47 protein-coding genes, 1 tRNA gene and 1 pseudogene (2 of these 49 cut by a window edge) are annotated in these 57,671 nt (G+C 52.8%); 20 read left to right on the top strand and 29 right to left on the bottom strand.

Going from position 1 to position 57,671, the window contains the following annotated elements; translation table 11 throughout:
- From ACO7SM_RS07455 to yejF, 9 genes are all read left to right on the top strand, one after another.
- Positions 1-939: the 3' portion of a mannitol dehydrogenase family protein gene (locus ACO7SM_RS07455; RefSeq protein WP_490470301.1), read on the top strand. It extends 528 nt beyond the left edge of the window; the window shows 939 of its 1,467 coding nt (coding positions 529-1,467); its start codon lies beyond the left edge, outside the window; the stop codon is at positions 937-939.
- Between the two features lie 119 nt (positions 940-1,058).
- Positions 1,059-2,045 carry a CobW family GTP-binding protein gene (locus tag ACO7SM_RS07450; RefSeq protein ID WP_490470300.1) on the top strand — a complete coding sequence of 329 codons (987 nt, stop codon included), beginning with the start codon at positions 1,059-1,061 and terminating at the stop codon, positions 2,043-2,045.
- A 34-nt stretch (positions 2,046-2,079) separates the two neighbouring features.
- Positions 2,080-2,793 (top strand): phosphatase PAP2 family protein, encoded by a 714-nt coding sequence (locus ACO7SM_RS07445; RefSeq protein WP_490470889.1) that lies wholly within the window; start codon positions 2,080-2,082, stop codon positions 2,791-2,793.
- A gap of 417 nt (positions 2,794-3,210) precedes the next feature.
- Positions 3,211-3,780 carry a bifunctional murein DD-endopeptidase/murein LD-carboxypeptidase gene (gene mepS, locus ACO7SM_RS07440; RefSeq protein WP_490470299.1) on the top strand — a complete coding sequence of 190 codons (570 nt, stop codon included), beginning with the start codon at positions 3,211-3,213 and terminating at the stop codon, positions 3,778-3,780.
- A 189-nt stretch (positions 3,781-3,969) separates the two neighbouring features.
- On the top strand, positions 3,970-5,526 hold the full coding sequence (locus ACO7SM_RS07435) for a cyclic di-GMP phosphodiesterase (RefSeq protein ID WP_490470298.1): 1,557 nt from the start codon (positions 3,970-3,972) through the stop codon (positions 5,524-5,526).
- A 110-nt stretch (positions 5,527-5,636) separates the two neighbouring features.
- Entirely contained in the window at positions 5,637-7,451 is a 1,815-nt protein-coding gene (locus ACO7SM_RS07430; RefSeq protein WP_490470297.1) for an extracellular solute-binding protein, read from the top strand.
- Entirely contained in the window at positions 7,452-8,546 is a 1,095-nt protein-coding gene (locus ACO7SM_RS07425) for a microcin C ABC transporter permease YejB (RefSeq protein ID WP_490470296.1), read from the top strand.
- Positions 8,546-9,571, top strand: a complete 1,026-nt coding sequence (locus tag ACO7SM_RS07420; RefSeq protein ID WP_490470295.1) for an ABC transporter permease — start codon at positions 8,546-8,548, stop codon at positions 9,569-9,571. The genes ACO7SM_RS07425 and ACO7SM_RS07420 overlap by 1 nt, the downstream gene beginning before the upstream one ends.
- 1 nt (position 9,572) lies before the next feature.
- Positions 9,573-11,162: a microcin C ABC transporter ATP-binding protein YejF gene (gene yejF / locus ACO7SM_RS07415; protein WP_490470294.1), complete on the top strand. Its 1,590-nt coding sequence runs from the start codon at positions 9,573-9,575 to the stop codon at positions 11,160-11,162.
- A 3-nt stretch (positions 11,163-11,165) separates the two neighbouring features.
- Here the strand turns inward: yejF and ACO7SM_RS07410 are convergent, their stop codons facing one another.
- The 3 genes from ACO7SM_RS07410 to rsuA all read right to left on the bottom strand — a co-directional run bounded on the left by ACO7SM_RS07410 (position 11,166) and on the right by rsuA (position 13,782).
- Complete coding sequence (locus tag ACO7SM_RS07410) at positions 11,166-11,510, bottom strand: YejG family protein (RefSeq protein WP_192612826.1); 345 nt, start codon at positions 11,508-11,510, stop codon at positions 11,166-11,168.
- A gap of 334 nt (positions 11,511-11,844) precedes the next feature.
- Complete coding sequence (locus ACO7SM_RS07405) at positions 11,845-13,035, bottom strand: Bcr/CflA family multidrug efflux MFS transporter (protein WP_490470293.1); 1,191 nt, start codon at positions 13,033-13,035, stop codon at positions 11,845-11,847.
- A gap of 51 nt (positions 13,036-13,086) precedes the next feature.
- Positions 13,087-13,782, bottom strand: a complete 696-nt coding sequence (gene rsuA / locus ACO7SM_RS07400) for a 16S rRNA pseudouridine(516) synthase RsuA (protein WP_490470292.1) — start codon at positions 13,780-13,782, stop codon at positions 13,087-13,089.
- Between the two features lie 150 nt (positions 13,783-13,932).
- On the opposite strand from rsuA, the gene radD reads away from it, so the two are divergent.
- Together radD and rplY are read left to right on the top strand one after the other, a co-directional pair.
- A complete protein-coding gene (radD, locus tag ACO7SM_RS07395) occupies positions 13,933-15,693 on the top strand; it encodes a DNA repair helicase RadD (RefSeq protein ID WP_490470291.1) in 1,761 nt (586 codons plus the stop codon).
- Positions 15,694-15,817: 124 nt separating this feature from the next.
- On the top strand, positions 15,818-16,102 hold the full coding sequence (gene rplY, locus ACO7SM_RS07390) for a 50S ribosomal protein L25 (RefSeq protein ID WP_096756449.1): 285 nt from the start codon (positions 15,818-15,820) through the stop codon (positions 16,100-16,102).
- Between the two features lie 148 nt (positions 16,103-16,250).
- Here the strand turns inward: rplY and yejK are convergent, their stop codons facing one another.
- Entirely contained in the window at positions 16,251-17,258 is a 1,008-nt protein-coding gene (gene yejK, locus ACO7SM_RS07385; protein ID WP_162379211.1) for a nucleoid-associated protein YejK, read from the bottom strand.
- 134 nt (positions 17,259-17,392) lie between these two features.
- On the opposite strand from yejK, the gene ACO7SM_RS07380 reads away from it, so the two are divergent.
- From ACO7SM_RS07380 to ACO7SM_RS07370, 3 genes are all read left to right on the top strand, one after another.
- The gene (locus ACO7SM_RS07380) at positions 17,393-17,620 is read left to right on the top strand and encodes a YejL family protein (RefSeq protein ID WP_162379210.1); all 228 of its coding nucleotides are present in this window, start codon (positions 17,393-17,395) and stop codon (positions 17,618-17,620) included.
- 31 nt (positions 17,621-17,651) lie between these two features.
- Positions 17,652-19,412, top strand: a complete 1,761-nt coding sequence (yejM, locus tag ACO7SM_RS07375) for an LPS biosynthesis-modulating metalloenzyme YejM (protein ID WP_490470290.1) — start codon at positions 17,652-17,654, stop codon at positions 19,410-19,412.
- Between the two features lie 73 nt (positions 19,413-19,485).
- A tRNA-Pro gene (locus tag ACO7SM_RS07370) sits at positions 19,486-19,562 on the top strand.
- Between the two features lie 372 nt (positions 19,563-19,934).
- On the opposite strand, the gene ACO7SM_RS07365 is transcribed toward ACO7SM_RS07370, so the two are convergent.
- Together ACO7SM_RS07365 and ACO7SM_RS07360 are read right to left on the bottom strand one after the other, a co-directional pair.
- Positions 19,935-23,720: an autotransporter outer membrane beta-barrel domain-containing protein gene (locus tag ACO7SM_RS07365; protein WP_490470888.1), complete on the bottom strand. Its 3,786-nt coding sequence runs from the start codon at positions 23,718-23,720 to the stop codon at positions 19,935-19,937.
- A 36-nt stretch (positions 23,721-23,756) separates the two neighbouring features.
- Positions 23,757-23,816: pseudogene (locus ACO7SM_RS07360) on the bottom strand (ESPR-type extended signal peptide-containing protein); the annotation flags it as partial.
- Between the two features lie 1,059 nt (positions 23,817-24,875).
- Here ACO7SM_RS07360 and narP point away from each other — a divergent pair.
- A complete protein-coding gene (gene narP, locus ACO7SM_RS07355) occupies positions 24,876-25,523 on the top strand; it encodes a nitrate/nitrite response regulator protein NarP (protein ID WP_490470289.1) in 648 nt (215 codons plus the stop codon).
- A 44-nt stretch (positions 25,524-25,567) separates the two neighbouring features.
- On the opposite strand, the gene ACO7SM_RS07350 is transcribed toward narP, so the two are convergent.
- From ACO7SM_RS07350 to napF, 15 genes are all read right to left on the bottom strand, one after another.
- Entirely contained in the window at positions 25,568-26,617 is a 1,050-nt protein-coding gene (locus tag ACO7SM_RS07350) for a cytochrome c-type biogenesis protein CcmH (RefSeq protein WP_490470288.1), read from the bottom strand.
- Entirely contained in the window at positions 26,614-27,171 is a 558-nt protein-coding gene (gene dsbE / locus ACO7SM_RS07345) for a thiol:disulfide interchange protein DsbE (protein WP_301698322.1), read from the bottom strand. Before dsbE ends, ACO7SM_RS07350 begins: the two co-directional genes overlap by 4 nt.
- Positions 27,168-29,111: a heme lyase CcmF/NrfE family subunit gene (locus ACO7SM_RS07340; RefSeq protein ID WP_490470287.1), complete on the bottom strand. Its 1,944-nt coding sequence runs from the start codon at positions 29,109-29,111 to the stop codon at positions 27,168-27,170. The genes dsbE and ACO7SM_RS07340 overlap by 4 nt, the downstream gene beginning before the upstream one ends.
- Entirely contained in the window at positions 29,108-29,587 is a 480-nt protein-coding gene (gene ccmE, locus ACO7SM_RS07335) for a cytochrome c maturation protein CcmE (RefSeq protein WP_490470286.1), read from the bottom strand. The genes ACO7SM_RS07340 and ccmE overlap by 4 nt, the downstream gene beginning before the upstream one ends.
- Positions 29,584-29,796: a heme exporter protein CcmD gene (gene ccmD, locus ACO7SM_RS07330; RefSeq protein ID WP_490470285.1), complete on the bottom strand. Its 213-nt coding sequence runs from the start codon at positions 29,794-29,796 to the stop codon at positions 29,584-29,586. Before ccmD ends, ccmE begins: the two co-directional genes overlap by 4 nt.
- The gene (locus ACO7SM_RS07325; RefSeq protein ID WP_490470284.1) at positions 29,793-30,530 is read right to left on the bottom strand and encodes a heme ABC transporter permease; all 738 of its coding nucleotides are present in this window, start codon (positions 30,528-30,530) and stop codon (positions 29,793-29,795) included. The genes ccmD and ACO7SM_RS07325 overlap by 4 nt, the downstream gene beginning before the upstream one ends.
- A gap of 107 nt (positions 30,531-30,637) precedes the next feature.
- The gene (ccmB, locus tag ACO7SM_RS07320) at positions 30,638-31,297 is read right to left on the bottom strand and encodes a heme exporter protein CcmB (RefSeq protein ID WP_490470283.1); all 660 of its coding nucleotides are present in this window, start codon (positions 31,295-31,297) and stop codon (positions 30,638-30,640) included.
- Positions 31,294-31,920: a cytochrome c biogenesis heme-transporting ATPase CcmA gene (gene ccmA / locus ACO7SM_RS07315; RefSeq protein WP_490470282.1), complete on the bottom strand. Its 627-nt coding sequence runs from the start codon at positions 31,918-31,920 to the stop codon at positions 31,294-31,296. The genes ccmB and ccmA overlap by 4 nt, the downstream gene beginning before the upstream one ends.
- Before the next feature lie 14 nt (positions 31,921-31,934).
- Positions 31,935-32,537, bottom strand: a complete 603-nt coding sequence (napC, locus tag ACO7SM_RS07310; protein ID WP_192612841.1) for a cytochrome c-type protein NapC — start codon at positions 32,535-32,537, stop codon at positions 31,935-31,937.
- A 9-nt stretch (positions 32,538-32,546) separates the two neighbouring features.
- Entirely contained in the window at positions 32,547-32,996 is a 450-nt protein-coding gene (napB, locus tag ACO7SM_RS07305; RefSeq protein WP_490470281.1) for a nitrate reductase cytochrome c-type subunit, read from the bottom strand.
- On the bottom strand, positions 32,993-33,856 hold the full coding sequence (gene napH, locus ACO7SM_RS07300; protein WP_490470280.1) for a quinol dehydrogenase ferredoxin subunit NapH: 864 nt from the start codon (positions 33,854-33,856) through the stop codon (positions 32,993-32,995). The genes napB and napH overlap by 4 nt, the downstream gene beginning before the upstream one ends.
- Positions 33,843-34,538, bottom strand: a complete 696-nt coding sequence (gene napG, locus ACO7SM_RS07295; protein WP_490470279.1) for a ferredoxin-type protein NapG — start codon at positions 34,536-34,538, stop codon at positions 33,843-33,845. Before napG ends, napH begins: the two co-directional genes overlap by 14 nt.
- 6 nt (positions 34,539-34,544) lie before the next feature.
- The gene (gene napA / locus ACO7SM_RS07290; RefSeq protein WP_490470278.1) at positions 34,545-37,031 is read right to left on the bottom strand and encodes a nitrate reductase catalytic subunit NapA; all 2,487 of its coding nucleotides are present in this window, start codon (positions 37,029-37,031) and stop codon (positions 34,545-34,547) included.
- Complete coding sequence (gene napD, locus ACO7SM_RS07285) at positions 37,028-37,291, bottom strand: chaperone NapD (RefSeq protein WP_162379194.1); 264 nt, start codon at positions 37,289-37,291, stop codon at positions 37,028-37,030. Before napD ends, napA begins: the two co-directional genes overlap by 4 nt.
- Positions 37,281-37,772 (bottom strand): ferredoxin-type protein NapF, encoded by a 492-nt coding sequence (gene napF / locus ACO7SM_RS07280; RefSeq protein ID WP_490470277.1) that lies wholly within the window; start codon positions 37,770-37,772, stop codon positions 37,281-37,283. The genes napD and napF overlap by 11 nt, the downstream gene beginning before the upstream one ends.
- Before the next feature lie 411 nt (positions 37,773-38,183).
- Here napF and eco point away from each other — a divergent pair, with 411 nt between their 5' ends.
- Complete coding sequence (eco, locus tag ACO7SM_RS07275) at positions 38,184-38,681, top strand: serine protease inhibitor ecotin (RefSeq protein ID WP_490470887.1); 498 nt, start codon at positions 38,184-38,186, stop codon at positions 38,679-38,681.
- A gap of 81 nt (positions 38,682-38,762) precedes the next feature.
- Here the strand turns inward: eco and mqo are convergent, their stop codons facing one another.
- The 7 genes from mqo to ACO7SM_RS07240 form a co-directional block, all read right to left on the bottom strand.
- Complete coding sequence (gene mqo, locus ACO7SM_RS07270) at positions 38,763-40,418, bottom strand: malate dehydrogenase (quinone) (RefSeq protein ID WP_490470886.1); 1,656 nt, start codon at positions 40,416-40,418, stop codon at positions 38,763-38,765.
- Between the two features lie 155 nt (positions 40,419-40,573).
- Positions 40,574-42,010 carry a magnesium transporter gene (mgtE, locus tag ACO7SM_RS07265; protein WP_490470276.1) on the bottom strand — a complete coding sequence of 479 codons (1,437 nt, stop codon included), beginning with the start codon at positions 42,008-42,010 and terminating at the stop codon, positions 40,574-40,576.
- A gap of 180 nt (positions 42,011-42,190) precedes the next feature.
- Positions 42,191-43,834 (bottom strand): multidrug ABC transporter permease/ATP-binding protein, encoded by a 1,644-nt coding sequence (locus tag ACO7SM_RS07260; RefSeq protein WP_490470275.1) that lies wholly within the window; start codon positions 43,832-43,834, stop codon positions 42,191-42,193.
- 69 nt (positions 43,835-43,903) lie between these two features.
- Positions 43,904-44,560 (bottom strand): DNA oxidative demethylase AlkB, encoded by a 657-nt coding sequence (gene alkB / locus ACO7SM_RS07255; protein WP_490470885.1) that lies wholly within the window; start codon positions 44,558-44,560, stop codon positions 43,904-43,906.
- Positions 44,560-45,624, bottom strand: a complete 1,065-nt coding sequence (gene ada / locus ACO7SM_RS07250; RefSeq protein WP_490470884.1) for a bifunctional DNA-binding transcriptional regulator/O6-methylguanine-DNA methyltransferase Ada — start codon at positions 45,622-45,624, stop codon at positions 44,560-44,562. Before ada ends, alkB begins: the two co-directional genes overlap by 1 nt.
- Before the next feature lie 73 nt (positions 45,625-45,697).
- Positions 45,698-46,759 carry an FAD:protein FMN transferase ApbE gene (gene apbE / locus ACO7SM_RS07245; RefSeq protein WP_490470274.1) on the bottom strand — a complete coding sequence of 354 codons (1,062 nt, stop codon included), beginning with the start codon at positions 46,757-46,759 and terminating at the stop codon, positions 45,698-45,700.
- A gap of 115 nt (positions 46,760-46,874) precedes the next feature.
- Positions 46,875-47,969 carry a porin OmpC gene (locus ACO7SM_RS07240; RefSeq protein ID WP_490470273.1) on the bottom strand — a complete coding sequence of 365 codons (1,095 nt, stop codon included), beginning with the start codon at positions 47,967-47,969 and terminating at the stop codon, positions 46,875-46,877.
- Between the two features lie 743 nt (positions 47,970-48,712).
- On the opposite strand from ACO7SM_RS07240, the gene rcsD reads away from it, so the two are divergent.
- Together rcsD and rcsB are read left to right on the top strand one after the other, a co-directional pair.
- A complete protein-coding gene (gene rcsD / locus ACO7SM_RS07235) occupies positions 48,713-51,382 on the top strand; it encodes a phosphotransferase RcsD (RefSeq protein WP_490470272.1) in 2,670 nt (889 codons plus the stop codon).
- A gap of 16 nt (positions 51,383-51,398) precedes the next feature.
- The gene (rcsB, locus tag ACO7SM_RS07230) at positions 51,399-52,049 is read left to right on the top strand and encodes a response regulator transcription factor RcsB (RefSeq protein ID WP_490470271.1); all 651 of its coding nucleotides are present in this window, start codon (positions 51,399-51,401) and stop codon (positions 52,047-52,049) included.
- A gap of 105 nt (positions 52,050-52,154) precedes the next feature.
- On the opposite strand, the gene rcsC is transcribed toward rcsB, so the two are convergent.
- The gene (gene rcsC, locus ACO7SM_RS07225; RefSeq protein WP_490470270.1) at positions 52,155-55,001 is read right to left on the bottom strand and encodes a two-component system sensor histidine kinase RcsC; all 2,847 of its coding nucleotides are present in this window, start codon (positions 54,999-55,001) and stop codon (positions 52,155-52,157) included.
- 168 nt (positions 55,002-55,169) lie between these two features.
- Between rcsC and atoS the strand changes: the two genes are divergently transcribed.
- On the top strand, positions 55,170-57,008 hold the full coding sequence (gene atoS / locus ACO7SM_RS07220; protein WP_490470269.1) for a two-component system sensor histidine kinase AtoS: 1,839 nt from the start codon (positions 55,170-55,172) through the stop codon (positions 57,006-57,008).
- Positions 57,005-57,671: the start of an acetoacetate metabolism transcriptional regulator AtoC gene (atoC, locus tag ACO7SM_RS07215; RefSeq protein ID WP_490470268.1), read on the top strand. The gene runs 719 nt beyond the window's last position; the window shows 667 of its 1,386 coding nt (coding positions 1-667); its start codon is at positions 57,005-57,007; its stop codon lies off the right edge, out of view. Before atoS ends, atoC begins: the two co-directional genes overlap by 4 nt.

Here is a 57,671-nt window from a genome sequence, read left to right as displayed (position 1 = left end):
CTGAAGCCCTTTACCGTGCTTTCGTGCGATAACATCCCGGACAACGGCCATATCGTGAAAAACGCCGTGCTGGGCATGGCGGCAAAACGTTCTGCAGAACTGGCAAAATGGATTGAGGAACAGGTCAGTTTTCCTGGCACCATGGTGGACAGAATTGTGCCTGCCGCCACCCCCGAATCGCTGGAAGAAATTACCCGCGAACTGGGCGTGCCGGATCCCTGCGCAATCAGTTGTGAGCCTTTCATCCAGTGGGTCATCGAAGACAACTTTGTCGCCGGTCGCCCGCAGTGGGAAGCCGCTGGCGTGCAGATGGTGACGGATGTTCTGCCGTGGGAACAGATGAAATTACGCATGCTGAATGGCAGCCACTCGTTTCTGGCCTATCTCGGTTATTTGGCAGGATTCCAGCACATCAGCGACTGCATGCAGGACAACGCATTTCGCGAAGCCGCATCCCGTTTGATGATGCAGGAGCAGGCGCCGACATTGCGCATCACCAATGTTGATCTTGCGCAGTATGCCGACAGCCTGCTCGAACGTTTTGCTAACCCGGCGCTAAAACACAAAACCTGGCAGATAGCGATGGACGGCAGCCAAAAGCTGCCCCAGCGTATGCTGGAAGGCATTCGCGTGCATTTGGCGCGTCAAAGTGACTGGCCGTTGCTGGCGCTGGGCGTCGCTGGCTGGATGCGTTATGTCAGCGGGGTGGATGATGCAGGAGCCGCAATTGATGTTCGCGACCCGATGAGCGAAAAAATCCGCGCCATTGTAGAAAACACCCCCGAGACGCAACGAGTGGCCGCGTTACTTTCATTGCACGAAATTTTTGCGGCCGACCTCATGCAAAACCCGCAATTTGTGCAGGCGATTGAACACGCCTGGCAACGTATCGCGCAACACGGAGCGCATCAGGCCATCATTGATACGTTAAATAATTAGCAATTGCTGCCATTAAGGCGGGTGATGAGTTTCTTCACCCGCTCTCCTCTTCTCTTTTTCTCTTTTTTTCGCCAGGATGACGGGAAACCGTTAGGGTATCGAATCATTCTGGAGCAGATGTGACCAAAACCAACCTCATTACCGGTTTTCTCGGTAGCGGAAAAACCACTTCCATTCTTCATCTATTAGCGAATAAAGACCCGGCGGAAAAATGGGCTGTGCTGGTCAATGAGTTTGGTGAAGTCGGCATCGATGGCGCCCTGCTCGCCGACAGTGGCGCGCTGTTGAAAGAGATCCCAGGGGGTTGCATGTGTTGCGTGAACGGCCTGCCAATGCAGGTTGGGCTGAATACGCTGCTGCGTCAGGGTAAACCCGATCGGTTACTGATTGAACCTACGGGACTTGGCCATCCCAAACAGATTCTGGATCTGCTCACCGCGCCTGTTTATGAGCCGTGGATCGATCTTCGCGCCACGCTTTGCGTACTTGATCCCCGCCTTTTACTGGATGAAAAAAGCGTGACCAACGAGAACTTCCGCGATCAACTGGCGGCAGCGGATATCATTGTGGCGAACAAGTCCGATCGCGCCACGCCCGAAAGCCAGGCTGCGCTGCACGCCTGGTGGCAACAGTACGGCGGTCATCGTCAGTTGATCCATACCGAACAGGGGAAAATAGAGGGCCATTGGCTGGACTTACCCCGGGTAAACCTGGCAGAACTGCCCTCCAGTGCCGCGCACGCTCACCCGCATGCTGACAAAAAGGGGCTTGCGGCGCTGAGTTTGCCGGCGCAACAGCGCTGGCGTCGTAGCCTGAACAGTGGTCAGGGTCACCAGGCCTGCGGCTGGATTTTCGATGCGGATACCGTATTCGACACCATTGGCCTGCTGGAATGGGCTCGCCTTGCGCCCGTGGCGCGCGTCAAAGGCGTGATGCGTATAAAAGAAGGATTGGTGCGCATTAACCGTCAGGGGGATGACCTGCACATTGAGACGCAAAATGTCGCCCCGCCAGACAGTCGAATTGAGCTTATCACTAACTCAGATACCGACTGGAATGCGCTTCAGACGGCATTATTGAAGCTTCGTTTAGCCGAAAGCACGTAAGGTTGCTTCCGATTTTTTGAACGGCGAAACGATGATGAAAACCCGCTATCCCCACATACTCCTGCTGAATCTCGCGGGACTGGCGTTGTTTTTGTCATGGTATCTGCCTGAAAACCACGGGTTCTGGGCCGTCTTCGACGTCGAGATCTTTCGTTTTTTCAACCACTCGCTGGGTGAAAATCGCGCATTTCTGTGGGTGGTCGCCATTACCAACAATCGGGCGTTCGACGGCTGTTCGCTGCTGGCGATGGGATGTCTGATGTTGCGCTTTTGGCTAAAAGAGACACCGACGGGCCGTCGGCATATCGTCATTATGGGCCTGGTCATGCTGTTAACCGCCGTCGTGCTAAATCAACTTGGTCAGACGCTTATTCCGGTTAAACGCGCCAGCCCGACGCTCACATTTGATAATATCTATCGCGTGAGCGAACTGTTGAATATTCCCACCAAGGATGCTTCCAGAGACAGTTTTCCCGGCGATCATGGAATGATGTTGCTTATTTTTTCGGCATTCATGCTGCGATATTTCGGAAAAATCGCAGGCATTACCGCCCTTATTATATTTGTGGTTTTTGCTTTTCCCCGGGTGATGATTGGCGCTCACTGGCTGACAGATATCGTCGTGGGTTCGCTGACGGTGGTACTGATTGGATTACCGTGGTGGTTAATGACGTCATTAAGCGATCGCGTTATTTTCTTATTTGATCACTACCTCCCGGGCGAAAACAAACAAATTTTAAACAAATAACTCACGGTAATTAACATCACTATCAGGAAATGTTCTTATCTCCCGAGGGTAAATCTGGATAATTCATCACTGAAACTATCATCCAATGAGCCATCATATTCCCGTTATAAATTAGTCGATTGCCTATTTTTTACCCCAGTTGTACTTAATTTGTTCAATGCCGTTTTTTCACTTTCCGTATCACTTTTTCTTATAAAAAATCACGTAAAAACGCTCGCAATAGCAGGAGTGATCGGGTAATCTCGAACTCGTTTTGCCTCGCCTGGTCATTATTCTCGTTATGAATAAAATTGTGCGTTCTGCCACAGTTTTGACCTTAAGGAATTGTTTCATCATGCGTAGGTAATTAGTCTCGTCACGTTTGGCATTTTTTATAACGATATTTATCGTTAAGGACTTCAAGGGAAAACAAACAAAATGGTCAGATCTCAACCGATTTTGAGATATATCTTGCGGGGAATTCCCGCGATAGCAGTGGCGATTCTGCTCTCTGCATGTACGACAACGAACACCGCGAAAAATATGCATTCTGAGACGCTTGCTGTGGGTAATGGAGATAACTCTTCACTGCAAGCCTCTCAGGATGAATTTGAAAATATGGTTCGTAACCTCGATGTGAAATCGCGGATTATGGATCAGTATGCTGACTGGAAAGGTGTGCGTTACCGCCTTGGCGGCAGCACCAAAAAAGGCATTGATTGTTCCAGCTTTGTACAGCGTACATTCCGTGAACAATTTGGTTTAGAGCTTCCACGCTCAACCTACGAGCAACAGGAAACGGGTAAATCCGTTTCGCGCAGCAATCTGCGCACCGGCGATCTGGTGCTGTTCCGGGCAGGTTCAACCGGTCGTCATGTCGGTATTTACATCGGCAACAACCAGTTTGTTCATGCTTCAACCAGCAGCGGCGTGATTATCTCCAGTATGAACGAGCCTTACTGGAAAAAACGTTACAACGAAGCACGCCGGGTTCTGAGCCGCAGTTAACCGTTCGTTTGAAAGCTATCCCTTGGCTATCCTGACGAGACACATAAAAAAGCACTGCAAACGCAGTGCTTTTTTTTGCGCTGTCGTAATGCCCCGCAGAAAAGCATGACTATGAGAAGTGTTTCAGGCTATAGTCTTGCAAATCAATTGGTTTAATATTAAGCAGCCCTATCAGGTAAACCAGGAAATATGTTCACAAGCAGCGCCTCGTCCGGTAGAAAAATCCTGCTCACCTGTGTAGCGACGGGGATTGTGGTCGCATTGCTCATCAGCAGCCTGCAGTTTTTAATGGCATGGCACAAACGCGAAGTCAAATACGACACCCTGATTTCAGATGTACAACACTACCTGGTGAGCTACTTTGCTGACCTCAAAGCTACCACCGACCAGCTCCAGCCGCTGACGTTAAATACCTGTCAGCAAGTCTCTGCAGAACTGACCTCCCGCGCGGCATTTAGCCTTAACGTGCGCGCCTTTTTGCTTATCAAAGATAAAAAAGCATTCTGTTCCTCAGCCACCGGATCGATGAACACCGCGCTAAAAGAACTGGTGCCTGACCTCGACACACGAAAAAAAATCGACATGGCCATTCTGCCAGGCACCCCGATGATGCCGGATAAACCCGCCATGGCGCTCTGGTACCAGAATCCTTTGTTACCGGAAAGCGGGGTATTCACCTCACTCAATATCAATCTGACGCCTTATCTGTTGTACACCTCGCGACAGGAAGATTTTGACGGCATCGCACTGATTGTGGGTAACACCGTCCTCTCAACGTTTTCCACCCATTTAATGACATTAAACGAGCTGACGGACACGCCAATCCGTGAAGCCTCGGTGGAAGGCGTCCCCCTGAAAGTTCGCCTGTATGCGAACAAATGGACCTATACCGACTTGTGGTATGCCCTGATGCTGGGGTGTATGGGGGGGATTATTGCGGGCTTGCTCTGTTACTACATCAACTCTATCCGGATGCGCCCCGGAAAAGAGCTTCTGACGGCCATCAAACGCAATCAGTTTTATGTGGTTTACCAACCCGTCGTAGAGACGAAAACCCTGAAAGTTACCGGTCTGGAAGTGCTCTTACGCTGGCGCCATCCGTCTGCCGGTGAAATTCCGCCTGATGTCTTTATCCATTATGCAGAAACGCAGCAACTGATTGTTCCGCTGACACAACACCTGTTCGAGTTGATTGCCCGCGACGCGCCTGCACTGCAAAAAGCGCTCCCCGTTGGCACGAAGTTTGGCATCAATATTGCGCCGGATCATCTGCACAGCGAGAGCTTTAAAGAAGATATTCGCCGCCTGGGGGCATCCTTACCGCCGCATCATTTTCAGATAGTGCTGGAAATGACGGAACGCGACATGCTCAAACACCAGGAAGCCACAAAACTGTTTGATTGGCTGCATGCTGCAGGATTCGAAATTGCCATTGATGATTTCGGGACAGGCCATAGCGCGCTGATTTATCTGGAACGCTTCACGCTGGACTACCTGAAAATCGATCGCGGCTTCGTCAATGCCATTGGTACGGAAACCGTCACCTCTCCGGTGCTGGATGCCGTACTGATGCTCTCTAAACGTCTGAATATGCTTACCGTCGCAGAAGGCGTTGAAACCCCTGAGCAGGCAAAATGGCTGCGCGACCACGGGGTTAATTTCCTCCAGGGATACTGGATAAGCCGACCTTTACCGCTGGACGATTTCTTACTCTGGCTTGCCGTTTCCCCTACGCCCAGAGGGTAACGACAGCCTGCTGCGTCGAATGGATTCACAATGCGCGCTACGTCACTTATTATTCAGTCATGATGCTTGCCGGGCAGTGGCAGGTGCTGAAAAGAGGAAATCACGCCTAAATGATGACTCGCGTAATCATGTTGTTTGTCGCCCTGTTGAGTTTCAGCGTCCAGGCTCAGACCATTAAAGAAAGTTACGCCTTTGCCGTGTTGGGTGAACCGAAATACGCTATCAACTTTGAACACTTTGATTATGTGAATCCCGCCGCGCCGAAAGGCGGTCAAATGACGCTATCTGCCGTTGGCACATTTGATAACTTCAACCGTTATTCTTTGCGTGGAAACCCGGGCGTTCGCACCGACTCACTCTATGACACGCTGTTTACCACCTCTGATGACGAACCCGGAAGCTACTACCCGCTGGTTGCCGAAAAAGCCCGTTACGCGGACGATTATTCATGGGTGGAAATCGCCATTAATCCGCGCGCACGTTTTCATGATGGCTCGCCAGTCACCGCCAGCGACGTTGCATTCACCTTCCATAAATTTATGACCGAAGGGGTGCCGCAGTTCCGTCTGGTGTACAAAGGAACGACCGTCAAAGCCATCGCGCCCCTCACCGTGCGCATTGAGCTCGCCAAACCCGGCAAAGAAGATATGCTCAGTCTGTTTTCTTTACCCATCATGCCGGAAAAATTCTGGAAAAATCATAAGCTCAGCGACCCGCTCTCTTCCCCTCCACTCGCCAGCGGCCCGTACCGCATTACCCAGTGGAAAATGGGTCAGTACATTGTCTATTCTCGCGTTAAAGATTACTGGGCAGCCAGTCTGCCGGTAAACCGTGGGCGCTGGAATCTCGATACCATTCGCTACGACTACTATCTGGATGACAATGTGGCATTCGAAGCGTTTAAAGCCGGAGCGTTTGACCTGCGACTGGAAAACGATGCTAAAAACTGGGCGACCCGTTATACCGGTAAAAATTTCGCCAATCATTACATCGTCAAAGAAGAACAGAAGAATGCGTCTGCGCAGGACACCCGCTGGCTGGCGTTTAACATTCAGCGCCCGGTGTTTCAGGAAAGGCGGGTGCGTGAAGCCATCACCCTCGCCTTTGATTTTGAATGGATGAATAAGGCGTTGTTTTATAATGCCTGGAGCCGCACAAGCAGCTATTTCCAGAATACCGAATATGCCGCCAGCCAGTATCCTGATGCGGATGAGTTAGTCCTGCTCGCCCCGATGAAAAACGATCTGCCGCCAGAAGTCTTCAGCCAGATTTACCATCCTCCGGTGTCACGTGGTGATGGTTACAACCGTGAAAACCTGCTGAAAGCCGGAGAGCTGCTCACTCAGGCGGGATGGATTCTAAAAGGACAACAGCGTATCAACAGTACGACCGGCAAACCGCTCACGTTTGAACTGCTGCTTCCGGCGGGGGGAAACAGCCAGTGGGTTCTGCCCTTCCAGCACAATCTGCAACGCCTGGGCATTACGATGGAAATCCGCCAGGTCGACAATTCTCAGATAACCAATCGCATGCGCAGCCGTGACTATGACATGATGCCGCGGTTGTGGCGCGCCATGCCGTGGCCCAGTTCCGATCTGCAAATTTCCTGGGCCTCTGAGTATATTGATTCCAGCTATAACTCCCCCGGCGTGCAAAGTCCGGTGATTGATAAGCTGATTGCGCAGATCATTGCAGCGCAAGGCAATAAAGCCAAACTGGTTCCGCTGGGGCGGGCGCTGGATCGGGTGCTGACGTGGAATTACTACATGCTGCCGATGTGGTATATGGCGGAAGACAGACTGGCCTGGTGGGACAAATTCTCTCATCCGGCTATCCGTCCCATTTATACCCTTGGGCTGGACACCTGGTGGTATGACGTCAATAAAGCCGCGAAACTTCCGGCAGCCAGACGGCAAGGAGAGTAAATGGGCGCCTATCTGATTCGACGCTTGTTGCTGGTGATCCCCACCCTCTGGGCCATCATCACCATCAACTTTTTTATCGTGCAGATTGCGCCGGGAGGGCCGGTTGATCAGGCCATTGCCGCGATTGAATTCGGTCAGTCAGGCGCATTACCCGGTACCGGAGGCGAAGGTTTACGCGCCAGCCACGCGCAGACCGGGGTTGGCAATATCAGCGACAGCCAATACCGTGGGGGTCGCGGACTTGACCCTGAAGTGATTGCAGAAATTACAAAACGTTACGGCTTTGATAAACCGCTTCACGAACGTTACTTCACCATGTTGTGGAACTACGTTCGCTTTGATTTTGGCGACAGCCTGTTTCGCAGTGCTTCCGTGTTGACGCTCATTAAAGACAGCCTGCCCGTTTCCATCACGTTAGGCTTATGGAGTACGCTCATCATCTATCTGGTGTCGATACCGCTGGGCATCCGTAAAGCAGTCCATAACGGCAGCCGATTTGATGTGTGGAGCAGCGCCTTTATCATCATCGGCTACGCCATCCCTGCGTTTCTGTTCGCCATTCTTCTGATTGTTTTCTTTGCCGGCGGCAGCTACTACGACCTGTTCCCGCTGCGGGGGCTAGTCTCCGCCAATTTTGACTCGCTGCCCTGGTATCAAAAAATCACTGATTATCTCTGGCATATCGCGTTGCCGGTGCTGGCGACCGTGATTGGCGGTTTTGCCGCCCTGACGATGCTTACAAAGAATTCGTTTCTTGATGAGGTTCGCAAACAATACGTTGTCACGGCGCGCGCCAAAGGCGTCAGCGAAAAAAACATTTTGTGGAAGCACGTGTTTCGCAACGCCATGCTGCTGGTCATTGCCGGTTTTCCGGCCACATTTATCAGCATGTTTTTCACCGGCTCACTGCTGATTGAGGTGATGTTCTCATTAAATGGACTGGGATTACTGGGCTACGAAGCGACCGTATCCCGTGACTACCCGGTGATGTTTGGCACGTTGTATATTTTCACCCTGATCGGCTTGCTGCTGAACATCCTCAGCGATATCAGCTATACGCTGGTTGATCCACGTATTGATTTTGAGGGACGCTAATGCCGCGATTAAGCCCTGTAAACCAGGCCCGCTGGGCGCGTTTTCGCCACAATCGTCGGGGCTACTGGTCACTGTGGATTTTCCTTGTGCTCTTCAGCCTGAGTCTGTGCTCTGAGCTCATCGCCAATGATAAGCCGCTGTTGATTCGCTATGACGGAAGCTGGTATTTCCCGCTGGTAAAAAATTACAGTGAAAGCGATTTTGGCGGGCCGTTTGCGACCCAGGCGGACTATCAGGATCCCTGGCTGCAACAGCAGCTTGAGCAGCGGGGTTGGGCGCTGTGGGCACCTGTCAGATTCGGCGCCAACAGCATTAATTTTGCGACCAAACAGCCCTTCCCGTCGCCACCGTCCACGCAAAACTGGCTGGGAACTGACGCCAACGGCGGCGATGTGCTGGCGCGGATCCTTTATGGCACGCGTATCTCCATCCTATTCGGGCTGATGCTCACCCTTTGCTCCAGCATCATGGGGGTTCTGGCCGGTGCCTTACAGGGATATTACGGGGGAAAAGTCGATCTGTGGGGGCAGCGTTTAATCGAAGTCTGGTCTGGAATGCCAACGCTGTTTCTGATTATTCTCCTCTCAAGCGTCGTGCAGCCCAACTTTTGGTGGCTGCTGGCGATTACCGTTATCTTTGGCTGGATGAGCCTTGTCGGGGTGGTGCGCGCGGAGTTTTTGCGTACCCGCAATTTCGACTACATTCGCGCGGCACAGGCGTTAGGCGTCAGCGATCGCAACATCATTCTGCGTCATATGCTGCCCAACGCGATGGTCGCCACGCTGACCTTTATCCCCTTTATTTTGTGCAGCTCAATTACCACGCTGACATCGCTCGATTTCCTGGGGTTTGGTTTACCGCTGGGATCACCCTCTCTCGGTGAATTACTCCTGCAAGGCAAAAATAACCTGCAGGCACCGTGGCTCGGGATCACCGCATTCTTGTCGGTGGCGGTGCTACTGTCGCTGCTGATTTTTATTGGCGAAGCCGTGCGCGACGCGTTTGATCCCAACAAGGCGGTATAGCATGACGCAACCTCTGTTAGCGATAGATCGTTTATCGGTCGGTTTTAGCAAGCAAGGGATCGTACGCACGGTGGTTAACGATGTATCTCTGTGCGTTGAGGCAGGCGAAACGCTGGCGCTGGTTGGCGAGTCTGGCTCGGGGAAAAGCGTCACCGCGCTGTCTATTTTGCGCCTGCTGCCTTCGCCACCCGCAGTATATCTTGCTGGCGATATTCGTTTTCATGGCGAGTCGCTGCTGAATGCCAGCGAGCACACCCTGCGCGGCGTGCGCGGGAATAAGGTAGCCATGATTTTCCAGGAACCGATGGTGTCGCTCAATCCCCTGCACTCCCTGGAAAAGCAGCTCTATGAGGTGCTCTCTTTACACCGGGGTATGCGCCGGGAAGCCGCCAGAGGCGAAATCCTGAGCTGTCTGGATCGCGTCGGTATTCGTCACGCGGCACGGCGGTTGGGAGATTATCCCCACCAGCTTTCTGGCGGCGAGCGTCAGCGCGTGATGATCGCTATGGCGCTGTTAACCCGACCAGAGCTGCTGATTGCCGATGAGCCGACTACAGCGCTGGACGTCTCGGTACAGGCGCAAATCCTGCAACTGTTACGTGAATTGCAGCGCGAGTTGAATATGGGAATGCTGTTTATTACCCATAATCTGAGTATTGTGAAGAAGCTGGCCGACACCATCGCCGTGATGCAAAACGGTCAATGCGTCGAGCAAAACCGCGCACAGCCGTTGCTTAGTGCCCCTGGTCATCCGTACACGCAAAAATTGTTAAACAGCGAGCCGTCTGGCGATCCGGTGCCGTTATCCGCCCAACAGACGCCGCTGCTCGAAGTCGAGCAACTCCGCGTCGCCTTCCCGATTCGTAAAGGAATTTTAAAACGCGTTGTCGACAATAACGAAGTGGTCAAAAACATCAGTTTCAGTCTGCAACCCGGAGAAACGCTGGGACTGGTCGGTGAATCCGGCTCTGGCAAAAGTACCACCGGCCTGGCGCTTTTGCGGTTAATCGCCTCGCAGGGTCGCATTGTGTTTGATGGTCAGCCGTTGCATAACTTAAGCCGCCGCCAGCTTTTACCGGTGCGTCACCGTATTCAGGTGGTTTTTCAGGATCCGAACTCGTCCCTGAATCCACGGCTCAGCGTGTTGCAAATTATCGAAGAAGGGTTACGCGTCCACCAGCCCGCGCTTTCAGCACAACAACGCGAACAGCAGGTCATATCGGTGATGGCGGAAGTCGGTCTGGACGGCGAAACCCGTCATCGCTACCCCGCGGAGTTTTCCGGCGGCCAACGTCAGCGAATTGCTATTGCCAGGGCGTTAATTTTGAAGCCCTCGCTGATCGTTCTGGACGAACCCACCTCTTCACTGGATAAGACTGTCCAGGCGCAAATTCTGGCGCTATTGAAGTCGCTACAGCAAAAGCATCGCCTGGCCTATATTTTCATTAGCCACGACTTGCACGTTGTGCGCGCATTGTGCCATCAGGTTATTGTGCTGCGACAAGGAGAAGTTGTAGAGCAAGGGCAATGCGAGCAGGTGTTTACCGCACCGCAGCAAGCGTATACGCGTCAGTTACTCGCGCTAAGCTGACGCTCAAAATGGATTGTTGTTTGAAAAAGGCTCAGCAATGGCAACACCAAAATTTTTCAGGCGACAGGTCGCGGCGAACTCATCCTGACGGTTAACGAACAGGCAAGGTTCGCCTTCGCATTCCAGTACAGAACAAGGAACTTCGATATCGCTCAGTGCCTGACTGAGTTTGTGCATCACCGGCCATGCGCTGTCGCCGTCCGGGCTCAGTAATTTAAGCGCCACCAGGCTGTTTTCGGTGCTCTGGCCATTCTGCGGAATCGGTTCAACTTTCGAACCTGCAAAACCCGCTGACCAACGATAGTTCTGTGGCAAGCGATGAACGATTGAGAGCTGTAATGTATTCACTTTTATTCCCCGGAAGCACAATAACTTCACAATTTATTTACATCCATTTTAACACATCATTGACAACCCGTCCTTAAACGGATCGAAAACGCCGGTATCCACGACTCGTGCGGCTTATACTGCCGATTAGTAAAATATTATTGACCGGTGCGGACAGATTTGCGGGCTATATGTACCCGTTTCTGCGATCTAACTCAACCTTTTTAACTACAATGATGTGACTTTTTACATAAATTGATTTTACATAAAATAAACATCTTTGGGTTGAATGAGCGATTTGAGGTTGATGTACATCAACAAAGGGAGCCTTACAGCTCCCATGTTGTGCATTTTATCACCTTTTTTTCGGGCGACTCGCGTAGAGGTAGAAGAGGATCGAGCCGGTTGCACAAAATGCAATCGACCAAATCATCGGCCAGGCCGAGTTAAATGTCGCCAGCGAAAGCAGTGCGCCAACAATGGCGCCGATGCCGAAACGGAAAGTCCCCGCCAGTGAAGAGGCGGTTCCCGCCATGTGGGGGAATTCATCCAGAATGACGGCCATCGCATTGGATGACACCATCGAAACACATCCCACAAATGCCGCGACCCCCACGACCAGCGCCCAGAAACCGAGCCCAAACAGCGCGCTCACAACCAGCCAACCCGCCATCACAAACTGGATCCATAACCCGGTACGGAACATGTTTAATGCCCCGACCCGGCGCACAAATCGGCTATTGATAATCGTCATCACAAATAAGAACACGATGTTCAGCGCGAAGTAATAGCCAAAATGTTGTGGAGAGACGTGATTCACTTCGATGTAGACAAACGGCCCGGCACTAAGGAAGGAGAACATCCCGGCGAAACTAAAGCCGCTGGCCAGCATGTAACTGAGCACGCGTTTATGACGAAACAGCGAGGCAAAGTTCCCTATGGTCGTACGCAGACGAAAAGGCTGACGGCGCTCAACGGGAAGCGTCTCTTTGATCAGCGTGAAGATCATGGCGGATGCCAGAATCGCCGCCACCGCCAGGATCCAAAAGATGTAGTGCCAGCTTAACCACACCAGCACCCACCCGCCGACAATCGGCGCCATCAACGGCGCAATGGTCGTCACCAGCATGACAAACGACATCATGCGCGAGAACTCTTCTTTCGGGTAGATATCGCGCATCAGGGCATTGATCACCACGCTCGCCGCTGCCGCCGCCAGACCGTGGAAGAAACGCATGACAATCAGTTGATCAATGGTTTGCGCCAGCGCGCAGGCCACCGCCGCCGCGGCAAAGATCAGCGTTCCTCCGAGGATCACCGGTTTACGCCCAAGACTGTCCGCCATTGGGCCGTAGATCAACTGCCCCACCGCGAATCCCAGAATATAGGTACTGAGCGTCATCTGCGCGCTACCGGCTGGCACGCCAAACTGTTCGGAGATAACCGGCAGCGCAGGGAGATACATATCAATCGACAATGGCATCAGCATGGCCAGCAGGCCAAGAATAAAGACAATGGCAAATGATGAGTGCTGTCGGGTGGTCACAAAGAGACTCCTGAATTTAGTGAGCTGGAGGTTAAAACCTGGCCACAAGGTTTAGCCAACGCTGGCAACTTCGGCTTCTGTCAGAGGGCGGTATTCGCCCGGTTCCAGGTCAGCATCCAGTACGATCGCGCCGATACGTTCACGGTGCAGTTCCACAACGTGGTTTCCGACAGCGGCAAACATACGTTTGACCTGATGATAACGCCCCTCACTGATCGTCAAGCGCACCTGCGTTGGCGTGATCTCCTCAAGCATCGCAGGTTTCGTGAGATCTTTCTCATTATGTAGCTGAATGCCTTGTGCAAATTGTGCCGCAGTCTCTTCTGCCACTGGAGATTCCAGCGTCACCAGGTAGGTTTTTTCGCAATGATGGCGCGGTGACGTTATCCGATGCGACCACTGTCCGTCATCCGTCATCAGCACCAGTCCCGTGGTATCAATGTCCAGGCGCCCTGCCGCATGCAATTTATGCGCAACCGGTTCATCAAGAAAATAGAGCACGGTCGGATGATCCGGATCTTCCGTCGAGCACACATATCCCTGAGGTTTATTCAGCATGAAGTAGCGCGGCCCATTTTGCTGAACCAGCGAATTGCCGTCATATTCTACGGCATGTTCTGGCAGCAGTTTAAACGCGGTATTTCTGATGATTTCGCCATCCACGGTAACGCGGTGAGCACGGATTTCGCGCCCGGCAATAGCACGGCTGACGCCGAGTTGCTGAGCGATAAATTTATCAAGTCGCATGAGAGTGATTTTGCCTGTAATAATACGGAAATCGAGCGTTTCGCCCGAGAATTGAAGCCGGTATCCGCTCAGTATAACGGGCTCTATACTTCGCTCAAAGTAAATGATTCATGGCATACTCAATGCGGGATTCATTATCGCAGCGAGACCATGACTTTTACACTTCGTCCTTACCAGCAAGAAGCCGTGGATGCCACGCTCAACCATTTTCGCCACCATCGCGCCCCTGCGGTCATTGTCTTGCCAACCGGCGCAGGTAAAAGCCTGGTAATCGCCGAGCTGGCACGTATAGCGCGTGGACGCGTTCTGGTGCTGGCGCATGTAAAAGAACTGGTCGCACAAAACCACGCAAAATATTGTGCGCTGGGTCTGGATGCCGATATCTTCGCCGCCGGATTAAAACGTAAAGAAAGCCACGGCAAAGTGGTCTTCGGCAGCGTACAGTCGGTTGCCCGCAACCTCGAACATTTTCAGGGTGAATTTTCTCTGCTGATCGTCGATGAATGCCATCGTATTGGCGACGACGAAGAGAGTCAGTATCAGCAAATCCTCGCCCACCTGAGTCAGGTGAATCCCCATCTTCGTTTGCTCGGTTTGACGGCCACGCCATTTCGCCTGGGCAAAGGCTGGATTTACCGTTTCCATTATCACGGTATGGTACGCGGCAACGAAAACGCGATTTTTCGCGACTGCATTTACGAGTTGCCGCTGCGCTACATGATCAAACACGGCTATCTGACGCCGCCGGAGCGCCTGGACATGCCGGTCGTGCAGTATGATTTTAGCCGTTTGCAGGCACAGAGTAATGGCCTTTTTAGCGAAGCCGACCTCAATCACGAGCTGAAAAAACAGCAGCGAATTACGCCACATATCATCAGTCAGATAGTTGAATTCGCCCAGACACGCAAAGGGGTGATGATATTCGCCGCCACCGTTGAACATGCGAAAGAGATTGTTGGCCTGCTGCCCCGCGATGACGCCGCACTGATCGTCGGCGACACGCCGGGTGCTGAACGCGACATGTTGCTTGAAGACTTCAAAGCACAGCGCTTTCGGTTTTTGGTTAACGTGGCGGTGCTGACGACCGGTTTTGACGCCCCGCATGTCGATCTCATCGCCATTTTGCGCCCGACGGAGTCCGTCAGCCTTTATCAGCAAATCGTAGGACGCGGCCTGCGCCTGTCGCCGGGGAAAACCGACTGTCTGATCCTCGATTATGCCGGTAACCCTCATGACTTATACGCGCCGGAGGTTGGCGCGCCGAAAGGGAAAAGCGACAACGTGCCCGTCCAGGTCTTTTGCCCTGCCTGTGGTTTTGCCAATACATTTTGGGGCAAAACCACCGCCGACGGCACGCTGATTGAACACTTTGGCCGTCGCTGCCAGGGGTGGTTTGAAGACGATGAAGGTCATCGTGAACAGTGCGATTTTCGCTTCCGCTTTAAAAACTGCCCGCAATGCAATGCGGAAAACGACATTGCGGCACGCCGCTGCCGCGAGTGCGATACCGTGCTTGTTGACCCGGACGATATGCTAAAAGCCGCGCTAAAACTCAAAGACGCGCTGGTGCTGCGCTGTAGCGGTATGGCGATGCAACACGGACAGGATGAAAAAGGCGAATGGCTGAAAATCACCTATTACGATGAGGACGGCGCCGACGTCAGCGAGCGTTTTCGCTTGCAAACACCCGCTCAGCGCACCGCGTTTGAGCAGCTCTTCATTCGCCCTCACACCCGCACGCCAGGCGTTCCGTTACGCTGGATAACTGCGGCAGATATTCTCGGGCAACAACCGCTGTTACGGCACCCTGATTTTGTCGTCGCACGTATGAAGGGCCAGTACTGGCAGGTGCGCGAAAAGGTCTTCGATTATGAAGGACGCTTTCGCCGGGCACATGAATTACGCGGATAATCGTACTTTTGATTGCTGTGACGGGCATTTGAGTATAGAATTCCGCCCGCTTTTGCATACGCAAAGCAGATCACTTACCTGTTGCTGGGTCGCCTGTAGCAGGAATTATTTAAGAGAGATTTAAATGTTTACTATCAATGCTGAAGTACGTAAAGAGCAGGGTAAGGGTGCGAGCCGCCGCCTGCGTACCGCCAACAAGTTCCCGGCAATCATCTACGGTGGCGCAGAAGCCCCGATTGCTATCGAACTGGATCACGATTCAATCATGAACATGCAAGCTAAAGCTGAATTTTACAGCGAAGTGCTGACCATCGTTGTTGACGGTAAAGAAGTTAAAGTTAAAGCTCAGGCGGTGCAGCGTCATCCGTTCAAGCCAAAACTGTCTCACATCGACTTCGTTCGCGCGTAATCGCCAACAAGTTGAAGAAAAACCCCGCCACGGCGGGGTTTTTTTATGGCTTCAGGTCGGATAAGACACGTTAGCGTCACCATCCGACAGTGCGTTATTGCCTGATAACGCTACGCGCATCAGGCCTACGACAGTATTCTTCAGCCGGTTAATTTCCGCCTGACGTCCGGCGTTGCAGCTGATCGCGCAGATTCGGCGGCGTGCCTTTAATGGTTAAGGTGTCGGTCGCCGGATCCCAGAAAATACGCTCGCCTAACAGCATGGCGTCAAAGTTAATGGTTAACCCGCCGCCGCTACCAGCGTATTTGGTCAACTGGCGTAATGTACTGCGATCGGCCGGGAAGCTCTCTTCCAGTTCATAGCCTTTATCCGCCGTAAACTCGCTGAAGCTTACCTCACTCACGCCAGAGAGTTCTTTTGACAGCGACTCGAGTTCAATCTCTTCACCCGCCTGAAGCTGTTCATTACAGTAGCTGTACACCTGCTGACGGACATTCTGACGCTCTGCTTTACCCAGTTGCGCTTCCGCCGTGAAATCATCCACCGCCTGCAACAAACCCCGGTTTTGCGCTTTCGCGTTCAGCCCTTCGCTCGCGCCAAGGAAATCCATAAAGAAATCAGCGACCTTACGCCCTACCCGACCTTTCAGGAACGTCAGATAGCGCGTGGATTCCGGATTGGTTTCCCATTCTGTTAAATCAATACGCGCCACGATGTCTGCATGATTGATGTCCAGGTAGTGCGTCGGGTTAATGTCCAGATTCTCATTCACACGCATACTGCTTAAGTTGTTCAGCACCGCGACCAGCAGATATTCCACCGCCAGATAGCGATAGTGGCAGAACAGCACAATACCGCCGTCAGCAAACGGATACTTCGCCAGCTCATCACGTAAACGCCCGGTTGCCGCACGGCTAAAAGCCAGAAAATCTTCCTCGCCCTGACGCTGTAACCGTAGCGTTTGCGCCAGTTCGCTCTCTTCGCTGAACAGGCCATACGCTTTGTTTTTCGCGCTATAGACCCGGTGCAGTTCAGCCACCATCTCGACAACGGTGGTTGTCGGTTCCAGTAATGAATCGCGCAAGACCAGCTCAAGGTTTTGCTCATCACGCTTGATAAGCTGGTGCAGGGCAATCTGGTTGATATCCAGACTCATGATAAACTCTCCTTTAAGACCGGGCGGTATTCAACCACCTGATGGTCAGTGACGCAATAGAAGATAAAAAAGCAGAAAAAAAACTGTTGCTACGGTAATATGTTGCCCTTTCATGAACAAACTGATTCCGATTTATGCCACAACATTCCCGCTACAGTGACGAACACGTTGAACAATTACTGAGTGAACTGCTCAACGTACTGGAAAAACATAAGGCGCCGACCGACCTTTCCCTGATGGTATTGGGAAACATGGTGACGAACCTGATTAACACCAGCATCGCCCCGGCCCAACGCCAGGCGATTGCAGACTCTTTTGCCCGTGCCCTGAAGTCCTCGGTTAACGAAGACAAAGCGCACTAACAACCGGCTCCGGGGAATATAACGACAGGTTATGGTAACTCATCGTCAGCGCTACCGTGAAAAAGTCTCTCAGATGGTTAGCTGGGGGCACTGGTTTGCTCTGTTCAACATTCTGTTGGCCATGGTGCTTGGCAGTCGTTACCTGTTTGTCGCTGACTGGCCGACAACGCTTGCGGGTCGTATCTACTCCTACCTGAGCATTGTCGGGCATTTCAGTTTTCTGGTGTTTGCCACCTATCTGCTGATTCTGTTTCCCCTGACGTTTATCGTCATGTCCCAGCGGCTGATGCGCTTCTTATCAGCCATCCTGGCGACAGCGGGCATGACGCTGCTGTTGATCGACAGCGAGGTCTTCACCCGCTTCCACCTGCATCTTAATCCCATTGTCTGGGAACTGGTCATTAACCCAGACCAGAACGAGATGGCACGTGACTGGCAACTGATGTTTATCAGCGTGCCCATTATTCTGCTAATCGAAATGCTGTTTGCGACCTGGAGCTGGCAGAAACTGCGCAGCCTGACGCGTCGTCGCCATTTTGCCAGGCCGCTTGCCGCCTTCCTTTTCGTCTCGTTTATTGCTTCGCACATGGTGTACATCTGGGCTGATGCTAACTTCTATCGCCCGATCACCATGCAGCGCGCAAACCTACCGCTCTCTTATCCGATGACGGCGCGCCGCTTTCTTGAGAAACACGGTTTGCTGGATGCGCAAGAGTATCAGCGCCGCCTGGTCGAACAGGGGAATCCTGAAGCGGTATCCGTACAGTATCCCTTGAGCGATCTGCAATACCGTGACATGGGGACAGGGCAAAACGTTCTGTTGATTACGGTGGATGGTCTGAACTATTCCCGTTATGAAAAACAGATGCCTGCGCTTGCCCGTTTTGCAGAACAAAGTATCTCGTTCACCCGACATATGAGCTCGGGCAACACCTCAGATAACGGTATTTTTGGTCTGTTCTATGGCGTCTCCCCGAGCTATATGGACGGTATTTTGTCGACCAGAACGCCGGCAGCCCTGATTTCAGCACTGAATCAGCAAGGCTATCAGTTAGGCTTGTTCTCGTCCGACGGATTCACCAGCCCGCTCTATCGCCAGGCGCTGCTGTCAGACTTCTCTATGCCGACGGTTCAGACGCAGTCTGATACACAAACGGCAAATCAGTGGATCAACTGGTTGAGTCGCTACGCCCAGGAAGATAATCGCTGGTTCTCGTGGGTGTCCTTCAACGGCACCAACATTGATGACAGCAACCAGAAGAATTTTGCTAAGCGGTATGCCCGCGCGGCGGAAGATGTCGATGCACAAATTAACCGTGTGCTTACCGCGCTACAAAACGCCGGTAAACTGAATAACACGGTGGTGATCATCACTGCGGGTCGCGGTGTGCCTCTGACTCAGGAAGAGAACAATTTTGACTGGTCGCGCGGACATCTGCAGGTGCCGCTTGTCATCCACTGGCCGGGAACGCCAGCGCAGCGTATTAACAGCCTGACTGACCATACCGACCTCATGACAACATTGATGCAACGGTTACTGCACGTGAGCACACCTGCTAACGAGTACTCGCAGGGGCAAGATCTTTTCAATGCAACCCGCCGCCATTACTGGGTAACGGCAGCCGACGGTAGCACGTTGGCGGTGACCACCCCGAACATGACGCTGGTATTGAATAGTAACGGCAACTATCAGACGTACGATCTGCGTGGTGAGAAGATAAAAGACCAGAAACCGCAGTTGAGTCTGTTGTTGCAGGTGCTGACGGATGAGAAACGATTCATTGCTAACTGATTAATTATAAATCAGTTAGCAAGACATCCTCTTGCATTCGTGGTGGAAAGCGGTAGTATTAGCACCCACGAGTCGGCACGTAGCGCAGCCTGGTAGCGCACTGTCATGGGGTGTCAGGGGTCGGAGGTTCAAATCCTCTCGTGCCGACCAAAATTATTCATCGGTGTGTTTTTATAACGACCGGTAACCCTACAAAAAAACCGCATTCTCTCTGAGTTTGCGGTTTTTTTGTTGTCCGTAGTTTTTGGATTTTAGCTATCCAGTAGCAATGGCTAAGACTCTTCCAGAAATGCCCCTTCGGGTGAGCAGCAATTTCAACACAAGGGTCGGAGAGTCAGCCCATCAATAACCGCCTCCCCGTCCCCAAAACCTATCAGCCACTACTTCATTTTTTCTTGTGCTTTTGCATATTCACAAGCAAAGCTGTTTAACTCTCTCCCTCTAACGGCCGTAAACCGTTAACAATGGGGAGGGATTGCTAAAGCTCAAATACCGGGGACTCTTATTACCGTTCACTCCAGATCAGAAGAAGTATTTCACCCCGACCATCGCGGAGGTATCGTTATAGCCGTTATCCCCGACTTGCACCCCGACATTCCCCCACGCGTTCAGACGCGAACCAAGCTGACCTTCAACACCGGTTTTCACTTCGGCGATATTTGACGCACCGTTTTGATTCACACTCACACCGTCCATCTGCGTACCAAAGTCCCGTGTGTTGTGGATCCAGTTCACTTCCACAAACGGCTGGAAGGTTCGTTTTTTGCCATCATCAATTTTGTTATGCCCTTTGATGTAAGTGCGCCCTCCCAAACGGGTCTGAAGATTGCCGTCGCCTTCACCACTGACGTGACTACCGTTGCTTTCACGGTGGTCATCGGCCTTCACGCCCATCCAGACAATCTGTGCCTGAGGTTGGATAAACCATTCATTCTGAGAGCCCTGACTCCCGGTAAAATCACCCAGCTTATGCGTGTAACCCAATTCCAGTGACGCCGTTATTCCGCTGGAGTCGTATGACTCGCGCTGAATATTCTGGCCTTTCACCTCATTATTAAACCACCCGTACTGAGCCCAGCTATCCACATACACGCCTTGTTTCGTTTCATCATTCTGAAACCAGGTGGCGTAGAGCCCCACACTGTATCCGTCGACCGAACCTTCAGAATGATATCCCGTATATTTCGAATGGCTGTTGCTGCTTTCATTACCGTAGCCCGCCATCAATCCAAGGTGCCAGCGCTGCAGGCCATCGGTACTCCACTGGGCTATTTCACCGCCCAATTGGGTAACATAGCGATTCGCTTGAGTGTCGAGCTGTCCATTACTATCTTTCCAATTGTTATGCCCGCCGACCTGACGCAACCACATGCTGGTAACCTTCTGTTCGCCCGTCAGCACATCGGTATACTGCGTTTCGCCAAGACGGTCGTGCAACCGAGTGATAAACATCGTATTCGCCGCGGCCAGGTTGGCAGTGTAACTCCCCGCTTCCGGGCGAATAACTGACGGTTTCGATGCTGGCGTATCCGGTTTTACAGGTTTCTTTGGCGTCACTGGGCCGTTGTACAAACTGGACAGATACCAGTCAGTATCTTTTTTCACGATATTGTAATCATACGCTCCGGCAACAATACGCCCTGACTTTTCAAACGTACCGTCTGACGCGCCATTGACTTCTACAATCCGAATACCTTCTACCGTCTGTGCGCCACGGCCACCGACATTGTTCACCTTAACGAAGGTGTTTCCGCGGGTATTGCCATTGACCACAATTTTATCGGTGACTGAAGCATCATTGCCGAGCACAGTGTTCAGCATCACGGTGCCATTTTGTCCATACCAGTTATTCGCCGTCAGCGTATGCCCCGCATTCATTGGTTGTATGGACGGGGGCACAAAATTGATTATCCCGGCGAGGTTAACGTCATCAACCCGTGAACCAGCCGTCATATTCCAGCGGCTTGCAGTGTCAATATTTACATCGGTTGGATCAATCCAGCCCGTCAGAGTAGCCCCATTACGCAGAGTGAGTGCGGTGTTGTCTAACGCAATGATATTACTCACCAGTTGCGCCCCGCCATTGCCGCCATCGAGCACCAGTTCACCGCCGTTGATGTAGGTGTTGCCTGTCCAGCCCGTTTTGCCGGTCAACGTCAACGCACCATCACCTATTTTGGTCAGGCTGCTCTTTTGATTACCCTCAAGAATGTCGCCAGCAAAGGTCGTGTTATCAACCGGGGTCGCATTATTCACGGTGAGCATCGCGCCGTTGAGTTGAATTTCTCCCCCGCCCCCCTTCAGACGGGTTACCCGCTGATTGTGACCGTTTAAATCAAACACACCCCCATTGATACTCAGCGCGTTACTGCTGGCGATACTGTCAACGACGTCGGTACGCAATGTACCGGCATTGAGAGTTGTTGTACCTGTGTAGGTATTCACAGCCGACAGAACCAACAGACCGTTACCGACTTTGGTCAGGCTTTTGCCATCCCAACCCGTGGCAAACCCTCCCGCTGGCGCGGTTTGGTCAGCCAGCACGGTATCCACATTGAAGGCCGTACCTTTGCTAAGAGTAAAATTACCGCTGCTCTTTGACTGCAAACCTTCGTTCCAGGTCAGGCGGAATCCAAGGTTATAGTCCTTTTTGTCAGTCGATAAATGGCCGTCATGGAGCAGATAATCCAACCCCGTAGAGGTAAGAGGGTTGTTGACGAAATCACCGATGATGCCATTAACAGTATGGATGAGCGTATAGGTATTGTTGGTCACCTCGCTGGCCCTTACCGGTATCGAGCCATAGGCAAAACCATTGATCATGAGCTGACCATTAAGGCTGGCCGTATTTGCAGTAATGTCGGGCGAAGCGCCCAGCGTAACCTTCAGGGTCGCGTTTTCATCCTGAGTGAATGCGCCACCCACATTGAGCGTGGCGTTTGCCAGACCGATGTCGGTGGTGGCCCCGGCCCGGGTGGTATAGTCGCCCGTAGTGGTGAAGGCACCCGTCTGCTGGAGCCTCAGTGTACCGCCAGTCACATCGACGCAGCCCACCGTATTGTCCATACCAGAAAGGATTTGCGTCAGATTTCCGGTTTTAGTCAGCGCGCCAATCTTCTCCAGGCGCCCGGCAAAATCGGCATTATCAACAAGGCTGCCGTTATTCGCGCTATTGTTAGCACCCATAGTCAGCGTGCCACCGGGTGAAGAAGAACTGACGAAACTTGTGGTATCGCCTTCCAACGAACCGATAGTGTTGCCCGCTGGGGTTATGGCAAGTTTTCCGCCGGTGTCGAGCAGGAATCGGGAGCCTCCGGCATCAACCTCTGACAGAGTAATGGTGCTTCCTGCTCCTGTGACCCACATCCCTGCCCCTCCAGTACTGCCACCGTTAAAGGAGACATGACCTCCGGTTTCAGCCTTCGCACCCCAGGTATCTGGGGAAGAGGCGCCATTAATGCTGAGCGTCTGGTTGTTCAGTGTTATCTGGCTACCGGCTCCCCTGGCATCAAGCATGGATGAACCCGCACCTGTGACCTTAATAGTTGGCAGGACATTCCCCCTGGTGCCATCGAACGTTTTGCTGGCTCCCCCTGTTGCCGTAAATCCATGAGCAGCAGCCCCTGAAGTGGTGATACTTCCCCCATTAAGATTGATCAGAGATGATCCATTTTGTCGTATGCCATGTGCACGGCTACCCGTGGTCGTGATATCCACAACGTCCAGATTGATAACACTCCCGCTCCCCGTGGACACAACGCCATAGCCCATTAAACCCGCAGTGCGAATTTTCGTGTTTCCCGTGAGGGTAATCGCGCCGCCACTTAGCGCATACAAGCCATATGCACTGGTACCACGGGTTGTCACATCAACAGTTGCCAGGTTGATGACACTTCCTCCTCCGCTGGATGTCGCGCCAAAACTGTTTTCTCCATCGGTGCTGATGGTCGTTTTTCCTGTGATTGTGATGACGCCAGCACTTATCGTATACAGGCCATACGCACTCGTACCGCGGGTTGTCACATCTGTATCAGCAAGCTGGATGGTAGAGCCTGTTCCAGCAGAGGAAATAGCATATCCCACTGCGTCTGGCGTGGTGAGTGTGGTGGTAATTGTCGTTTTTCCTGTACTTACAATGCTGCCACCCCTGGCTGCATACAGGCTGCTGGTATCCACTGTAGTAATAGTATTTGGACCATCACCAAAGGTGAAAGGATCGCTTACCGTTGTTGAATAGTCGACAGCAAACCCCGACGAACTGAACAAGATGGCGCCCGAGATAAGAACCAAAGGAGCAATACGTCGCAAAGTACTTTTTTTCCGGCCGGATGAAGCCGTTAATTCAGAAACGACAATCCAATTTTGGGTCGCTACACACCATATAACTTTATATATTTTATTCATTTAAAGAACACTCTGAGCTTAGATTAAATAGTTAGCATGCAATTATTTTTCAAATCAAAAAAAAAGAAAACGTAAGAACTATTAAAAACTAAAATTTGCTAATAATAAAAACAGATGATTTAATTACCTAGCTAATAAATGCCTTGAACATCAACCGGTACATTAATCATAAACCGCACATTTATATTGAATTAGATTGCACGTTATTAATACATGAAAAGTAAAACACGCCAGGATGCGACAAATAGAAAAACATGCAAACATGCTTGCATAACATGAAATAAAATCATTAAAATCAATGCATTGTAGATAACTTAATGCATCGATCGCATAACAAAAAATAGGCGAAAAGATCCACCACTAACTGGTTTTTATTTTTAACCGAAAGAATCCACTCTAAATACCAAAGGATAATATCATTGTTTAAAAATCCGAAAAGGGGGCTAGATCACACGGGTAAAATACCCACAAGGCAACGCACACTTCATCAGTATCCAGGACGCAATGATACCGCCTGCAAGGCTATCAAGTCCTGAAGGAAATAATGTCATCATTGGGATGATGACATACTAGTGAAAATCATTTTAGACATAACATTTTTACAGATGCCAGGGCTACACCAAACAGCACTTTAAATAGCTACAAAAGGCATTAGCTATTATTCCCTAATACCGGAAGTAATAAGCCCGCGTCAGTAAAAGATAAAAGAGACAGAACACAGTAAGCGTGTGTTTGTGCCACGTACAGTCATACTGGAAGCCATTTAAGATGGCTTAAAAGAAGGTGTCCATGAGCCGTAAGCGTTACTCTGAATAGTTAAATGTGAAGCGGTCATACACGTTGGATATTCAGGCCCCGGTGTGGCAGCACGTCCTGGCATCACCACTCGCCGCCTTTATGTTTGGGTAAAGAAGGATGGGCAGGTTCATCCTGTCACGCAGGTTTTACTACGTACCCATGCGCAAATTAGGGTAAAATTTATGCTCTCATCAGCGCGACGAATCTGGAAAACTGACACGCTGAAAACAATAATGATTCGAATAATCTCAGGAGAACAGCATGCCTGAAGCAACCCCTTTTCAGGTGCTCATTGTGGATGATCATCCGCTTATGCGGCGGGGCATTCGTCAATTACTGGAACTGGATAGCGCATTTAACGTCATTGCTGAAGCGGGCGATGGCGCGAGCGCTATCGATCTGGCGAACCGTCTTGACGTCGATGTGATCCTGCTTGATCTGAATATGAAAGGCATGAGTGGGCTGGATACCCTGAATGCGTTGCGTCGCGATGGCGTCACCGCGCAAATCATCATTCTCACTGTTTCCGACTCTGCCAGCGACGTTTACGCCTTGATTGACGCGGGTGCTGATGGTTATTTGCTGAAAGACAGCGACCCTGAAGTTCTGCTGGACGCTATTCGCAAGGGCGCGAACGGCGGCCACGTCTTCAGCGATCGTGTCAGTGAGTACCTGCGTGAACGGGAAATGTTTGGCGCTGAAGAAGACCCCTTCAGTATGCTGACTGAGCGTGAACTGGATGTTCTGCATGAACTTGCTCAGGGGCTGTCCAATAAGCAGATTGCCGCGGTGCTGAACATCTCAGAGCAGACCGTAAAGGTGCATATCCGCAATCTGTTACGTAAGCTCAACGTGCGTTCACGCGTCGCGGCGACAATTCTGTTTCTGCAAACACGCGGCCTGCATTAAAGAGCAGAATGCCGGATAAGGCTGCTTATCCGGCAATTCACCGTTTACTCTGCCTGAGGCGACAGTTGCTGCATCGCCTGTTTAATACTGCGTTCAAGCACCGCCCTGCGCGTATCGTTGGCAGGCAGTAATTTCAGCATCATCTCCCAGGCCGCCACCGCCTCACCATACCGCTGCTGTTCAAAGGCATTAAACGCATACATGCTCAGCACACGGACGTTAGCATGATCGCTTCTCACCAACTGGCGCAGTAACTCGCCTCCCTGTCGATTATCATCAGGATCGGAAGAGCGCGTTAACGCTTCTGCATAACCCAGCGCCGCATCGCTGTTTTTAGGATCCAGCCGGTAGGCGTTGGCATACGCTTGCGTCGCCGTGCTGGCGTTTCCCAACACCATGCCGATACGCCCGAGCATAATCCAGCCTTCAGTATTCCCCTCATCATTTTGCAGGCGAGTACGTAAGCCCAGCGCCAGACGCGTCATCTCTTCTTCATTGAGCGGCTGAGCCTTCGGATCCAACGCACGTTCAAGCAGGGCTGGCGTTTGTGCGGTGGCCTGTTGCCAGATTTTCACCTGCGCATAATTGCCGGTCTGATAATAACTGACCGCCCCTACGACAATGGCAATCACAATTCCAGGAATATAGATTCCAAACCCGGCGCGCTTTTCTTGCGTGGGGAGTTCGTCAGGAAATGCTTCCCGCTTCAACCGTACACGGCGACGCGAACGGGCAAAAATAACCCAGCCGCCCGCACCGATAGCCACTGCCGGGAGTACCCACAGCAGCAGGGTCAACGGGGTTAACGGCGGATCGTAAGTAACGAAATTACCGTAACGCGCCACCATATAATCGACGATTTCTTTCTGGCTTTTACCTTCCTGCATAAGCTCGTACACTTTTTGCCGCAGGTCGGTGGCAATCATCGAGTTGGAATCAGCAATGCTGTTGTTCTGGCATTTCGGGCAACGCAATTGCTCGGTGAGCTGACGGAACTGCTGCTCCTGCGCTTCATCCTTAAACTGCATCACATCAATGGTGGCCAGCGCTGAACCGGAGATAACCAGCATCAGCACCCCCAATAAAAATCTCATTGCGCGGCCTCCTTGCTGTATTTTTCCCACAGCGGCTTGATTTCGCTTTCCCACACTCGCGCGTTAAGATCGCCCGCATGACGGTAGCGAATGATCCCCTTACCATCGATAAGGAATGTTTCTGGTGCGCCGTACACCCCCAGATCGAGGCCAAGCATACCGTCACCATCAAACAGACTGAGCGCGTAAGGGTTACCCAGCTCTTTCAACCAGACGATCGCTTTCTGGCGATCATCTTTGTAGTTCAGCCCCACCACCCGGATGCCCTGCGCCGAAAGCTGATTCAGATACTGATGTTCCGCACGACAGGTCGGGCACCAGGTCGCCCAGACGTTAAGCAATACCGGTTTGCCCTGCGTTAATACGTCCGCCTGATAATGCTGACCGGGATTCTCCAGCGATTCCAGCCGGAAAGTCGGTACGGGTTTGCCAATCAACGCCGACTCCAGATTGGTCGGATCGTCACCCTCAGCATTACGCGCCAGTTGCCACAACAGCGCAGCGGCGATGACGAGGAAAATAACAAAAGGTATCAACAGTACGTTGCGCTTCATACAGCCTCCGCCGCGGTGTTGCGCGAACACGCGCGCTTGCGATAACGCGGGTCAAACAGGCAGAAGATACCGCCCAGCGCCATCAGCAACCCACCCGCCCATATCCAACGAATAAACGGTTTGTAATACAACCGCACGGCCCATGCGCCGTTTTCCAGTTCTTCACCCAGCGCGGCGTACAAATCACGGGTGATCCCGCCATCAATCGCCGCTTCTGTCATCATCGAACGGCTGCTGTTGTAAAAGCGTTTCTCCGCATGGAGCGTCGCTTCCGCTTTGCCCTCTCGCGTCACATCAATGAGGGCGACACCACCGCGATAGTTTGGCCCGGTGACCTCTTTTACTTCGCGGAATGTAAAGCGATATTCGTGAATATCCACGCTATCACCCGCCTTCATGCGCACATCACGTTCAACGCTGTAGTTCTGGCTAAAAGCAATCCCCACCAGGGTGACCGCCAGCCCGACATGACCGGCCACCATTCCCCAATGGCTGAGACTCATTTTTGTGCCGCGTGAGATACGCAGCGCCACTTCCGCCATTGCCAGCACAAAAACCCAGCTTGCCATTGCCAGTCCGACGACCGTCATCGCGACAATTTTGTTCTCAAACAGCCACGGTAGCAGCAGTGACAGCACCAGGGTGGTGACAAAGGCGATAACCAGTAACGTCTTGATTTTACGCGGCCTGTCACGTCCCCAGCGCACCAGTGGCCCGATCCCCAGCAGCAGCGCGAATGGCGCCATCAGCCAGGTAAACAGGGTATTGAAGAACGGTTCGCCGATGGAAATGCTGCCCAGCCCTAACTGTTTATGCACCAGCGGCATCAGCGTACCCAATAACACCACCAGCATGGCGGCAATGAGCAACACGTTATTGCCCAGCAGCAGTGACTCACGCGACCACAGGGCGTTATTTACCCGTGAGCGCACCTTGTGTCCGCGCGTGGCAAACAGCAGCAACGAACCGCCAATCACCAGTACCATAAAGGCAAGAATAAACATCCCGCGGGAAGGGTCAGAGGCAAACGCGTGAACAGAGACCAGTACGCCAGAGCGCACCAGGAAAGTCCCCAGCAGACAAAGCGAGAAAGCACAAATCGAGAGCAACAGCGTCCAGGCTTTAAAGCTGGCGCGCTGTTCCGTCACCGCCAGCGAATGCATCAGCGCGGTGCCCACCAGCCACGGCATAAATGAGGCGTTTTCCACCGGATCCCAGAACCACCAGCCGCCCCAGCCCAGCTCGTAATATGCCCACGCGGAACCCAGCACAATGCCGAGCGTCAGGAAAACCCACGCGGCCAGCGTCCAGGGGCGAGAGAAGCGAGCAAACGTGCTGTCCAGACGCCCGCTCATCAACGAGGCGATAGCAAAAGCAAACGCCACCGAGAACCCAACGTAGCCCATATATAACAACGGTGGATGGAAAATGAGGCCAGGATCCTGCAACAGCGGGTTTAAATCGCGCCCTTCAATGGGGAAGTCCGGCAATGTACGGGCGAAAGGATTCGAGGTGAACAGAATAAACAGCAGAAAACCGACGCTAACCATGCCCATAACCGCCAGCACGCGAGCGACGATATCCAGCGGCATCCGCTGGCTGAACAGCGCCACCGCAAACGTCCAGCCGCTCATCAGCAGCACCCACAGCAGCAGCGAGCCTTCATGTGCGCCCCAGGTGGCCGCCACACGATACCAGACTGGCAGTTGGGTGTTGGAATTACTGGCCACGTAGGTGACGGTAAAATCGTTCACCACAAACGCATTCACCAGCACCATAAAAGCGCCCATGACGCAAATAAACAGGAGCCAGGCGAAAGGTCGCGATGACGCCATCATGCGCACATCGCCGCGCGCCACGCCCCACAGCGGGTAAATCGAGAGCAATAACGCCACGCCAAGCGCCAGGCACAGCAGCGCGTTGCCAATCTCAGGCATCATGATGCTTTATCCTTGTAGACGCTTTCCGGGCGGCGATGGTTTTCCTGCATCGCTTTTTCAACCTCTGGCGGCGTGTAGTTTTCATCATGTTTGGCCAGCACCTCTTTTGCCTGAACATGATTGTTCGCCCCCAGCGTTCCCTGCACCACGACCCCCTGCCCTTCGCGGAACAAGTCCGGCAGAATGCCTTCGTAGGTAACATCCACTACGCCTTCGGCGTCATAAATGCTGAAGTTAACTTTGAGCGAATCCGGGGCGCGTTTCACACTTCCCGGCATGACCATGCCACCGACACGCAAGCGCTGGCCCACCTCCGGCAACTGTTGCGTTTCACGCTTGCCGTAAATAATCTCGCCCGGCGTATAAAACAGATCGATGTTGGAACGCAGCGCATACAGCACCAGCGTGATGGTCAGCGCCAGACCGCCCAGAACGGCAACGGCTATCCACAACCGATTTTTACGTCGAATATTCACGCGACCTCCTGTTGCGTCTGCACCGCCCGCATTCGGGCTTCGCGCGCGTTCTGTTGCGCCACACCGCGTAAAATCGCCCGGTGCTGTGAAACGGTATGCAGCACCAGCACCACCAGTGGAATCAGCGTCATCACCACCGCCAGCCAGACATAAAAGGCGTAACCGCCCATCGCGAAGAAATCACTCCAGGATGCAAATGCACTGGTCATTGGCGGCCTCTTTTTAATATCAGTTCGCTCACCCACGGGCGGCGTTTTTCCATCATCAGGATCAGGTTGCGCATACGCATCAACGTCAGGGTCATAAACAGCAGCAGATACCCCACAATCGCCAGACGAAGCGGGGAACGCATCGCCGGATCAATACTTTGTTGCATGCGCGTCGAGCCCTGATGCAGCGTGTTCCACCACTCCACTGAGTAATGAATAATCGGTAAGTTAACCACGCCAATCAGCACCAAAATACCTGCCGCACGACCGGCCAGACGGCGGTCGTCAAACGCATGCCACAACGCAATAACGCCAACATAGAGAAACAGCAGCACCAGCTCTGAGGTGAGTCGGGCATCCCATACCCACCAGGTTCCCCACATCGGTTTGCCCCATGCAGATCCGGTGACCAGCGCAATAAAGGTAAACACGGCGCCAATCGGCGCCATCGCAGCCACTGCCAGGTTAGCCATTTTCATCTGCCAGACCAGGCCGATAAACGCGGCAACCGCCATTGAGGCATAGATGCCCATCGACCAGATCGCCGCAGGCACATGCAGATAAATAATCCGGTAGCTTTGTCCCTGCTGATAATCTGCCGGGGCGAAGCCGAATCCCCAGATCCAGCCCGTCGCCAGCGCCACCACGGTGGCAATAGCCAGCCACGGAACAAAATAACCACAGATCTGATAGAGCCGTGGCGGTATAGCCAGTTGATGCAGTGTTTTCCACATAATTCAGTCACCAGACTCAAACAAACGAATGAAATTACCGTCATGCCGGATGGCGGCTGATGCTTTATCCGGCCTACACCTGCTAGCACAGCGCCATCAGGCACAAATTACTGCATACTGATGCGTAACGCTGCCGCCGTCGCAAAAGGACTTAACGTCGCACTGCCTGCCAGCAGCGCGCCGAGGATCGCCATGTATCCCTCAACAGGCAAATGCATGGATGCCGCATCCATCGCGGCGGTTGCAAAAATTAATAATGGGATAGTCAGCGGCAGCACCAGCACACTCAGCAGCACGCCGCCGCGCTTAAGCCCCACCGTCAGCCCCACTCCCGGCGCGCCGAGAAAGCTCAGCGTCGGCGTCCCCAGCAGTAACGTCAGCGCCATAATCTTCCAGCCGTAGACGTCCATTCCCAGCAGCAACGCCACCAGAGGGGAGAGGATCAGCAACGGAAGTCCCGTCACCATCCAGTGCGCCATCACTTTGGCCAACACCACCGCCGGTAACGGCAATGGCAGCAGCATCAACTGCTCAAGGCTGCCATCCTGTAAGTCGTCGCGGAATAAGCGCTCCAGCGCCAACAGCGAGGAGAGCAACGCAGCCACCCAGATAATGCCGGGCGCAATGCGCGCTAAAAGCTGCGGCTCAGGGCCAATGCTTAACGGGAACAGAGTGATAACAATCAGAAAGAACCATAATGGATTGGCAATTTCCGCACTATGACGAAACGCAACCCGCAGTTCGAGACGGAAAATTCGCCACATCATTGCGCAGCCCTCTCACCGGTCAGCGCAATACGGCGGATCCTGTCGGTATCGACATTCATCGGCTGATGGGTGGTCAGAATCACAATCCCGCCCTGGTCGGTGTGATGCGCCATGCGCTGCGTCAGGCGTTCTACGCCGTTCACATCAATGGCGGTAAAAGGTTCGTCGAGGATCCACAGTGTGGCCCGGGTGAGCCAGAGACGCGCCAGCGCGACGCGGCGCTGCTGTCCGGCAGAAAGTTGATTAACGGGAATGTCTTCGTAGCCAGCCAGTCCAGCCTGCGCGAGGGCCTCAAGGCACTGTGCGACATCGCCATCCTGATGAAAAAAACGCAGGTTTTCCAACGCCGAAAGCCGGGTTTTGATCCCCGGCTGATGTCCTATCCACAGCAGATCCTGATGATAGCTGTCCCGCACGTTGCGTAATGGTTGCTCTTGCCAGTAGACCTCCCCGGCATCAGGGCGAGCCAGCCCGGTAAGCAAGCGCAGGAGCGTGGTTTTCCCCGCGCCGTTGCCTCCGGTAATTTGTACCCATTCTCCGGCCTTCACACGAAACGACAGTCCGCTGAACAATATTCTGTCGTCTCGCTCGCAGAGGAGTTCTCTGGCTTCAAGTATTCCCACTCATCAACATCCTGTTAAAAGCCCGGTTTAACATCGCGCATATCCGGGAGTTTATGCGCTATACCTTTGTGACAGTCGATACAGGTTTGCCCTTCTTTCACGGCCTGGTCGTGCATTTTAGCCGCAACGCCTTTCTGGGCCGTTAAATCCATAAACTCGAAGTTGTGGCAATTGCGACACTCTTGCGAATTGTTGTCTTTCATCCGCCGCCACTCATTTTGCGCCATGGTCAGCCGGTGATCTTCAAATTTCTGCGGGGTGTCGATAAGACCAAATGCCTTGGCATACAGTTCTTTACTGGCTTTGATCTTACGGATCATTTTCGGGCCCCACTCGTGTGGGACGTGGCAATCAGGACACGTTGCCCGCACGCCGCTGCGGTTGTTGTAGTGTACGGTTTCCATATACTCCTGATAAACCGTATTACGCATTTCGTGACAGCTAATGCAGAACTCTTCGGTGTTGGCTTTTTCCATACCGGTGTTGAAACCGCCCCAGAAAATAATGCCGCCGACAAAACCGATTAACAGTAACGTGCCCAGCGCCAGACGGCTGGGTCGACGCCACCATTGCCAGACGCGCTTAATGACACCCGGTTTACGGTTAGAATTTTCCATAATGACCTCTTATTTCCCGTAACCTTTCGAGGGCGTAAACGTGTTTTCAACAATCGGCGCTGCGTCTGCCTGTGGTACGTGGCACTGCAAACAGAAATAGCGGCGCGGCGCAACGTCACTTGAGACTTTGCCGTCGCTATCCATAAAGTGCGTCGGACTGATACGCGGCGCCCCCGTGGTGCGATAGCTTTCTACACCGTGACATTGCAGACAGCGGTTGGTGTTAGTGGTTACCTGGTATCCGTCCACGCTGTGTGGAACCATAGGGGGCTGATTGACATAGTTCAGCGGCAGGCGTTCCTGCTCTTTAGGCATACGAATCGCCCCTTCCTGCGTCCCAGACACTTCTGGCGACTGGCTCAGATCTACTCCGTTTGCTGCCCAAACCGCACTACTGACCACCAGGGCCAGCCCGGCCGTCCACTGACACAGCGCTTTAATCAGGTCATGGCTTTTCATGATTTCGCTCCCGAACTCCATCGTGTTGTTATTGTAAAAACGTCCTCAGAACAGACATCCACGCAACGACCGCAGGCCATGCAGTCGCGGCTGGTGACCTGCACCGGGCTTTGCTCATCCAGCACCGGCGCGCGTAGAACATGCGGTTCCGGGCAAACATGAAAACAATCCATACAGCGGTTACATTTCTGTCTGTCTTTCGCCGCAACGGTTAACGCGCCTTTGCTTCCCAGCACGCCATACAGTGCGCCTAAAGGGCAGAGATGCCCGCACCAGCCGTGTTCAACGACCAGCAAATCAAATAAAAACAGAGCGATAATCAGCAGTGCGCCACTACCAAATCCCATCACCAGGCTTCGACCCAGCAGAGAAACCGGGTTAATCCATTCCCACAGTAGCGTTCCAGTCAGGGCCGATCCGACCAACACCATAACCAGAAGCACGTACCGTATATGACGAGGGAGGCTCGCGGACTGATTCAGGTCAAACCTTCTGCGTAGCCCGTTAGCTAAATCGGTGACGGGGTTCAGAGGACAGACCCAACTGCAAAATAATCGCTTTCCCGCAAGGGCATACAGCACCGTGATGATCACCGCTCCGGTCAGCGCAACCGTGGCGGGTAAATGGCCGCTGGCCAGGCTTTGCAAGGCAATCAGCGGGTCGGTCAACGGGATGGCGTCGAACAGCAAGCTACTGCTGTAGTTACCGTGGAGGATCCACACGCCCAACCACGGGCCGCTCAGAAACATTCCCAGCACCAGCAGTTGACTCACGCGACGAAAAACCAACCAGCGATGGCTGCGCCACCAGCCTTTTTTCACCCGGGCTTCACGCCCGGCATCACGTTTACGATTTGCCATCGTTCCCCTCCAGCCAGCCGAAGCGGTAGTGGTGACCCAACTCCCCTTTCGCCAGCGACAGCGGCAATACTTTTATTGCCGGTTGCTCCAGAACACAGACTTTTTCGCACTTACCGCAGCCTGTGCAGGCGTCGCTGTGAACGGTTGGAAGGAAACGCGCATGCTTGCCTGTGCGCATATTGCGCTCCAGTTCCAGGGTGATCGCCTCATCAATTTTCGGGCATTCGCGATAGCAGACGTCGCAACGCAATCCCTGAAAGTTGAGGCAGTTCTCCTGATCCAGCAATACCGCCAGCCCCATGCGGGAATCATCAATTGAGCTAATTTCCCGGTCCAGTGCCCCACTCGGGCACACTTTGGCGCACGGAATGTCTTCACACATTTCGCAGGGGATGTCGCGGGCGACGAAATACGGCGTCCCGGCGGCAAGCCCGGAGGCCAGCGTCGCCAGTTTTAGCGTGTCATAAGGACAGGCCTGAACGCACTGCCCGCACCGCACACAGGCGCTGGCAAATGCGTTTTCAGCGATGGCGCCCGGTGGTCGCAACCGCACGCCCGTTGCGCGCGCGGTTTGCTGCTGTAACCCCAGCACCACGCCAACGGCTGCCAGCCCGCCTGCTGCGCGAACCATATCGCGCAGAAAGCGGCGGCGGCCATTTTGCGATTTCGCTGACCGGGACATACCGTCTTACACCTTCGCCAGTTTCACTGCGCACTTCTTGAAATCCGTCTCTTTGGAGAGAGGATCCGTCGCATCTAGCGTCAGGTTATTCACCAACTGCGCGGCATCGAAGAACGGCATATACACCAGCCCCTGCGGCGGACGGTTACGTCCACGCGTTTCGACAATCGAAATCACCTCACCACGACGGGAGACGACTTTCACTTTGTCGCCGCGACGCAGATCACGGGCTTTCGCATCCAGCGGATGAATGAACAGCACCGACTCCGGGAACGCACGGTGCAGCTCAGGCACACGGCGCGTCATACTGCCGGTGTGCCAGTGTTCCAGCACACGGCCAGTGGAAAGCCACAGGTCGTACTCGTTATCCGGCGCTTCCGCTGCGGGTTCAAACGGCAGCGCGAAGATCACCGCTTTGCCATCCGGCTTGCCGTAAAACTTATAGCCTTCACCCGCTTTCACGTACGGATCGTGGCCTTCGCTGTAGCGCCACAGCGTCTCTTTCCCATCGACCACCGGCCAGCGTATACCACGCGCTTTGTGATAATCATCGAACGGGGCGAGATCGTGACCGTGTCCGCGACCAAACCAGGCGTACTCTTCAAACAACCCTTTTTGCAGGTAGAAACCCAGCTCGCGGGATTCGTCATTGAGTTGATCTTCTGCCAGCTCAGTCAGCGGGAATTTGCTTACCGCAGGAGTCGCAAACAGCACGTCATACAACGTTTTACCGCGCAGTTCCGGTTTCTGCGCCAGCAGCGCTTCCGGCCAGACCTCTTCCGTTTTGAAACGACGTGCGAACTGTACCAGTTGCCACAGGTCAGATTTCGCTTCACCCGGCGCTTTAATCTGCTGACGCCAGAACTGAGTACGGCGCTCGGCGTTGCCATAAGCCCCTTCTTTTTCGACCCACATCGCCGTTGGCAGGATCAGGTCGGCAGCCAGCGCGCTGACGGTGGGGTAAGGATCGGAGACGATGATGAAGTTGCGCGGATCGCGCCAGCCCGGCATACGCTCTTCGTTAATGTTCGGGCCAGCCTGCATGTTGTTGGTACACATCGTCCAGTAGACGTTCAACTTGCCGTCTTTCAGCGCACGATCCTGCGCCACCGCGTGCAAACCAACTTTCGCCGGAATGGTGCCCGCCGGGATCTGCCAGTGTTTCTCACAGATGTCACGGTGCTTCTCATTGGTCACCACCATATCCGCAGGCAGACGGTGGGAGAAGGTTCCCACTTCACGGGCGGTACCACAGGCGGAAGGCTGACCGGTCAGAGAGAACGGGCCGCAGCCAGGTTGCGAAATTTTACCGGTCAGCAGGTGCAGGTTGTAGACCAGATTGTTGGCCCACACGCCGCGCGTGTGCTGGTTAAAGCCCATCGTCCAGTAGGAGATGACTTTCTTCTTCGGATCGGCGTACAACTGCGCCAGTTGTTCAAGCTGATCTTTCGGCACGCCGGTCATTTCAGCGGTTTTTTCCAGCGTGTACTCGGCGACGAACGCTTTGTACTCGTCAAAGCTAATCGGCTCAGAGGCGTCGGAACCCGGGTTTTTCGCCGCTTTTTCCAGCGGATGGGTCGGACGCAAACCGTAGCCGATGTCCGTCGCCCCTTTGCGCAGGTTGACGTGTTTGCTGAAGAAATCCTGATTAATAGCGTCGTTCTGAATAATGTAATTCGCGATGTAGTTGAGGATCACCAGATCGGTCTGCGGTGTGAACACCATCCCGTTATCGGCCAGCTCAAAACTACGATGCTGGAAGGTGGACAACACGGCCACGCTCACATTGGGATCGGACAAACGACGGTTGGTAATGCGCGACCACAGAATCGGGTGCATCTCCGCCATATTGGCACCCCAAAGCACAAACGCGTCAGCCTGTTCGATGTCGTCATAACAACCCATCGGCTCATCCATACCGAAGGTGCGCATAAAGCCCACCACCGCCGACGCCATGCAGTGGCGCGCGTTCGGGTCGATGTTGTTAGAACGGAAACCGGCTTTGAACAGTTTCGCCGCCGCGTAACCTTCCCAGACAGTCCACTGACCGGAACCAAACATGCCTATCGCTTCTGGCCCTTTCTCTTTCAGAGAGGTTTTGAATTTCTCTTCCATGATGTCAAAGGCCTGGTCCCAGCTAATCGGGGTAAACTCGCCTTCTTTATTGTACTTGCCGTCTTTCATACGCAGCATCGGCTGCGTTAAACGGTCTTTTCCGTACATGATTTTCGGCAGAAAGTAACCCTTGATGCAGTTAAGCCCGCGGTTAACTGGCGCTTCAGGATCGCCCTGACACGCCACGACGCGCCCCTGCTGAGTCCCCACCAGCACGCCGCAGCCCGTTCCGCAAAAACGGCACGGCGCTTTGTCCCACTTGATGGCTTCCTGCTGACCAACCACGGCGCGGGCAACGCCCGGCACGCTTAGCCCGGCAGCCGCCGCAGCGGCCGCAACGGCGTTAGCTTTCATAAAGCTACGACGACTGAGTTTCATGGTGTTTCCTCACCTTGCTCATCCTGCTGGTGATAAACCAGCGACACCGCCAGCACGCCCGCAACGTTGCGTACCGACTCAATTGTTTGCATCAGCGTTTCGCTGTGTTCTGCTTCTACCACCACGATCAGCTGACCGCTTTCCACATCGCTGAGGGCAACTTCGCAGCCAGAAAACTGCTGTAATTGCGCGCTGATGTCGGTGATATGCTGGCTTTTCGCCTGAACGACCAGGCTACAAACCTGCCAGTTAGTGTGCATGGTTGTACTCCGCATTTATGGCTGACACCGGGCAAGTGGCGACACACGCCCCGCATCCACTGCATGCCTGATTGTTAAGTTGCGGTTGATAAATGCCCGACAGCGTGGGGCGAAACGTGATAGCCATCGGTTCACAGCTATCCTGACAGCGATGGCACTCAACAGACTGATATGCCAGGCAATCTTGCCCGAGGGTAAAATTCAGATCCCAGGCCCTGGTGTGGCGCGGAAGAAAAAGAGATTCGGAACAGGCTTGCGCGCAGGCATAACAAAAGCTGCACTCGCCCTGTTTGAAATTTACGCTCGGATAGCCGCCCTGGCCTCGCTGCAGGATGCCGTTCTCACATGCCTGAATGCAGGCGTCACAACGGATACAATTTGCCAGAAAGTGTGAGACTTCCCCGCTCCACGGCGGACAGATTCCATTGCTGGCTTTGCGCCAGGCGCCTGTCAATATGCCGCGACGGGATAAATCAACCATGGCCTTGTCCTTCCATAACGACGCTTACTCAGGAGAGTGAACGACAATAAAAAAACCGCACTTTTTATGAGTCGTTATTTTTAGGTGTACGATATTTCAGGATGTGATAGAGGTGCATACCCCGATGGGGGTAAATGCTGTTGCCGGATCAAAAGAGTGTCGGATTGCCGAGAGCTAATGTGCTTTTGCTCACATTTCAGTAGGTTATCTTTCAACCACCAACCAAAAATGCAAAAACAGAGATTTATCTTATTTAAATTATAAAAATTAGCATATAAAGCTGAATTATAGATAAACCACTCACCAATACACTTAAAATATAAGTAAATTTAGATTAATAAGAATTGTGAATGTGTTACGCTGCGCGAAATCGTTCATAAGCGAGAAAAAGGAAATAGTGTGAACAATAAAATGAAGGCCCTCGTTCCTGCGGTACTGTTGACCGCTTTCGCCAGTACTTCTGCATTGGCAACCACGCAAGAGACGAATCCTCAGCCGCTGGAAAAAGTCGCGCCGTATCCGAAGGCAGAGAAAGGCATGAAACGTCAGGTTATCCAACTTACACCTGAGCAGGATGAATCTACCCTCAAAGTAGAACTGCTGATTGGTCAAACGCTGGAAGTAGATTGCAACCAACATCGTCTTGGCGGCCAACTGGAAAGCAAAAACCTGGAAGGCTGGGGCTACAACTACTACGTTGTCGACAAAATCACGGCGCCTGTTTCAACGATGATGGCCTGCCCGGAAGGTAAGAAAGAGAAAAAATTCGTCACCGCTTATTTGGGTGATGCCGGGATGCTGCGTTACAACAGCAAACTGCCTATCGTGGTCTATACCCCTGAAAACGTGGAAGTGAAATACCGTATCTGGAAAGCAGACGAAAACGTTCAGAACGCAGTAGCGCGTTAATGCAGAATGCCTGATGGCGCAACGCTTATCAGGCCTACATGTTCTACCGTGTAGGCCTACGCCGCCATCAGGCACCGCGTTTTACAGCGCGATATCCGCGACTTCTTTACGCTCTGACTGAGCCTGAGGTTTCAGTTGCGGTTGCGGCGCAGCATCCGCCACCTGCGGCTTGTCATATTTCAGACCCAGCACTTCGCTGGTGTACTGCAACTCTTGCTCCGTCGCCTCAACGTTTCCGTTCAGTTTTGTTCCGTATGACGGCACAATCGTTTTCAGCTTCGCCTGCCATTGCGGACTGGCGACTTTATCCTTAAACACTTTTTCCATCAGATGCAGCATGATCGGTGCCGCTGTTGATGCACCCGGTGACGCGCCCAGCAGCGCCGCAATGGTGCCATCTTTGTCGCTTACCACTTCGGTGCCCAGACGCAATACGCCGCCTTTGTCTGCATCACGCTTGATTATCTGCACGCGCTGACCCGCCTGCCACAGACGCCAGTCTTCTTTCTTCGCCTGCGGATAGTACTCTTTCAGCGCGTCAAAACGGTCGTCATCGCTCAGCATGACCTGGCTCAGCAAGTATTTCACCAGATCAAAGTTGTCCAGCCCCACGTTAACCATCGGCATAAAGTTCGATGTTGTGGTTGAACTCATCAGATCCCACAGTGAACCGTTTTTCAGGAACTTGGTCGAGAAGGTCGCAAATGGCCCAAACAGCACAACGCGTTTGCCGTCCAGAACACGGGTATCGATATGAGGCACGGACATCGGCGGCGCGCCGACAGAAGCCTGACCGTACACTTTTGCCAGATGGCGATTCACCACATCCGGGTTATCCGAGACGAGGAACTGACCGCCCACCGGGAATCCGGCATAGCCATCGGCTTCCGGAATACCGGACTCCTGCATCAGTTTCAGCGCCGCACCACCCGCGCCGATAAAGACAAACTTCGCTTTGATGTCGTGCTCTGCTTCACCGTTTTTCAGATCGGCAACGGTCACGGTCCAGGAGTTATCCGCGTTACGCTTAAAGCCACGAACTTCCGTGCTCACTTGCAGCGCAAAGTTTGGTTTCTTCTGTAAAGACGCGATCATCTGACGGGTAATTTCACCGTAGTTCACGTCAGTACCGATTTCAGTCCGCGTGGCGGCCACTTTCTGTTTCGGATCGCGCCCTTCCATCACCAGCGGCGCCCACTCTTTGATCTGCGCGTGATCTTCGGAGTAACGCATACCGCGGAACAGAGTGCTCTGCTGGAGTGCTGCATAACGGGCGCGCAGGAAGTTCACGTTCTCGTCGCCCCAGACGAAGCTCATGTGCGGAACGGTCGTGATAAAGGAACGCGGATCGTGGAGTACGCCGCTGTTGACCTGATGCGCCCAGAACTGGCGAGAAATCTGGAAGGATTCGTTGATGTCGACGGCTTTTTCAATGCTGATGGAGCCATCGGCTTTCTTCGGCGTGTAGTTCAGCTCCATGAGTGCGGAGTGCCCTGTCCCGGCGTTGTTCCAGCCGTTTGAGCTCTCCTGCGCAACGCCATCCAGTCGCTCGACCATGGTCATAGACCATTCCGGTTCCAGCTCTTGTAGATACGTCCCCAGGGTGGCGCTCATAATACCGCCGCCAATCAACAGTACATCCGTTTCTTGCTCTTCGGCCGCTTTCGCTTGTGCTGCCACAGAGACAACATTCAGTCCCACGGCCAGGGTGAAGAGCATGGCCGTCGCTTTTTTCATCATGTTAATGCCTTACTTTGAGTATCGCTTTTTGCTTTTCGCAGGTGAAAATCAATCGGCATTAACGTTAACATTTAAGTCATAAAATTTAAATATTGTTTATAAATTATATTAAAATTTTAAAGTTATTGTTGAATATTTGAATGTTTATCAACCTAAAGGAGGAAAATCGTCGCCAGTCCGAGAAAAATGAAGAAGCCGCCGGTGTCCGTTAGCGCCGTTATCATCACGCTGGAGCCCACCGCCGGGTCGCGGCCAAACTTCAGCATCGCCATGGGAATAATGACCCCCATCAACGCGGCGACCAGCAGATTGAGCACCATGGCTAAGGTCATCACTGCCCCCAGCGCCATATCGTCGTAAAGCCACCAGGTCACGCCTCCCATGATCCCGCCCCAGACCAGGCCATTGATCAACGCGACACCCATCTCGCGCAGGATCAGAAAGGTTAAATTCCCCGGCTGAATGTGCTGTAACGCCAGCGCCCGCACGATCATGGTGATGGTTTGATTCCCGGTATTCCCCCCGATCCCGGCGACAATCGGCATCAGCGAGGCCAGCGCGACCAGTTGCGAAATGGTGTGTTCAAAACCATCAATCACGCGGGAGGCGATAAACGCAGTACACAGATTGATCGCCAGCCACGCCCAGCGGGTTTTCACCGCTTTGGTGACCGGGGCAAAGACGTCTTCCTCCGCGCTTAATCCCCCCATGCGCCGCAAATCGGTGTCCGTTTCTTCATACACCACGTCGACAATTTCATCGATGGTTAAGCGACCCATCAATTTACCCGACGTATCCACCACCGCGGCGCTGACCAGGTTGTCACGCTCGAAGGTACGCGCCGCATTCTCGGTTTTGTCTTCCGGGGCAAAGGTCATGGGGTCATCATCCATAACCTCACTCACCTTTTTCTGCGCATCGTTGAGCAAAATACAGGTTAACGTCAGTTCGCCAACGAGCGTTTTTTTCCGATTGATAACAAAGAGTTTATCGGTGTTTTCCGGCATTTTTCCCAAACGGCGTAAATAGCGCTGCACCACTTCTAACGTCACGTCCGGGCGCACCGTAATGACTTCAAATTCCATGATCGCGCCAACGCGATTTTTCTCGTAGTGCATAACCTGGCGCACGCGGGCGCGTTCTTCCGGCGGCAAGGTCGCCAGCAGCCGCCCGGTGAGATTACGCGGCAAATGCTGCACCAGATAAATCTGTTCATCGATGTCGAGATACTGCAACGCATCCAGCAGCGCGCGGTCGGTCATTTCGTCAATCAAATCGTCCCAGACGTTTTCTGAGGCTTCAATCAACACTTTGCCGCGTTTTTCACTTTCAACCAGTCGCCACAGCGCGTGACGCTCTTCGGAAGGCAACGCTTCCAGGGTATCAGCGAGGTCGGCAGGCGGCAGGTGAGCGACCAACGCCCCTACCTCAGCAATATCGTCGGATAACGTACCGACGTCATATTGCTCAGCCAGGGTGAGTTTGCCTAACAGGGTGGAAATAACGGCTTTATCGGTGGTCAGCAACCAGATGAGGCGGGCACGCTCTTGATCACGTTGCCTGGCGGTGTTTTTCGTTGTTACGGTCATTAGTTATAAATCCAAATTATGGAATGCCAGTAAGGATGGCCCCCAAAAATGTAAATAACAATAAACGGTCAACGTGGTTGGATAAAAATGCGGCGTTATACGGAAGAGCGAAAGCCCGATAAGCGTCGCGCTATCGGGCTATTTGGCCAGATGACGCAACGCTTCATCCGGCCAGGGAGGTCAGGCGGTACGCGCCAGGGCATCACGCGATGCGGCGTCACGTTCATCACCCACCAGTTCACTAAGCTGCCCATTGCGCATTTCGAGCAGACGATCGGCGTGAATAAAGTAGTGATCATCATGGCTGATGGCAAAAATGGTTTTTCCCATTTCCTGCATTAGCGGCAACAGCACCTGGTAGAATTCGCGGCGGAAATGCGGATCCTGATCGGCGGCCCACTCATCCAGCAGAATAATGTCACGCTCCTCCGCCAACGCCAGCAGCAGCGCCACGCGTTTTTTCTGCCCCTTTGACAGCTTCAGGTTCAGAATACGCCCATCGCTTAACTCAAGTTTGTGCGCCATTTTCAGGTGCTCAAGCCACTTCTGCACCAGAGCGGGATCGGCGGATTTTCCTTCTGGCCCCAACAATTGATCAAACAGCCAGACATCGGTAAATACGGCGGAAAAGAGCTTACGATAGTCTTCAGGTTTGTCTGCCGGAACCGCTTCACCGTCCAGCAAAATTTCGCCGGACTGCGGTTGATATAACCCGGTCAACAGCATCGCCAGCGTCGATTTTCCGCTCCCGTTGCCGCCAATCAGAAACAGTAACTCCCCCCGATGAATCGTCAGATTGACCGGCCCCACCGAAAACGCATTGTCCTGGTAGTGGAACACCACATTACGCAACTCCAGCGTTTTCCAGTTCGGGAATGCGTTGGGGCGTGGGAATTCAGCTTTAAACGGCGCCAGAGAAAATTTATTGAGTTTATTGAACGCCACCTGAGCGGTGAGCAAGGTCGGGAGCGCCCCCACCGCAGATAACAGCGGCGTACGCAGGAAAAGCAGCGTCAGAGAATAGGTCGCGGCCACGTTAGTGTCTGCCCAACCGAGACTATTTGCCATCCAGAAGACCAGGCCAATCGCCCCCAACATCATGATATTCGACCAGTTGACGGCACTGAGATGAAAGGTGTCAGCGCGAATAATGTGGTGACGGTACTCTTTCGCATCCGGCACATATAACTGGTTAAAAATATGTTCCGCGCGCTCACGGTTCAGGGTCAGTTCTTTACGCCCTTCCAGCACGGTCTGATAGTCGTTATACAGTTTGTCTTCCGTTTCGCGCAGCGTCGCCATATGCCGGTAAACCCGCGCCACCAGCACGAACCCACCCCAGATGGTTACCGCCACCCAGATTGCGGTGATCAGCAACATTTTGGTTGAGAGCATGGCGAGATAGGCCGCAGAACCGAGGGTCAGGATGATGCCCTGCACCAGTTCAGGCAGGCGCACAAACGCAATGGTAATGTTGCGAATATCACTGGTTAAACCGGCGAGTAACGACGCGCTGCCCAGTTGTTCGATACGTTCAACACGGGTATCCAGAATACGTTTGATAAACTCGCTGCGCAGACGGTAGACAAAATGGTGTCCCAACGTCGTCAGCGCCAGTTGCGATCCAAGCGTCACCGCCATCAGCAACAGCAGCAATCCGAGAAATTCCGGTAATACCCTCAGCGAGACGTCGGCCGTTTCGATCAGACGTTGGTTGATAAAGGCAATCAGCCCGATCCCCAGCGCAGCACTGGCGAGGCTGAGCGCCATGACGCTGATAAATGGCCAGCGATACTGCCGCCAGACAAGAAGAAGAAGTTCCATGCAGACAACCCGAACAAGTAATAACAGCCCGCAGTTTAAACATCTCAACGCCGACAGCAATAATAATTCTTATTTTAATTCCCGTTTACCAGCTTGCCGGAATGTCAGATTGTAGCGACAGTCGGCGGTCAACGGATGAAAACCCGCTTTAAGCGGTTGTATACCATGATAAAACAATCGGGATTCTCCGCCCCAGACCACAACATCGCCATGCTCAAGCAAAAGCCGTTTTAACGGGTCATTGCGGCGCAGACCGCCAAACTGGAAGACAGCGGGCAACCCAAGCGAAAACGAGACAATGGGGGCGCGCAGGTCAGGCTCATCTTTATCCTGATGCAGCGACAGTTTCGCCCCCGGCGCATAACGGTTGATAAGACAGGCGTCTGGCATAAAGTCGGGGTAACCTGCCGCCGTTGCAGCCTGTTGGCACAGGCTGGCGAACGACTCAGGCAATGGCGGCCAGCGTTCGCCCGTCAACGGGTCGACGGGCGAGTACAGATAACCGTGCTGATCGGTAGTCCAGCCCAGCGGGCCGCAGTTGGTCATCGCCACTGACATGGTGTACCCGCCGGGGGTAATCATATGGCGAAATGGTGACTGGCTGGCAATCGCCAAAATATCCTGCAGCAGTCTCTGCGCCGCGCTGGAGGCAAAACGACGCAGGATCACCGCACCTGGCGCCAGCGGCTCTTGCCAGGGCTCAGCGTCCGCAAACAGATCCAGCATCATGACTCCTCAGGTTGCGTCTCGCGTTTGAGCAGTTGCGCCTTACGCGCCACGCCCCAGCGATAGCCGGAAAGCGAGCCATCGCCCCGCACCACACGATGACAGGGGATCACAATCGCCAGCTTATTTGCCCCACAGGCGCTGGCCACGGCACGCACCGCTTTCGGTTTTCCGATGGCGTTGGCAAGCTGCTGATAACTGACCGTTTCACCGCAGGGAATGGCGCGTAATGCCTGCCAGACCTGTTGCTGGAATGCAGTCCCCTGGATGTCCAGCGGTAAAACCAGCGGCGTGTTACGGGCATTGATACTGGTCATCACCTGCTGAACCCGTTGCTGAAAATCCGCATCCGCAGGTTCATCAAGGGCGGCGGGAAACATTTCATGGAGCCCGGCGATAAGCCCGGCATCGTCGTCACCCAGCAGGATCGCACAGATCCCGCGTTCGCTTTCCGCCACCAGGCAGCGACCCAGCGTACAGTCCGCCAAGGTATAGCGTACGGTCACCTTGTCGCCTCCTTTGCGAAACTGCTTCGCCGTCATGCCTAACGTTTCATCGGCTTTGCGGTAGTAGCTGCTGCTATCAGGATAGCCGGCGTTGAGAACCGCCTGCGTTACCGTCTCCCCTTTTACCAGCGCGTCACGCAAACGGCGGGCGCGATACGACTGCTGCCACGCTTTTGGGGTCATTCCCGTCGTCGCTTTAAACAAACGGTGTAAATGAAACGGACTCATGGCAACGTCCTGCGCCAGAGCCTCTAACGTGATGGGAGTATCCTGCTCCAGCAAATGGCAGGCGCGGGTGATTTTATCCAGACGCTGTTGATGGGCGTTTTCTTTGTCTGGCTGGCACCGTTTGCAGGGACAGAATCCTGCGGCCAGCGCTTCACCGGCATCCACGAAAAAACGGACGTTTTTACGCAGAGCATGCTTCGCCCGACAGGAGGGTCGGCAGAAGATCCCCGTCGTCGTCACCGCAAAGACAAACTGGCCGTCGGCATTGGGATCGCGTTCCAGTACCGACTGCCAGCGTTGATCATCATTTACTCGTAAGACATTTTTCATCATGGACTCCTTCGGTAAGCATAGTGCTTAGTGTGTCCACAAACCATCGAACGAAAACCCGCAATCTTGCTTTTTAATTTTTCTCGCTAATGAGAAAGCCCTGGAACTGCGGAGACATCCAGGTCTTAAAGCCGTCGCCTTCTTTAACTATCATGTAAACGGCCAGCCCTTCACGGCGAACCACCTCTTTCGCTTTTTCCGTGCCGAGCACCATCAGTCCGGTATCCCAGCCATCGGCTTCCAGCGCCGTCGGGGCAATCACCGTGACCGACACCAGGTTGTGCTCAATAGGACGCCCGGTTTGCGGATCAATAACATGAGAGAGGCGTTTACCGTCCAGTTCATAATAGTTGCGATAGCTGCCGGAGGTGCTGATGCCATGCCCGTTGATATCGACAACCGCCTGCACCGCATTTTCCTGGTCAGTCGGTTTCTGGATAGCCACCCGCCACGGATGCCCTTCGGCATTCATGCCACGACTGCTCAGCGCGCCGCCCACAGAAACCAGATAACGAGAAATACCTTCCTGTTCCATCAAATACGCCAGATGATCTGCCGCATATCCCTCACCAACGGTGGAGAGGTCGACGTACACGTCCGCGATATCTTTTTGCAAATATTGTTGCCGCGCCTGCTCAATCACCGTCAGATGTGCCAGTCCGGTTTTGGCTTTTGCGGCATCAATCTGTTCCTGAGTGGGGATCTTCACCGGCTGTTGATCGGGGCCAAAACCCCACAGATTGACCAGCGGGCCGACGGTAATGTCCATCGCGCCGTCCGTTTTTGCGCCAATACGCAACGCAGAGGTGACAATATCGGCCATCGCTTCACTGACAGGCCAGGGCGAGAGACTTTGCGACTGATTAAAGCGCATTAATGCGGAATCATTTTTATAAGTAGAGAGCAGTTGATCGTCAGCATCAAGCTGAGTCTGAATCCGAACTCGTAGATCCTGGAGGCGTTTGGCATCAGCGTCCACCACACTGACCCGCCAGAAGGTTCCCATCGTTTTACCTTCCAGCACCTGCGCCTTGGGAACCGAATTAACCGACTTAACCGGCTGTGGGGCGTTATCGCATCCCACAAAAAAGAGCGTGACAGCCAACAGGACTGCCCGAAAAGAAGTCATTTCCATACGTGATTATCCTCATGCGAACGGGCGCAAGAGTACACCAAAAACAGTTATTTGTACGCCGGAATAAAGGCATTAAAAAAGGGCCCGTAGGCCCTTTGGTTGACATAACCGACAATTAGAACTGGTAAACCAGACCCAGAGCGACGATGTCATCGGTGCTGATACCGGCATCGTTGGTAAAGCGGTTGTCATCCAGCAGGTTGATTTTGTAATCAACATAGGTGGACATGTTTTTGTTGAAGTAGTAAGTCGCGCCAACATCAACATATTTCACGATGTCCTGATCGCCGTAGCCACGGCCCAGGTCTTTACCTTTGGACTGCAGGTAGGCAACGGACGGACGCAGACCGAAGTCGAACTGGTACTGTGCAACCACTTCGAAGTTCTGTGCTTTGTTAGCCCAACCCAGATCGCCAGTGCGAGTCGCGTTGTAGGTCTGGGTGTATTGTGCAGCCAGGTAAACGTTGTTGGCGTCATATTTCAGACCACCGGTGTAGGTTTCAGCACGATCGCCGGTACCGATATAACCAGAGTTGTTCTGATCAAAGGTACGGTTAGAACCAGAAACCGCAGCACCGATACCGAAGCCTTCACCGATATCATAAGTGATAGAACCGCCAACACCTTCGTCGTTCTGTCTCAGAGCATCACGACCGTTGTTTGTCTGGTCTTCACCGCTTGGGCTGCCGTTTTTACCCTGATACTGAATGGCGAAGTTCAGGCCATCAACCATGCCGAAGAAGTCAGAGTTACGGTAGGTCGCGAAGCCGTTACCACGCTGTTGCATGAAGTTGTCAGAACCGTAGGTGTCGCCGCCGAACTCCGGCAGAACGTCGGTCCAGGAGGTCACATCGTAAACCACACCGTAGTTACGACCGTAGTCGAATGAACCTGCATCACCGAATTTCAGACCAGCAAACGCCAGACGGGTCCAGGAATCATTTTGGTTTTCAGACGTGTTGCCCTGAATCTGGTATTCCCACTGGCCGTAACCGGTCAGTTGGTCGTTTACCTGGGTTTCGCCTTTGAAGCCAAGACGCATGTAGGTCTGATCGCCATCTTTACTGTTGTCATCGGAGAAATAGTGCAGACCGTCGACTTTACCGTACAGATCTAATTTGTTGCCGTCTTTGTTATAAATTTCAGCCGCATTCGCGGTACCCGCTACCAGCAGAGCCGGTACCAGGAGGGACAGTACTTTAACTTTCATTTTGTAAACCCTCTGTTATATGCCTTTATTTGCTTTTTTTATTGCCACTGCATACTGGTTAACCCTCATTAACCAGTCGGCAACTTCATTCTCCTCAAAATGACAGAATAATCCAACACGAATATGATACTAAAACTTTTAAAATGTTTCATTTATCAGTATAGATGTTTCTGAATGTTAATATCATGGAACTTTTTTTAAATCGGAAAATGCCAAAAATAAGCACAAATTAACAAGATTATTTAATTTTCACTTTAAAAACAGAGCATTACACAGATAAGTTTCATAGCACTGAATGACAAAACAAAAGACTCATCGATCACTAAAATAAAAACGCTATCATCATTAACTTTATTTATTACCGTCATTCATTTCTGAATGTCTGTTTACCCCTATTTCAGCCGAATGCACTGCATTCGGTTTTTTTTTACCCTTCTTTACACTGCACCCCTTCACATTGTGCTACCACGTAAAAAAGAGCTACGGAAATTCAGCGTTTTATTCCAGACACGCTCAGAATTAATGCCAAAAATATTATCTTGTTATTTAATGCTGCATTTTTCAGTATTTTCCTAAATATGTGTACCCCATTTCATGCGATGTACACATTTATACAGTAGCAATGCTTATCCTTCAGGCAAACGGAAATGCAGCGTCGGTAAGAGGCGAGAGTCTGGAAATTCACACATTACCCTTTATACTGCCCTATCCCCTTTCGCCTTGTTAACAGGTCATAAACACGAATGCGTCAGACTGACACAACGGTTTCTACCCGATTCTCCCTTCTGCCGGGAAGCATTACCCGTTTCTTTTTATTACTGATCATTGTGTTGCTGGTGACGATGGGTGTAATGGTGCAAAGCGCCGTGAATGCCTGGCTGAAAGATAAAAGCTATCAGATTGTCGATATCACCCACGCGCTGCATAAACGGGTCGATACCTGGCGTTACGTAACGTGGCAAATTTATGACAACATCGCCGCAACCGCCAACCCTTCAACAGGGGAAGGCCTGCAAGAAACGCGGCTGAAACAAGACGTCTACTATCTGGAAAAACCGCGTCGTAAGACCGAAGCCCTCATTTTTGGCTCCCATGACAGTTCGACGCTGGAAATGACCCAGCGTATTTCAACGTATCTGGACACGTTGTGGGGCGCCGAGACAGTACCGTGGTCGATGTATTACCTGAACGGGCAGGACAACAGCTTAATCCTCATCTCCACGTTGCCGCTTAAAGATCTGGCGTCCGGCTTTAAAGAGTCGACCATTGGCAATATCGTCGACTCGCGACGCGCGGAAATGCTGCAACAGGCGAACGCGCTGGATGAAAGAGAAAGTTTCTCTTCTCTGCGTCATCTGACATGGCAAAACGGGCATTACTTCACGTTACGTACAACCTTTAACCAACCCGGACATCTGGCGACCGTGGTGGCATTCGATCTGCCGATTAACGATCTGATCCCGCCCGGCATGCCGCTGGACAGCTTCCGTCTTGAGCCTGACGCCACACCCACGACCGTACATAATAATGAGAAAGAGTCGCCAGACAGCGTCAGCATCAGTTTCAACAGCGCTAAAATTGAAATTTCATCAGCCCTGAATTCAACGGATATGCGTCTGGTCTGGCTGGTGCCTTTCGGGACGCTGCTGCTTGAAACGTTGCAAAATATCCTGCTGCCGTTGCTGCTCAATATCGGTCTGCTCGCGCTGGCGTTGTTTGGTTACACCACCTTTCGCCACCAGCCTGTCCGCTCAACGGAAGTCGCGCCAAATACCGCGGCAAATAATGAACTGCGTATTCTGCGTGCTATTAATGAAGAGATCGTCTCCCTGCTGCCTCTCGGTCTGTTGGTTCATGACCAGGAAGCCAATCGGACGGTGATCAGCAATAAAATTGCCGATCATCTGCTACCGCACTTAAATTTGCAGAACATCACCAACATGGCGGAACAGCACCAGGGGATTATCCAGGCCACTATCAATAATGAGCTGTATGAAATTCGCCTGTTCCGTAGCCAGATTGCGCCGCGCACCCAGATCTTTATTATTCGCGATCAGGATCGTGAGGTATTGGTCAATAAGAAGCTTAAGCAGGCACAGCGGTTGTATGAGAAAAACCAGCAGGGTCGTGCCGCATTTATGCAGAATATCGGCGCAGCATTGAAAGAACCAGCACGCATACTGGCGGTTAACGCCGCCGCATTGAATACCCCTGACAGCCAAAAACTGGCTAATCAGGCCGATGTACTGGTACGTATGGTGGATGAAATTCAACTCGCGAACATTCTGGAGAATGATAGCTGGAAGAGTGAATCGACACTGTTCTCTGTTCAGGCGCTGATCGATGAAGTCGTACCGGAGGTTCTGCCGGTGATTAAGCGCAAAGGGCTGCAACTGTTGATCAATAATCATCTTAGCGCCAGCGACGAGCGACGCGGCGATCGCGACGCTCTGCGCCGGATCTTGCTGCTGCTGATCCAGTACGCCGTCACCACAACACAGATCGGCAAAATCACCCTTGAAGTTGATCAGGATGAGTCCGCTGAAGAACGTCTGACCTTCCGCATTCTGGATACCGGTGAAGGTGTGGCACCGGGTGAAATAGATAATCTGCATTTCCCGTATATTAATGAAACGCAGGGCGACCATTACGGCAAAGCGAACCCGCTCACCTTCTGGTTGTGTGACCAGTTAGCCCGCAAACTCGGCGGCCATCTGAATATCAAAACGCGGGAAACGCTCGGCACGCGCTATACCGTCCATGTTAAAATGACGCCGCACGACCAGCATGCCGAAGTCGAAGAGCGCCTGCTTGATGACGTTTGTGTGATGGTGGATGTCACCTCTAACGACGTGCGCAATATTGTGGTTCGCCAACTGGAAAACTGGGGCGCGACGTGTCTTACTCCGGACGAACGGCTGGTAAGTCAAGAATATGATCTCTTTTTAACGGATAATCCGTCTAATCTTACTGCCTCAGGCTTGCTTTTAAGCGATGATGAGTCAGGCGTGCGAAAAATCGGCCCTGGCCAACTGCGCGTCAACTTTAATATGAGCAATGCTATGCAGGAAGCTGTCTTACAACTTATCGAAGAGCAACTGGCGCAGGAAGAAATTCCAGAGTCCCCTCTGGGAGGAGATGAAAACGCCGAACTTCATGCCAGCGGGTATTACGCGCTATTTGTAGACACAGTACCGGATGATGTTAAGAGGTTGTATACTGAGGCGGAAACCAGCGATTTTGCTGCGCTGGCCCAAACGGCCCACCGCCTGAAAGGGGTGTTTGCCATGCTTAATCTGGTACCCGGCAAGCAGTTATGTGAAACGCTGGAACATCTTATTCGTGAGAAAGATGCTCCAGGTATAGAAAAATACATCAGCGACATTGACGCTTACGTCAAAAGCTTGCTGTAGCAAGGTAGCCCAATACATGAACAATATGAACGTAATTATTGCCGATGACCATCCGATTGTACTGTTCGGTATTCGCAAATCACTTGAACAAATCGAGTGGGTGAATGTTGTCGGCGAATTTGAAGACTCCACAGCACTGATCAACAATCTCCCTAAACTGGATGCGCATGTTTTAATCACCGATCTCTCAATGCCGGGAGATAAATACGGTGACGGGATCACCTTGATCAAATATATCAAGCGCCATTTCCCGAACATATCGATCATTGTTCTGACCATGAACAACAACCCGGCGATCCTGAGCGCCGTGCTGGATCTCGATATTGAGGGCATCGTCCTGAAACAAGGCGCCCCAACCGACTTGCCAAAAGCGCTGGCCGCGCTGCAAAAGGGCAAAAAATTCACCCCGGAAAGCGTTTCTCGCCTGTTGGAAAAAATCAGCGCGGGCGGTTACGGTGACAAACGTTTGTCACCGAAAGAGAGTGAAGTACTGCGTCTGTTCGCCGAAGGTTTCCTGGTGACGGAGATTGCTAAAAAGCTCAACCGCAGCATCAAAACCATCAGCAGCCAGAAGAAATCGGCGATGATGAAGCTGGGCGTGGAGAACGATATCGCGCTGCTGAATTACCTCTCTTCGGTAACGCTGAGTCCAAACGACAAAGATTGATAATTATTGAGCGTCACGAGCCTGATGGCGCAATGCCTGTCAGGCTGAAACGTTGATAATCGCAGACCCAAAAGCCGGATAAGGCGAAACCGCCCTCCGGCATTTTTATGTCCGCATTTTTCTGACCCGCTCAGCATAGAACGCCAGCGTCTGTTGCAACACATCGAGGGTGACCGGTTTTGACAGGCAGCTATCCATACCCGACTCCAGACAACGCTGCTTCTCTTCCGCCAGCGCGTTGGCCGTCACGCCAACCACCGGCAGCGTCAGCCCTAACTGACGAATACGCTGGGTCAGGCGATAACCATCCATGTTCGGCATATTGACGTCGCTAAGCACAATATCGATTGCGTTTTTGCTCAGTACATTCAGGGCATCAACACCGTCATTGGCCGTTTTACACTGATACCCCAGCGAGCCTAACTGATCCGCCAGCAGACGACGGTTGATAGGATGATCGTCCACCACCAGAATCATCATATCGTCATTGGCATCGCCCACTTTCTCAGGTGCCGTCAGCGCCGTTGAGGCGTCTTCACTGTCCAGCTCAATACTGTAAATACGCGCCAGTAGACCCGGTAATTCATGCGGCGACGCAACGCTATGCACCCACTCGCCCGGCGCTCTTTCCACCGGGATGCCGATATGGCGACGACAGAAGATCACGGCGGCACGTCCCTGCCACGGTTGCTCCAGCGCATCATCGGTTATCAACACGTCATCTGGTGCCGGTTCCTGACCGTCATAACGGAGCACCTGCACGCCGTTACGCGCCAGACTGGATTCCACAAAGTGGGCCAACGAGGCGTTACGCACCGCCAGCCAGCAACGGGTTTTTGCAAGGCCGTCGACGGCTTTTCGCACCGGGAATTGCGCGCCATACAAGGGGATGCGCAGCGTAAACTGACTTCCCATGCCGGGTTCAGAGTCTACGGAGATATCGCCGTCCATCATGCTGATCAGTTTTTCACAGATTGCCAGCCCCAGGCCCGTTCCCTGGAAATTGCGCTGCACTCCGGTGCCCACCTGGAAGAAAGGATCGAACAAGCGCACCACTTCTTTCGCCGGAATTCCCACTCCCGTGTCGCGCACCCGAATGCTGAGATAGTCACCGTTACACTGCACATGCAGCACAATACAGCCCGTATCGGTAAATTTAATGGCGTTGCTGAGCAGGTTGGAAATCACCTGCTGCAGACGCATCGGATCGCCATTCAGGGTGACCGGAACATCCGGTTCGATAAAGCAATACAACCCTAACTGTTTACGCACCACCAGCGGCAGGTAGTTTGCCGTAATATGGTTCATCACTTCCCGGGGCGAAAACTCGCGCGGCTCAATCTTCAACTGCTCAGACTCGATTTTTGAGAAGTCGAGAATGTCGCTGATGATTTTTAGCAGCAGGCTGGAGGAGTTGTTCATCGCCGTCACCAGGCGATCCACCCCTTTCGGCAACTCTTTGGTTTGCAGCAGATCGAGGTTACCGATAATGCCGTACAACGGTGTACGCAATTCATGGCTGACGGTGGCGAGGAACATCGATTTAGACTGGCTGGCCTGTTCCGCCGCCTGCGCCATTTCCTGCAACGACTCTTCCATTTTCACGCGGGAACTCACATCCACCAGCACGCAAATCGCCACGTTTTCATTGCGATAGCGTGAATGCACAAAGCTTATTTGCAGGTTCGTGTTATTGCTGGTCAACACGTCGACAAAGTTGACCTGCTGTCCGCAGATGATTTGCGTCAGCCTCTGGCGATCCTCATGGGTGAGCATATTAAGGTAGGTATGCGCCAGTTCATTACTGAGGATATTGATGCCGTCGATGGTGCGCAAAATGCAGATCCCCACGGGCGCGGAGGCAACAATTTTACGGTTGAACTGCTCATGTTCTTCCAGGCGCTGGGCGTCGCTTTCCGCCGGAATAAAAATCCGCCGTTCATACATACGCGCCAGCGTAAATAAGGCTGCCCCGACCAGCACATTCAGAATAATGGCGTTAAGGATCAGCATACGGATGCGTTCGAGCACCAGATCGACAGGCACCGAGTAGACAATACTCAGGGACGACGGCGGCAGATTTTTCTTCAGCACCAGCTCGCGAAAACCTGACGTGTAGCCAAACCAGGAGCGCTCCTGCATCCAGCGCGGTTCCGCGTTGATATTGCCATCCGGGCCGGTCAGCGAAATTAAGGCGTGACCATTTTCATCCAGAATCGTCACCCCCATGGGCAGGTTTCCTGGCGTGAAAAAGTTTTCCATGCGAATGGACTGTTCAACGCCGAGCAGCGCCTGCAGACGATTCGCCAGATAGACCGGCGTCAGCGCATAAAAATAGCCAATGCCCGGCCGTGGCCCCTGACCAATCCAAAAGAGGTTATTCCCGCTCTCTTCCTGAGGCGCGTTACGGTACTTAACGATACGCTCATGCAGCGCTTTCAACGCCGCATCACGCTCGACAGGCAAATCGCGCAGACCAAAATTCGCCATGCAGAGGTTATCGCTACCGATCAGAAATACACGATTCAGGTCGTAAGCGGCAGAGAAATTGTCGCGCCAGTAGCGCATAAACCAGGACAGCGACTCCAGCGATCCTCGCCACATATTGCTCATGGCTGCGCAGTCGGAGTCAGCGAAAAGCGGCTCGAACGTGGGCACTTCGACCTTTTCCTCCCGCGCCCGCAAAGACATCACGCCGTTTTCCGCCGTGAGGCGATTTTCAGCAATGTACTTCAGCTCTTTCATCACGTCTGAAGTACGCTGAATGTAGCGCTGGGCTTGATCGGAACTGAGGTTAAACTCCTGACGAATTTCTGACTCTCGCTGATGCAGCGCATTCACGATGTAAAACACCGACGCAAACGCAATCAAAAGCCAGATTAATAACGCCAACGCCCTGAACAGGTAGCGCGACACTTTCAGGGTGGTGCGAAAGGAAGCAAGGTATTTCAAAAGGGCGAAGCTCCGCCTCAGGATGTCAATAGAGTGTGATTAAGGTAGCGGTAAATGACCGACGTCGCAATGATCTCTCATGACGGGAATATGATGCACCGCTGAGAAACTTACGCCCTAATCACCGATAATCGGCGTTTGCCTGAAAAACACTACATGGAATTCAGTATGCGCTATCTACAATGGGTAATTCGCCGCTTATACCCACGTCGCTTGCGCAACCAGATGATCCTGGTGGCCATATTGATGGTCATTATACCCACGGTTTCTATTGGTTATATCGTAGAAACTGAAGGCCGTTCAGCAGTATTGTCCGAAAAAGAGAAAAAACTGTCTGCCGTCTTAAGCCTTCTTGACGATGCATTAGGCGATCGTTTTAACCTTTATCGTGACCTGCCGCGAGAGGAACGTATTCGCGCGCTTAATGCTGAGTTAGGCCCCATCACCGAACGTATTACCGCCGCGTTTCCCGGAATTGGCGCAGGGTATTACCACCAGGCGTTAGACGCCGTGATTACTTATGCGCCTGCTGCGCTTTATCAACATAATGTCGGCATCACAATATCACCCGATCACCCAGGCCGTGACGTGATGAGTAGCCATTCGGCGCTGGTGTACTCAGGAAAGCAGGTGCGCGGCGATATTCTTAACTCCATGATCCCCATTGAACGGCAGGGTCACGTTCTCGGCTATATCTGGGCCAACGAACTGACTGAAGACATTCGCCAACAAGCGTGGAAGATGGACGTCAGGATAATCACGGTGTTGGCCGCAGGCCTGATCGGCAGCCTGTTGCTGATCATCTTTTTTTCACGACGACTCAGCGCCAACATCGGCGTGATTACCGATGGCCTGTCGCTCCTTGCGCAAAATAGTCACATGCGCCTTCCCTCTCTTCCCGGTGAACTGGGGCAAATCAGCCAGAGCGTCAACGCGCTGGCGCAAACCTTGCGGGAGACTAAAACCCTTAATGACCTGATCATTGAGAATGCCGCCGACGGCGTTATCGCCATCGACAGACAAGGCGACGTCATCACGATCAATCCCGCAGCAGAACAAATCACAGGCTATACGCAGCAGGATTTGGTGGGTAAATCTTATGCCGGCCTGTTTACGCACTCGCAATTTTACAGTCCGGTGCTCGACACGCTTGCGCACGGAACCGAACATCTGGCCCAGGAGATCAGCTTCCCCGCCCGCGATCGCACCATTGAGATCCGCGTGACCACCAGCCGAATTCATAATGCCAGGGGCGAGCTCATCGGCGCGCTGGTTATTTTCTCCGACTTGACGGCCCGTAAAGAGAAACAGCGTCGGCAGGCGCAAACGGAAAGACTCGCCACGCTGGGAGAACTGATGGCGGGCGTGGCGCATGAAGTGCGCAATCCGCTAACGGCGATTCGCGGCTATGTGCAAATCATCCGCCAGCAGACGACTGAGCCTCTGCACCAGGAATATCTTTCCGTGGTGCTGAATGAAATCGACTCCATCAATAAAGTTATCCAACAACTGTTAGATTTATCCCGTCCCCGACAGAGCCAGTGGCAACAAATCCAGCTCAATACGCTGGTCGAAGAGACGCTTATCCTGGTACAAACTGCTGGCGTCCAGGCACGAATTGCATTCCACGTGGACTTAGATAACCAACTGTCTCCGATAGTCGCAGATCGTGAATTGCTCAGACAGGTGATTCTGAACGTATTAATTAATGCGGTGCAGGCGATCGGCGCCCGGGGGGAAATTCGTATTCGCACCTGGCAGTACACGGTGTCACAACAGGCGGTAACGGTTGAAGACAATGGCTGCGGTATTGATATCGCCATGCAGAAAAAAATATTTGATCCCTTTTTTACGACGAAAGCCTCAGGAACCGGTCTTGGACTGGCGCTCAGCCAGCGCATCATCAATGCGCATCAGGGCGATATCCGCGTAGCCAGCATGCCAGGCTGTGGGGCCATTTTCACGCTGATTTTACCGATTAACCCGCAGGGAACCGTCCCGGAATGAATTCCACCTACCGTATTCTCATCGTTGACGACGAAGAAAATGTTCGCCGTATGCTGACCACCGCCTTTTCGCTGCAAGGGCATGATACCCTCTGTGCCAGCAACGGTAAGGCCGCACTGCACTGCTTTGAAGAAACAGAGCCGGACGTGGTATTGATGGACATCCGTATGCCGGAAATGAGCGGTATCGACGCGCTGAAAATCATGAGAGCCCGGCAGCCCCGAATCCCCATCATTTTGATGACAGCCTACGCAGAAGTCGAAACAGCCGTCGAGGCGCTTCGCAGCGGCGCGTTTGATTATGTCATCAAACCCTTTGATCTGGACGAGCTCACCTTAGTGATTCAGCGTGCGCTACAACTCCAGGCCATGAAGCAAGAAATCCGCAGTCTCCACAAAGCGCTGAGTAGCAGTTGGCAGTGGGGACATATCCTGACTAACAGCCCTGTCATGATGGATATCTGCAAAGATACGGCGAAAATTGCCCTCTCCCAGGCCAGCGTACTGATCTGTGGGGAGAGCGGAACGGGGAAAGAATTGATTGCCCGCGCGCTCCACTATAATTCCCGCCGGGCTAACGGCCCGTTCATCAAGATCAACTGCGCAGCGCTGCCGGAATCGTTACTGGAAAGCGAACTGTTTGGCCATGAAAAAGGGGCCTTTA

The organism is Citrobacter sp. LJND-P06 (assembly GCF_058188415.1).
The sequence above is the reverse complement of the archived record's forward strand: the minus strand, read 5'-3'. Positions and strand labels throughout refer to the sequence as shown.

Bases quoted from the DNA above. Each gene is read 5' to 3' on its own strand.
- mgtE (WP_490470276.1), bottom strand. From the start codon at position 42,010: ATGACCGTAACAACGAAAAACACCGCCAGGCAACGTGATCAAGAGCGT.
- ACO7SM_RS07340 (WP_490470287.1), bottom strand. From the start codon at position 29,111: ATGATGCCTGAGATTGGCAACGCGCTGCTGTGCCTGGCGCTTGGCGTG.
- yejM (WP_490470290.1), top strand. From the start codon at position 17,652: ATGGTAACTCATCGTCAGCGCTACCGTGAAAAAGTCTCTCAGATGGTT.
- yejK (WP_162379211.1), bottom strand. From the start codon at position 17,258: ATGAGTCTGGATATCAACCAGATTGCCCTGCACCAGCTTATCAAGCGT.
- ACO7SM_RS07260 (WP_490470275.1), bottom strand. From the start codon at position 43,834: ATGGAACTTCTTCTTCTTGTCTGGCGGCAGTATCGCTGGCCATTTATC.
- alkB (WP_490470885.1), bottom strand. From the start codon at position 44,560: ATGCTGGATCTGTTTGCGGACGCTGAGCCCTGGCAAGAGCCGCTGGCG.
- rsuA (WP_490470292.1), bottom strand. From the start codon at position 13,782: ATGCGACTTGATAAATTTATCGCTCAGCAACTCGGCGTCAGCCGTGCT.
- ACO7SM_RS07350 (WP_490470288.1), bottom strand. From the start codon at position 26,617: ATGAGATTTTTATTGGGGGTGCTGATGCTGGTTATCTCCGGTTCAGCG.
- dsbE (WP_301698322.1), bottom strand. From the start codon at position 27,171: ATGAAGCGCAACGTACTGTTGATACCTTTTGTTATTTTCCTCGTCATC.
- ACO7SM_RS07435 (WP_490470298.1), top strand. From the start codon at position 3,970: ATGTTCACAAGCAGCGCCTCGTCCGGTAGAAAAATCCTGCTCACCTGT.
- napA (WP_490470278.1), bottom strand. From the start codon at position 37,031: ATGAAACTCAGTCGTCGTAGCTTTATGAAAGCTAACGCCGTTGCGGCC.
- ACO7SM_RS07420 (WP_490470295.1), top strand. From the start codon at position 8,546: ATGCCGCGATTAAGCCCTGTAAACCAGGCCCGCTGGGCGCGTTTTCGC.
- ACO7SM_RS07325 (WP_490470284.1), bottom strand. From the start codon at position 30,530: ATGTGGAAAACACTGCATCAACTGGCTATACCGCCACGGCTCTATCAG.
- narP (WP_490470289.1), top strand. From the start codon at position 24,876: ATGCCTGAAGCAACCCCTTTTCAGGTGCTCATTGTGGATGATCATCCG.
- ACO7SM_RS07380 (WP_162379210.1), top strand. From the start codon at position 17,393: ATGCCACAACATTCCCGCTACAGTGACGAACACGTTGAACAATTACTG.
- rcsD (WP_490470272.1), top strand. From the start codon at position 48,713: ATGCGTCAGACTGACACAACGGTTTCTACCCGATTCTCCCTTCTGCCG.
- napB (WP_490470281.1), bottom strand. From the start codon at position 32,996: ATGAAAAGCCATGACCTGATTAAAGCGCTGTGTCAGTGGACGGCCGGG.
- atoS (WP_490470269.1), top strand. From the start codon at position 55,170: ATGCGCTATCTACAATGGGTAATTCGCCGCTTATACCCACGTCGCTTG.
- mqo (WP_490470886.1), bottom strand. From the start codon at position 40,418: ATGAAAAAAGCGACGGCCATGCTCTTCACCCTGGCCGTGGGACTGAAT.
- apbE (WP_490470274.1), bottom strand. From the start codon at position 46,759: ATGGAAATGACTTCTTTTCGGGCAGTCCTGTTGGCTGTCACGCTCTTT.
- rcsB (WP_490470271.1), top strand. From the start codon at position 51,399: ATGAACAATATGAACGTAATTATTGCCGATGACCATCCGATTGTACTG.
- ACO7SM_RS07240 (WP_490470273.1), bottom strand. From the start codon at position 47,969: ATGAAAGTTAAAGTACTGTCCCTCCTGGTACCGGCTCTGCTGGTAGCG.
- napD (WP_162379194.1), bottom strand. From the start codon at position 37,291: ATGCACACTAACTGGCAGGTTTGTAGCCTGGTCGTTCAGGCGAAAAGC.
- napF (WP_490470277.1), bottom strand. From the start codon at position 37,772: ATGGTTGATTTATCCCGTCGCGGCATATTGACAGGCGCCTGGCGCAAA.
- ccmB (WP_490470283.1), bottom strand. From the start codon at position 31,297: ATGATGTGGCGAATTTTCCGTCTCGAACTGCGGGTTGCGTTTCGTCAT.
- napG (WP_490470279.1), bottom strand. From the start codon at position 34,538: ATGTCCCGGTCAGCGAAATCGCAAAATGGCCGCCGCCGCTTTCTGCGC.
- ACO7SM_RS07445 (WP_490470889.1), top strand. From the start codon at position 2,080: ATGAAAACCCGCTATCCCCACATACTCCTGCTGAATCTCGCGGGACTG.
- ada (WP_490470884.1), bottom strand. From the start codon at position 45,624: ATGAAAAATGTCTTACGAGTAAATGATGATCAACGCTGGCAGTCGGTA.
- ccmD (WP_490470285.1), bottom strand. From the start codon at position 29,796: ATGACCAGTGCATTTGCATCCTGGAGTGATTTCTTCGCGATGGGCGGT.
- napH (WP_490470280.1), bottom strand. From the start codon at position 33,856: ATGGCAAATCGTAAACGTGATGCCGGGCGTGAAGCCCGGGTGAAAAAA.
- yejF (WP_490470294.1), top strand. From the start codon at position 9,573: ATGACGCAACCTCTGTTAGCGATAGATCGTTTATCGGTCGGTTTTAGC.
- radD (WP_490470291.1), top strand. From the start codon at position 13,933: ATGACTTTTACACTTCGTCCTTACCAGCAAGAAGCCGTGGATGCCACG.
- eco (WP_490470887.1), top strand. From the start codon at position 38,184: ATGAAGGCCCTCGTTCCTGCGGTACTGTTGACCGCTTTCGCCAGTACT.
- rplY (WP_096756449.1), top strand. From the start codon at position 15,818: ATGTTTACTATCAATGCTGAAGTACGTAAAGAGCAGGGTAAGGGTGCG.
- ACO7SM_RS07430 (WP_490470297.1), top strand. From the start codon at position 5,637: ATGATGACTCGCGTAATCATGTTGTTTGTCGCCCTGTTGAGTTTCAGC.
- ACO7SM_RS07425 (WP_490470296.1), top strand. From the start codon at position 7,452: ATGGGCGCCTATCTGATTCGACGCTTGTTGCTGGTGATCCCCACCCTC.
- mepS (WP_490470299.1), top strand. From the start codon at position 3,211: ATGGTCAGATCTCAACCGATTTTGAGATATATCTTGCGGGGAATTCCC.
- napC (WP_192612841.1), bottom strand. From the start codon at position 32,537: ATGGAAAATTCTAACCGTAAACCGGGTGTCATTAAGCGCGTCTGGCAA.